This is a genomic window from Viridibacillus sp. FSL R5-0888 (genome assembly GCF_038009105.1).
In the GTDB taxonomy this organism is placed as follows: domain Bacteria; phylum Bacillota; class Bacilli; order Bacillales_A; family Planococcaceae; genus Viridibacillus; species Viridibacillus arenosi.
The window spans coordinates 4094677-4152347 of sequence record NZ_JBBPAU010000001.1 but is presented as its reverse complement, the minus strand read 5'-3'; the positions used below and the strand labels follow the sequence as shown (position 1 = coordinate 4152347).

Annotated in this window: 49 protein-coding genes and 2 riboswitches (2 of these 51 only partly in view); of the genes, 40 read left to right on the top strand and 9 right to left on the bottom strand. The window is 34.5% G+C overall.

Features of this window, described 5'->3' with window-relative positions; translation table 11 throughout:
* A protein-coding gene (locus MKY02_RS20465; protein ID WP_340711647.1) for an ABC transporter permease crosses the window boundary here: on the top strand, nt 1–390 show its 3' portion. Its footprint begins 306 nt before the window's first position; the window shows 390 of its 696 coding nt (coding positions 307–696); its start codon lies beyond the left edge, outside the window; the stop codon is at nt 388–390.
* Between the two features lie 47 nt (nt 391–437).
* Here MKY02_RS20465 and MKY02_RS20460 read toward each other — a convergent pair whose 3' ends face one another.
* Nucleotides 438–1166 (bottom strand): hypothetical protein, encoded by a 729-nt coding sequence (locus MKY02_RS20460; protein WP_038180645.1) that lies wholly within the window; start codon nt 1164–1166, stop codon nt 438–440.
* Nucleotides 1159–2496: an AAA family ATPase gene (locus MKY02_RS20455; protein WP_038180643.1), complete on the bottom strand. Its 1338-nt coding sequence runs from the start codon at nt 2494–2496 to the stop codon at nt 1159–1161. The genes MKY02_RS20460 and MKY02_RS20455 overlap by 8 nt, the downstream gene beginning before the upstream one ends.
* A gap of 477 nt (nt 2497–2973) precedes the next feature.
* Between MKY02_RS20455 and MKY02_RS20450 the strand changes: the two genes are divergently transcribed.
* The 9 genes from MKY02_RS20450 to MKY02_RS20410 all read left to right on the top strand — a co-directional run bounded on the left by MKY02_RS20450 (nt 2974) and on the right by MKY02_RS20410 (nt 10733).
* Nucleotides 2974–3993: a zinc-binding alcohol dehydrogenase family protein gene (locus MKY02_RS20450; protein ID WP_038180641.1), complete on the top strand. Its 1020-nt coding sequence runs from the start codon at nt 2974–2976 to the stop codon at nt 3991–3993.
* Between the two features lie 25 nt (nt 3994–4018).
* Entirely contained in the window at nt 4019–5095 is a 1077-nt protein-coding gene (gene uxuA / locus MKY02_RS20445; protein WP_076034222.1) for a mannonate dehydratase, read from the top strand.
* Nucleotides 5092–5928, top strand: coding sequence for an SDR family oxidoreductase (locus MKY02_RS20440; RefSeq protein ID WP_038180636.1), 837 nt, complete (start codon nt 5092–5094; stop codon nt 5926–5928). The genes uxuA and MKY02_RS20440 overlap by 4 nt, the downstream gene beginning before the upstream one ends.
* A gap of 74 nt (nt 5929–6002) precedes the next feature.
* Nucleotides 6003–7253, top strand: a complete 1251-nt coding sequence (locus tag MKY02_RS20435) for an MFS transporter (RefSeq protein WP_038180633.1) — start codon at nt 6003–6005, stop codon at nt 7251–7253.
* Between the two features lie 142 nt (nt 7254–7395).
* Nucleotides 7396–8397, top strand: a complete 1002-nt coding sequence (locus tag MKY02_RS20430) for a substrate-binding domain-containing protein (RefSeq protein ID WP_038180630.1) — start codon at nt 7396–7398, stop codon at nt 8395–8397.
* A gap of 26 nt (nt 8398–8423) precedes the next feature.
* The gene (locus MKY02_RS20425) at nt 8424–9374 is read left to right on the top strand and encodes a sugar kinase (RefSeq protein WP_038180627.1); all 951 of its coding nucleotides are present in this window, start codon (nt 8424–8426) and stop codon (nt 9372–9374) included.
* Between the two features lie 131 nt (nt 9375–9505).
* The gene (locus MKY02_RS20420; protein WP_155981162.1) at nt 9506–9649 is read left to right on the top strand and encodes a hypothetical protein; all 144 of its coding nucleotides are present in this window, start codon (nt 9506–9508) and stop codon (nt 9647–9649) included.
* Nucleotides 9649–10092 carry a zinc-binding dehydrogenase gene (locus MKY02_RS20415; RefSeq protein WP_340711646.1) on the top strand — a complete coding sequence of 148 codons (444 nt, stop codon included), beginning with the start codon at nt 9649–9651 and terminating at the stop codon, nt 10090–10092. The genes MKY02_RS20420 and MKY02_RS20415 overlap by 1 nt, the downstream gene beginning before the upstream one ends.
* 11 nt (nt 10093–10103) lie before the next feature.
* Complete coding sequence (locus tag MKY02_RS20410) at nt 10104–10733, top strand: bifunctional 4-hydroxy-2-oxoglutarate aldolase/2-dehydro-3-deoxy-phosphogluconate aldolase (RefSeq protein WP_038180624.1); 630 nt, start codon at nt 10104–10106, stop codon at nt 10731–10733.
* A 36-nt stretch (nt 10734–10769) separates the two neighbouring features.
* On the opposite strand, the gene MKY02_RS20405 is transcribed toward MKY02_RS20410, so the two are convergent.
* Nucleotides 10770–11285 carry a winged helix-turn-helix domain-containing protein gene (locus MKY02_RS20405; RefSeq protein ID WP_038180621.1) on the bottom strand — a complete coding sequence of 172 codons (516 nt, stop codon included), beginning with the start codon at nt 11283–11285 and terminating at the stop codon, nt 10770–10772.
* A 35-nt stretch (nt 11286–11320) separates the two neighbouring features.
* Complete coding sequence (locus tag MKY02_RS20400) at nt 11321–11653, bottom strand: winged helix-turn-helix domain-containing protein (protein ID WP_038180619.1); 333 nt, start codon at nt 11651–11653, stop codon at nt 11321–11323.
* A gap of 205 nt (nt 11654–11858) precedes the next feature.
* Between MKY02_RS20400 and MKY02_RS20395 the strand changes: the two genes are divergently transcribed.
* On the top strand, nt 11859–12455 hold the full coding sequence (locus MKY02_RS20395) for a biotin transporter BioY (RefSeq protein WP_038180617.1): 597 nt from the start codon (nt 11859–11861) through the stop codon (nt 12453–12455).
* Complete coding sequence (bioB, locus tag MKY02_RS20390) at nt 12452–13453, top strand: biotin synthase BioB (RefSeq protein ID WP_038180616.1); 1002 nt, start codon at nt 12452–12454, stop codon at nt 13451–13453. The genes MKY02_RS20395 and bioB overlap by 4 nt, the downstream gene beginning before the upstream one ends.
* A 70-nt stretch (nt 13454–13523) precedes the next feature.
* Here bioB and MKY02_RS20385 read toward each other — a convergent pair whose 3' ends face one another.
* Nucleotides 13524–14609, bottom strand: a complete 1086-nt coding sequence (locus MKY02_RS20385) for a metallophosphoesterase (protein ID WP_038180614.1) — start codon at nt 14607–14609, stop codon at nt 13524–13526.
* 364 nt (nt 14610–14973) lie between these two features.
* Between MKY02_RS20385 and MKY02_RS20380 the strand changes: the two genes are divergently transcribed.
* The 13 genes from MKY02_RS20380 (at nt 14974) to MKY02_RS20320 (ending at nt 27196) form a co-directional block, all read left to right on the top strand.
* Nucleotides 14974–15933 carry an ABC transporter substrate-binding protein gene (locus MKY02_RS20380; RefSeq protein WP_143691036.1) on the top strand — a complete coding sequence of 320 codons (960 nt, stop codon included), beginning with the start codon at nt 14974–14976 and terminating at the stop codon, nt 15931–15933.
* Between the two features lie 23 nt (nt 15934–15956).
* Nucleotides 15957–16964 carry a FecCD family ABC transporter permease gene (locus MKY02_RS20375; protein ID WP_038180925.1) on the top strand — a complete coding sequence of 336 codons (1008 nt, stop codon included), beginning with the start codon at nt 15957–15959 and terminating at the stop codon, nt 16962–16964.
* Nucleotides 16965–16974: 10 nt separating this feature from the next.
* The gene (locus tag MKY02_RS20370) at nt 16975–17979 is read left to right on the top strand and encodes a FecCD family ABC transporter permease (protein WP_143691043.1); all 1005 of its coding nucleotides are present in this window, start codon (nt 16975–16977) and stop codon (nt 17977–17979) included.
* A gap of 15 nt (nt 17980–17994) precedes the next feature.
* Nucleotides 17995–18807, top strand: coding sequence for an ABC transporter ATP-binding protein (locus tag MKY02_RS20365; RefSeq protein ID WP_038180611.1), 813 nt, complete (start codon nt 17995–17997; stop codon nt 18805–18807).
* Entirely contained in the window at nt 18807–19610 is an 804-nt protein-coding gene (locus MKY02_RS20360; protein ID WP_235175682.1) for an alpha/beta hydrolase, read from the top strand. The genes MKY02_RS20365 and MKY02_RS20360 overlap by 1 nt, the downstream gene beginning before the upstream one ends.
* Nucleotides 19611–19736: 126 nt before the next feature.
* Nucleotides 19737–19958 carry a YdbC family protein gene (locus tag MKY02_RS20355; protein ID WP_038180610.1) on the top strand — a complete coding sequence of 74 codons (222 nt, stop codon included), beginning with the start codon at nt 19737–19739 and terminating at the stop codon, nt 19956–19958.
* A gap of 199 nt (nt 19959–20157) precedes the next feature.
* On the top strand, nt 20158–21177 hold the full coding sequence (locus tag MKY02_RS20350) for a serine hydrolase domain-containing protein (RefSeq protein ID WP_076034227.1): 1020 nt from the start codon (nt 20158–20160) through the stop codon (nt 21175–21177).
* Nucleotides 21178–21198: 21 nt separating this feature from the next.
* A complete protein-coding gene (locus tag MKY02_RS20345) occupies nt 21199–22485 on the top strand; it encodes an ABC transporter substrate-binding protein (protein WP_038180607.1) in 1287 nt (428 codons plus the stop codon).
* A 70-nt stretch (nt 22486–22555) separates the two neighbouring features.
* A complete protein-coding gene (locus tag MKY02_RS20340; protein ID WP_076034228.1) occupies nt 22556–23500 on the top strand; it encodes a carbohydrate ABC transporter permease in 945 nt (314 codons plus the stop codon).
* Between the two features lie 11 nt (nt 23501–23511).
* Entirely contained in the window at nt 23512–24339 is an 828-nt protein-coding gene (locus MKY02_RS20335) for a carbohydrate ABC transporter permease (RefSeq protein WP_038180602.1), read from the top strand.
* Nucleotides 24326–25342 (top strand): N-acetylglucosamine kinase, encoded by a 1017-nt coding sequence (locus MKY02_RS20330; RefSeq protein ID WP_340711645.1) that lies wholly within the window; start codon nt 24326–24328, stop codon nt 25340–25342. Before MKY02_RS20335 ends, MKY02_RS20330 begins: the two co-directional genes overlap by 14 nt.
* Nucleotides 25343–25348: 6 nt before the next feature.
* Nucleotides 25349–26254: an N-acetylmuramic acid 6-phosphate etherase gene (murQ, locus tag MKY02_RS20325; protein WP_038180598.1), complete on the top strand. Its 906-nt coding sequence runs from the start codon at nt 25349–25351 to the stop codon at nt 26252–26254.
* A gap of 60 nt (nt 26255–26314) precedes the next feature.
* Nucleotides 26315–27196 (top strand): MurR/RpiR family transcriptional regulator, encoded by an 882-nt coding sequence (locus MKY02_RS20320; protein ID WP_038180596.1) that lies wholly within the window; start codon nt 26315–26317, stop codon nt 27194–27196.
* Nucleotides 27197–27486: 290 nt separating this feature from the next.
* Here MKY02_RS20320 and MKY02_RS20315 read toward each other — a convergent pair whose 3' ends face one another.
* Nucleotides 27487–28686 (bottom strand): class I SAM-dependent rRNA methyltransferase, encoded by a 1200-nt coding sequence (locus MKY02_RS20315; RefSeq protein ID WP_038180594.1) that lies wholly within the window; start codon nt 28684–28686, stop codon nt 27487–27489.
* Nucleotides 28687–28938: 252 nt separating this feature from the next.
* On the opposite strand from MKY02_RS20315, the gene solA reads away from it, so the two are divergent.
* Entirely contained in the window at nt 28939–30084 is a 1146-nt protein-coding gene (solA, locus tag MKY02_RS20310) for an N-methyl-L-tryptophan oxidase (RefSeq protein ID WP_038180590.1), read from the top strand.
* A 546-nt stretch (nt 30085–30630) separates the two neighbouring features.
* Nucleotides 30631–31638 (top strand): C40 family peptidase, encoded by a 1008-nt coding sequence (locus tag MKY02_RS20305; RefSeq protein WP_340711644.1) that lies wholly within the window; start codon nt 30631–30633, stop codon nt 31636–31638.
* Between the two features lie 73 nt (nt 31639–31711).
* On the opposite strand, the gene MKY02_RS20300 is transcribed toward MKY02_RS20305, so the two are convergent.
* Nucleotides 31712–32047 (bottom strand): heme oxygenase, encoded by a 336-nt coding sequence (locus tag MKY02_RS20300; RefSeq protein WP_038180587.1) that lies wholly within the window; start codon nt 32045–32047, stop codon nt 31712–31714.
* A 713-nt stretch (nt 32048–32760) separates the two neighbouring features.
* On the opposite strand from MKY02_RS20300, the gene MKY02_RS20295 reads away from it, so the two are divergent.
* From MKY02_RS20295 to MKY02_RS20280, 4 genes are all read left to right on the top strand, one after another.
* Nucleotides 32761–33351: a TetR/AcrR family transcriptional regulator gene (locus MKY02_RS20295; protein ID WP_038180585.1), complete on the top strand. Its 591-nt coding sequence runs from the start codon at nt 32761–32763 to the stop codon at nt 33349–33351.
* Nucleotides 33352–33665: 314 nt separating this feature from the next.
* Nucleotides 33666–33791, top strand: a complete 126-nt coding sequence (locus tag MKY02_RS20290) for a hypothetical protein (protein ID WP_268746456.1) — start codon at nt 33666–33668, stop codon at nt 33789–33791.
* A 212-nt stretch (nt 33792–34003) separates the two neighbouring features.
* A complete protein-coding gene (locus tag MKY02_RS20285) occupies nt 34004–35581 on the top strand; it encodes a sensor domain-containing diguanylate cyclase (RefSeq protein WP_038180582.1) in 1578 nt (525 codons plus the stop codon).
* An 80-nt stretch (nt 35582–35661) separates the two neighbouring features.
* Nucleotides 35662–36126: a helix-turn-helix transcriptional regulator gene (locus MKY02_RS20280; RefSeq protein ID WP_038180580.1), complete on the top strand. Its 465-nt coding sequence runs from the start codon at nt 35662–35664 to the stop codon at nt 36124–36126.
* A 443-nt stretch (nt 36127–36569) separates the two neighbouring features.
* On the opposite strand, the gene MKY02_RS20275 is transcribed toward MKY02_RS20280, so the two are convergent.
* The gene (locus tag MKY02_RS20275; protein WP_038180577.1) at nt 36570–38057 is read right to left on the bottom strand and encodes a catalase; all 1488 of its coding nucleotides are present in this window, start codon (nt 38055–38057) and stop codon (nt 36570–36572) included.
* 636 nt (nt 38058–38693) lie between these two features.
* Here MKY02_RS20275 and MKY02_RS20270 point away from each other — a divergent pair.
* The 8 genes from MKY02_RS20270 (at nt 38694) to MKY02_RS20235 (ending at nt 54996) form a co-directional block, all read left to right on the top strand.
* Nucleotides 38694–41786 (top strand): ATP-binding protein, encoded by a 3093-nt coding sequence (locus MKY02_RS20270; RefSeq protein WP_038180575.1) that lies wholly within the window; start codon nt 38694–38696, stop codon nt 41784–41786.
* Complete coding sequence (locus MKY02_RS20265; RefSeq protein WP_081730027.1) at nt 41761–42879, top strand: response regulator; 1119 nt, start codon at nt 41761–41763, stop codon at nt 42877–42879. Before MKY02_RS20270 ends, MKY02_RS20265 begins: the two co-directional genes overlap by 26 nt.
* Nucleotides 42880–43452: 573 nt before the next feature.
* The gene (locus MKY02_RS20260; RefSeq protein ID WP_340711643.1) at nt 43453–48198 is read left to right on the top strand and encodes a collagen binding domain-containing protein; all 4746 of its coding nucleotides are present in this window, start codon (nt 43453–43455) and stop codon (nt 48196–48198) included.
* A gap of 243 nt (nt 48199–48441) precedes the next feature.
* Nucleotides 48442–49575, top strand: coding sequence for a DUF5050 domain-containing protein (locus MKY02_RS20255; protein WP_038180571.1), 1134 nt, complete (start codon nt 48442–48444; stop codon nt 49573–49575).
* A gap of 440 nt (nt 49576–50015) precedes the next feature.
* Entirely contained in the window at nt 50016–51203 is a 1188-nt protein-coding gene (locus MKY02_RS20250; RefSeq protein WP_038180563.1) for a GGDEF domain-containing protein, read from the top strand.
* Between the two features lie 351 nt (nt 51204–51554).
* The gene (locus MKY02_RS20245; protein ID WP_076034231.1) at nt 51555–52616 is read left to right on the top strand and encodes a nitric oxide synthase oxygenase; all 1062 of its coding nucleotides are present in this window, start codon (nt 51555–51557) and stop codon (nt 52614–52616) included.
* Between the two features lie 81 nt (nt 52617–52697).
* Nucleotides 52698–52803: riboswitch (SAM riboswitch) on the top strand.
* Between the two features lie 170 nt (nt 52804–52973).
* Nucleotides 52974–54173 (top strand): M20 metallopeptidase family protein, encoded by a 1200-nt coding sequence (locus MKY02_RS20240; RefSeq protein WP_083669625.1) that lies wholly within the window; start codon nt 52974–52976, stop codon nt 54171–54173.
* Nucleotides 54174–54186: 13 nt separating this feature from the next.
* Nucleotides 54187–54996 (top strand): VOC family protein, encoded by an 810-nt coding sequence (locus MKY02_RS20235; RefSeq protein ID WP_340711642.1) that lies wholly within the window; start codon nt 54187–54189, stop codon nt 54994–54996.
* A 181-nt stretch (nt 54997–55177) separates the two neighbouring features.
* Here MKY02_RS20235 and MKY02_RS20230 read toward each other — a convergent pair whose 3' ends face one another.
* Nucleotides 55178–56395, bottom strand: a complete 1218-nt coding sequence (locus MKY02_RS20230) for a CynX/NimT family MFS transporter (RefSeq protein ID WP_076034233.1) — start codon at nt 56393–56395, stop codon at nt 55178–55180.
* 147 nt (nt 56396–56542) lie between these two features.
* On the opposite strand from MKY02_RS20230, the gene MKY02_RS20225 reads away from it, so the two are divergent.
* Nucleotides 56543–57409, top strand: coding sequence for an aminoglycoside 6-adenylyltransferase (locus MKY02_RS20225; RefSeq protein ID WP_076034234.1), 867 nt, complete (start codon nt 56543–56545; stop codon nt 57407–57409).
* Between the two features lie 123 nt (nt 57410–57532).
* Nucleotides 57533–57671: riboswitch (Lysine riboswitch) on the top strand; it runs 40 nt beyond the window's last position.

Below are 57671 nucleotides of genomic sequence, written 5' to 3'. Positions count from 1 at the left end.
ATTAAAAACACATATACAGGTATTAATAATATTAATAAGGATCTTACCGATTCCGGTAGAGGGATGGGAATGACACGCATTCAAGTGCTGTATATGATTGAGTTACCACTCTCACTCTCTGTAATTATTGCAGGAATTCGTATAGCCCTTGTTGTTGCTATCGGTATTACAGCAATTGGTGCTTTCATTGGAGCAGGTGGACTTGGGGATATTATCATCCGTGGTACAAATGCTACGGATGGTACAGCGATTATTCTAGCAGGTGCCATTCCAACAGCACTGATGGCTATCATTACAGATTTGATACTTGGTTTCATAGAGCGCAAATTGGATCCAGTAAAGCGTCATAAAAATTTGACGATACCAACAGTACAAAGTTTGAATAAGTAAAGTAAAAGCCTTGAAACCAAAATTAATCGGTTTCAAGGCTTTTATTGTTACTCGTTAATCATTTTCATATAATCGAACATTAGAGATACATTAGTAAATCTTTCTAAAGAGGCAAGGTCAGCAGATATGCTTTGCCAACTTTCCAAATACTTTTCTTCTAATGTCATACTAGTTGAAATGGGTAAAAAATTAGAAAGAAACTCTTCTATTGGCTTTTGTTCATTTTCTAAAAACTCCTCAACCTCACGTACTTTATAACGTGTTTCTGGATTGGCTTCGTTAAACAAAATATGTTCAAGTGCTCTTGAAAAATAATAAATTTGATAATTTACCTTGCCAGATAAAATGGTATTGAGTGTCCGCATGGTATGAATGTTTTTGCTTTTTAATTTGTTTCTTTCAATAATTTTACTTTGTTGATTACTATTTGGCACGCTGATTGTTGTAGCGTTATAAAGTGTTAATCTATCTTGGTTTTCATCAATAATTACGGCCGATTCGCCGATGAAGCAGCCGTCTGTATCGGCTATTTGGATAATTGCCAATAAATCTGTAGGGCCTAATTTCATTTTATTAATATAGCTTTTAACACGATCTCCAATTAAGTTTTTTATATTGGAGTTCTTTTGATTTAAATCCCCCAAAATATCCCCTTTAATAATGTCGAATCTAATTTCATTATTATTAAATAATGTACGTATTCGATCGTATAATAAAGCTTCTTCACAGGCACCTTCTACTAGTAACAAGACAACTTTTTTCGCTTTTTTACTCATTAATAATAGCCGCTTTTCTAAATGCTCTCTTCATATCATAGGCATTCGTTTCTTTATAAATTGCTTCGTCTTGACCACCTAACTGTATTGCACGTAAATAAACATCCCTAGGATTATTAAGCTTTTTAACACCTTTTAATTGCATATAACGATTCTCTTCATTGGTAGTAGTGAACCATAAATTATGAATTGGTAGTACTTCAAGGATACGTAAGTTATGAGAAGTGAATATCAATTGGCCTGCTCCATTCTCATGGATAATTTCAAGTAATTCACCTAATAAGTATTCAAATACACCAGCATCTAATTCATCAATAATAACGCATGCATTAGGATTGTTATAAACAGCAATGAGTGTACTTAAGATAGAAATTATTTTCAATGTACCCTCGGATTCACATTTCAAAGGTAGCTCGATGTCGCCTTTTCGAGAAAGAAATTCAACGAGCACACCATCAGATCCGTCATTCAATTTTTGTGTATGAAGAACATGAATTTTAATCTGTAAACCAGGAATAAGCATTTTAAGGACAATGTTCGTTTGTTCTATTAATTCTTTCATTGCATTGAACATGTCTTTTGGCAGTAAAGTAGTATCTTCTAATTTGGAGGGAATCACGCCACGTTTATTTTCGAGATGTATATTAAAAGGCATCGTAATATTAGAGATTAAATTGCCAAACTGCGTATTATCAATGATATGCAAATCTCTTTTGAAGTCAAAAATAATATTTTGAATGAGTGCCATTTCCACTTCATCTAAATAATTGGGAAGAATATTTCTAACTTCTTTTCTGAAAATGAAAGAAGAATGATTTTCTTTAGAAAGATGGTTTGCTACTAATACTTTAACTCGATCATTTTGGTTTAAAGAGGTGAGATTGGTAGTGCGGATAGTAACTTCTTCTCCGTTTTTTGAGAGTATATTTTTAAAGCGTTTACCTCGTTTATTTTCTCGATAACTTAAGCTTTCTGCCATCACATTTAACCTTTGTTCACCAACCACAAGAGAAACAGCGTATTTTAAGAAATACTCGCCAAATTTATTTTTGATGATGAATTGGAAATTTAGTTGTAAAGATGATTCACCGTAGTATATATGTAGATGATGAACATGAGGAAGTTTTTTATAGATTCCACCATCTAAGAGTGCCGATAAAATTTGAAATGCCTGTACAACTGCAGTCTTACCTGAACCATTTTGACCATAGAATCCAATAACATTAGCCTCTTCTAATTTGTCAAAATTTGTATCGATGTGGAATGTTCCATATTTTACGTTTTTTAGGTTGTTTAATGTAACATCTAGAACTTTAATAATCGGTTTCATGTACTTCCTCCTAAAAACGAACTGTTTATATTATTTAGATAAAGGATAAAAAATATACTAATTTTAATTATAAACTCGAAGTTGTTATGTGTCATTTATTGTTAATAATAGTATTTTTGTTACATAAAAGATGGGTTGATCATTGACATACTACATTAGTATTCTCTCTATTTATTTATCAAATTGTTAAATTTACCCTATTTAAAATAGTGAAAATATAAACAAAATTGTCTCAATTAATAATTGATTTTGAAAAATATATCCTTTATAATTTCACTAAACCGATTTAGTAACTATATTTTATAAATACTAAACCGATTTATTGTTTATAAATACCTAAATTAGCTACATAGGACAACAAAATTCTACAAATGAAAAAATTTTTGATCTAAATAGGTAATGTGTAATCTATGAATTTGCATCTAAATTAGAAAGACTGCTTATAACTATAAGTTTCTAAAAGAAAGGATGTTAAAAATGAAAGCGCTTCAAGTATTAGGGCCATATGAGCTGGTTATGAAAGATATGGAAAAACCACAAGTAAGCGAAGGTACAGATGTACTTGTGAAAGTTAAACGTGTTGGGATATGCGGGTCAGATATGCATATTTATCATGGGACAAATCCACTTGCTACTTTACCAAGAGTTGTTGGTCATGAGGTAACAGGAGAAGTAGTAGAAATCGCTTCTGAAGTAACAAATTTAAAAGTAGGAGACCATGTCGTTGTAGAACCAATTAGTTACTGTGGGAAATGTTATGCGTGTCGTAAAGGTCAACCTAATGTATGTGAGCAATTGTCTGTTTTCGGTGTTCATGAAGACGGAGGTATGCGTGAGTGGATCGTACTTCCGGAGAAGCAACTTCATGTAGTAGATTCTGCATTACCATGGGAAGAAGTCGTGTTGGCGGAACCATATACAATTGGTGCACAAGCTGTTTGGAGAGGCGGAGTAGAAAAGGGAGATACCGTTTTAATCCAAGGAGCCGGTCCAATTGGAATTTGTATTTTGAAACTAGCAAAAATTCAAGGTGCTAAAGTTTTCATTACAGATTTAAGTGAAGAACGACTTGCTTATGCAAAACAATTAGGGGCAGATGAAGTCATACAAGTAGGCTCAGAAGATGTGAAGGAACGTGTAATGGCAATAACAGACGGTGAAGGAGCAAATATTGTGATTGATGCAGTATGTTTACCTTCAACTTTCGAGTTATCATTTGAAGTAGTGTCTGCTGCAGGTAACATAGTCGTGTTAGGATTTGATGAGCGTCCAGCGGCTATTTCGCAATTACCAATTACGAAAAAGCAAATTACAGTAACTGGATCACGTTTACAAACCTACCAATTCCCTAAAATTGTTCAATTATTGAATGAAGGAAAGTTACGTCATGATGGGTTAATTACACATACATTTACAGTTGATCAAGTTCAAGAGGCTTTTGACTTTATCGAAAAACATCCAGATCAAGTTAGAAAAGCTATTATCACATTTGAGTAAAAAGAAAAAATGTCGGAGGTGCTATATGAATATTACATTTAGATGGTATGGACGAGGTAATGACACAGTTACTTTAGAGCAAGTGAAGCAAATCCCAGGTGTACAGGGAATTGTTTGGGCATTACATCAAAAACCGGTTGGTGAAGTTTGGGGAAAAGAAGAGATTCAGAGTGAAGTAGATTATATTCAAAGCTTTGGATTCCACACAGCTGTAGTGGAAAGTGTGAATGTCCATGAATCAATTAAATTAGGTAATGCTGAACGCGATCAGTATATCGAAAATTATAAACAAACAATACGTAATCTTGCAGCAGTTGGAGTTAATACAATTTGTTATAACTTCATGCCGATTTTCGACTGGACACGTACAGAAATGTTCCATCCTTTAGAAGATGGCTCAACAGCATTGTTTTTTGAAAAAGCAAAAGTGGAAAATTTAGATCCAAAAGAACTTATTAATACAGTAGCTTCAGCGTCAGATTTAACACTTCCAGGTTGGGAGCCAGAAAAAATGGCGAAGATTTCTGAACTATTCGAAGCGTATAAAGAAATCGACGAACAACGATTGTGGGAAAATCTGGGATATTTCTTGGAAGCAATTTTACCAGTGGCCGAAGAGTGCAATGTTAAAATGGCAATTCATCCGGATGATCCACCATATTCAATCTTTGGATTACCTCGTATTATCACAGGTGCCCAAAGCTATGAAAAATTAATCGGAATTTCAGACTCACCTTCAAATGCCTTTACATTCTGCTCTGGTTCAATGGGAGCTAGTCCTGAAAATGATATGGTGGAAATTGCAGAAAAATATGCATATCGTTCCCCATTTGCTCATATTCGTAACGTGAAAATCTATGACAATGGTGACTTTGTTGAAACATCGCACTATACACAAGATGGTTCAATAGATGTCAAAGGTATTGTAAATGTATTACATAAACAAGATTATACAGGTTATGTAAGACCAGACCACGGCCGTCATATTTGGGGAGAAAAATGTAGACCTGGTTACGGTTTATATGACCGTGCATTAGGAATTATGTATTTACTTGGCCTTTGGGATGCGTACAAAACAATTGAAGAAGGTAATACGAGATGATACCAATTCATGAAAATCTAACTGGTAGAGTTGCTGTAATTACGGGTGGGAGCGGTGTTTTATGCTCCCGCATGGCAATAGAGTTAGCTCGTCATGGGATGAAAATAGCCATTTTGAATAGAACAGCTGCAAAGGGACAAGTCATTGTAGATGAAATTGTATCAGCAGGTGGAACGGCTATTTCAGTTGTAACAGATGTCCTAAGTCGCGATGAGTTAGTGCTAGCAAAAGAACAAGTTTTGAAGCAATTTGGTCGTATCGATTTGTTGATTAACGGTGCAGGCGGAAATGATGCCGATGCTATAACATCAACTGAAATTTATGAAGAAGAAACAGAGGGGAAAAGTTTCTTTGATTTAAAAGAAGAAGGATTTTATAAAGTCTTTTCTAGCAATTTCACAGGAAGCTTTTTGGCTAGTCAAGTATTCGGGGAAGTACTTTTAAAAAGTGAATCACCTTCGATTATTAATATTTCGTCTATGAGCGCTTACTCTCCAATGACTAAAGTGCCAGCTTATAGTGCTGCAAAAGCGTCTATTAATAATTTTACTCAATGGATGGCCGTTCATTTCGCTGAAGCAGGATTACGTGTAAATGCAATTGCCCCAGGTTTTTTCCTAACAAAACAAAATCATAATTTATTGGTCAACGAAGAGGGCGGCTATACACCACGCTCTAAAAAAATATTAACGGCGACTCCGATGAAACGTTTCGGTCAGCCAGAAGATTTGCTTGGAACATTATTATGGCTCTCTGATGAAGCTTATTCAGGTTTTGTAACAGGAATAACAGTACCGGTAGATGGTGGTTTTATTGCTTACTCAGGAGTTTAAGGGAAACGTGAATTTTGTGCGATATTACTAAATCGGTTTATTACGTTTAATAAAATGACAATTGGGGTGATTTTATGTTTTCACAAGGCAGAGGCGTTGTAATAGCATTTTTATTTTTAGCTGGTGTGATTAACTATCTTGATCGTTCTGCACTATCAATTGCAGCACCGTTCATTAAAGATGATTTATCGTTAACTGCAACGCAAATGGGGATTATTTTCAGTAGTTTCTCTGTTGGATATGCGTTATTCAACTTTTTCGGGGGTATGGCTTCAGATAAATTTGGGGCAAAAATGACGCTTTTTGTAGCAATGATTGTTTGGTCATTATTTAGTGGTGCGTTAGTTTTAGCAGTTGGATTTGTTAGTATGATCGTTATTCGCGTGTTGTTTGGTATGGGAGAAGGTCCGTTATCAGCCACCATTAATAAGATGGTCAATAACTGGTTTCCGCCGAACCAACGTGCTTCCGTTGTCGGATTAACAAATAGTGGTACCCCACTTGGCGGAGCAATTTCAGGACCAATTGTTGGTTATATTGCAATAGCATATGGTTGGAGAATTTCATTTATCGCAATTATGATCATTGGTTTAATCTGGGCGGCTTTCTGGTGGAAATTTGTGAAGGAAAAACCAGAAAAAGCTGGTGACAAAGATCAAAAAGAAGATATGAATTTAATAAAAGAAAGCAAATTAAAATTTACCTTCTATATTAAACAAAAAACAGTCTTATTTACTGCCTTTGCATTTTTCGCTTATAACTATATTTTATTTTTCTTCTTAACATGGTTCCCGAGCTATTTAGTAAGTGCACGTGGATTGAGTGTTAAGGATATGAGTATTATTACAGTTATTCCTTGGGTTTTAGGTTTTATTGGTCTTGCAATGGGTGGTTTTGTTTCAGACTTTATTTATAAAAAGTTTTTACAAAAAGGTGTTTTGTTCTCTCGTAAATTAATACTTGTGTCATGTTTATTCCTTTCGGCATTATGTATTGGATTTGCTGGATTAGTAACAACGACTGTAAGTGCAGTTGCTTTAGTAGCAGCATCTGTATTCTTCTTATACTTAACTGGTGCAATTTATTGGGCAATTATCAATGATGTAGTAGATCAAAGTAATGTAGGTTCAGTAGGAGGTTTCATGCACTTCTTAGCAAATACTGCAGGGATTATTGGACCAACTTTAACAGGTTATCTTGTAGATACTACAGGAACATATACAGCAGCATTCCTATTAGCAGGGGGCTTAGCAATAGTTGCTTCACTAGCAGTTATTCGTTTCGTCAAACCTATTATTAAGCCAAATGAAGAGACAGTAGCTTAAGTTAAATAAGATATCTTCATACATAGGGAATTATTTTTCACTTCTTGTCTTCAATAAATTGTAAAAATTGTGCTAGAAGTGAAAATGCCCTATAATTTTAATAAATAACTAAACCGATTTATTAAAAATGGAGAGATGACAAATGGAACGAGTAACAATGGCGGATGTCGCCAACAAAGCGAATGTCTCGAAAAGTACGGTATCACAGTATATTAACAACCGTTTTGAATATATGAGTTTGGAAACAAAGAAAAGAATTGAATGTGCCATTGATGAGTTGAATTATCAACCAAACATAATCGCACGGAGTTTAAAACAGAAAAAGACATATACAATCGGTGTCATTGTTGCGAACATCTTGCACACATTTTCAACACAAGTTATTCGTGCAATTGAAGATGAATGCCAGCTCAAAAATGTAAATGTCATAGTTTGTAATGCAGATGATCAACCTTCAAAAGAAAGAAAGTATATTGAAACACTAAGAGCGAAACAAGTGGATGGATTAATAATTTTCCCGACAGGCGGCAACTTAGACTTATATAAGAAGTTAGAGAAAAGTGGTTATCCCCTCGTTTTTGTAGATAGATCTGTAGAAAATACGGACATAACTTCGGTGTTATTAGATAACGAGAAAGCCTCTTTTCTTGCTGTTGATCATTTAGTGAAAAAAGGATATCGAAATATAGCATTTTTAACAACTTCTATTGAAATGAATATTACCCCTCGTATAGAGCGGATGAACGGATTTAAAAAAGCGTTGCAAAAGCACAATTTGCCACTTTTAGAACAGTTTTGTGCAGGTGAGCAAATTCATAAAATGCAGGAGAAAATACATTTTATGTTTTCACAAGATGAAGTGCCAGATGCAATTATTTGTGGGAATGACCTGACATTACTTGAAGTTTTGAAGTTTTGCCGAAAAAAATCGTTAATAATTCCAACAGATATCGCTTTGGTAAGTATAGATGAAGTTAGCTTTTCAGAGATATACAATCCTCCAATCACAGTTGTAACACAGCCATCTTATGAGATTGGTACTTATGCAGCAAAGCAGTTATTAAAAAAAGCAGATGATCATGAAAAAACGGAAGAAACTATTATCCGTTTTGAACCACAATTAGTAGAACGTTCTTCAACTTAAAAACAAAAAGAATGGGAGCGAATATATTGGATGTACTAACAATAGGTGACGCACTCATCACAATGAATCCTATGTCTAATGGGCCATTAAGATTTGTAAATTCCTTTGAAAGAAAAGTAGGAGGCGCAGAGCTTAATGTAGCTATTGGCTGTTCAAGATTAGGATTGAAATCAGGTTGGATTAGTCGTTTAGGACAGGATGAATTCGGCAGGCATATTTATTCATTTGCTCGAGGAGAAGGTATTGATGTTGAGCATGTGAAGCTAGTGGAAGGTTATCCAACGTCAGTATATTTTAAAGAAATTTTAAACGCCAATCGTATCAACTCATATTACTATAGAGGGAATTCTCCTACAGAAACATTTGAAACTACGGATATAGATGAAGAATACGTAAGGCAATTCAAAATTCTTCACATTAGTGGCGTATTTTCAGCCATTCATAAAAACAACCGAGAAATTATTTTAGCATTATTAAAAATAGCTAAAAAAAATAATGTTTATGTTACTCTTGATCCTAATATTCGCCTGAAGTTATGGAGTGCTGAAGAAGCTCGTAATACATTATGTTCTTATTTACCATATGTAGACATGATTATGATGGGTGAAGAAGAAGCAGAAATATTATTTTCGACAAGTAAAATGGATGAACTTACTCAACTTTTGCAAGAAACCTATAGCATCAAGAATTTTGTCTTAAAGCGCGGATCGAAAGGTGCAGTTGGTTACGAAGACGACCAAATCACTTCATCATCAGCCTTAGAAAATTTAGAAATTGTCGACGAAATTGGTGCAGGAGATGCCTTTGCATCTGGTTACATTTACGGAATTATTAACGGCTGGACAATGGAAAAACGATTAAGCTTTGCAAACTCTGTAGCAGCATTCGTATTAACAGTACCAGGAGATAATGAAGGTTTACCTTATATAGAGGATCTAGAAAAATTCCTAGGTTTAAAGAAAGATATACAAAGATAGTATAGACGCAAATCGAATAGGACAAAAAAATGCATGTAATATTTTTCATTAACTTAATTGTATATTGAAATAATACATGCATCTTTTATTTTAGTGGACTATTTAATCTTTCAAGAAGGGGTTGTTACTAATTGGTGTCTCAAAAAACTATTCAAATCAATATAGCTGATAATGTAGCCATTGCATTGGAAGATTTAGAAAAGGGCTATGTGATTAAATTACAAGATAGAAAAATCACTGATTTGCCAAGTTACAAGGTGCTACAACTTTCCTAATGGATTTAAGCGAAGAACGCCTTAACTATAGTAAAGACTGGACAGATGCAGATGCAGTATTTCAGCCAAGTGAGCAAGTATTAGATGAATTAAGAGAAAAAAATAATGGCCAATTGCCAACTATTGTTTTTGATGCTACTGGCAATAAGCATTCGATGATGAAAGCGTTTGAATATGCAGAGCATGGAAGAAAAGTAGTCTATGTTGGTTTAGTGAAAGGTACAATAAGCTTCTTCGATCCAGATTTTCATGCAAAAGAAATGACATTACTAGGAAGTAGAAATGCTACTTTAGAAGATTTCCAATATGTCATTGATTCTATGCAAAACGGATCGGTTAAAGGGGGCTATGTTACAAAGAAAATTACATTCGAGCAAACACCTGAATACTTCCAACAAGGTTATTTCCGAACAAATAAAGCACAAATCACTTTAGAGAGGTAAGGGGAATTCAAATGAATAAAGAACAAGCACTTTTACGTATGAAAGAAGCAGGTGTCATCCCTGTTATGCGCGGTATGGAAACAGCTACAGTTATTGATTTACTGCAAGCATTATATGAGGGTGGTTTAAAGGCAGTTGAAATTACAATCGAGGGCGACGAAGGTTTAGATTCTATTAAAGTTGCAAAGGAGCATTTCCAGGACAAACTATTTGTCGGTGCAGGCACAATTTTAAGTGGAGCAGATGCACAAGCTTCAATCGATGCAGGAGCAGATTTTATCGTTACACCAATCGTTGTGGCAGATGCTATTACAGTAGCAAAGGAAAATGACTGCTTTGTCGCAATTGGAGCATTCTCACCAACTGAAATTGCCACAGCGTATTCATTAGGCGCAGATATCGTAAAAGTATTCCCGGCAAACACACTTGGGGCTGATTATTTAAAAAATGTTAAAGGTCCACTTCCACAAATTCCGTTAATGCCAACTGGTGGTATCGATTTAAGTAATATTCAATCGTATTTCAAAAATGGCGCAATTTGCGTAGGTGTAGGCAGTGCAATTTATAAATTCAACACAGCAGCTGAAATTACAGCAGCAGCTCGTGAATATGTTCAAGCATTTGAATCTGCTAAAAACTAATAACATTTTTATAAAAAAGAGGTTGCTCATAGTCAATTAAATTGGCTTATGAGCAACCTCTTTTTGCATAGTAATATTATTTTGAGTTTTTTCGTAATAAACTTTGCCATCTTCTGAAATCTCCCAATAACCATACTGAGAATCTTTGCGGATAAAGTTTTTAATATTCAGCTGTTGACTAGCCCAACGAACATTGTTTTTCCATTGAGGCTCTTGACCATCACGTACTGTAATACGTGCTTCATCCTCAGTGATTTCGAACATCTCGCGCATTTCCTCATATGCATCATTAATTGCTACGGGTTCATTGCGATTGTATAAATAAGCTAGTAAATTTGGCTCTATGTCTGTAGAGGTAGGAAGGATAGGACGTTTGTTTTTAATCTCCAAAGACAAATCCTTAAACCCGTTTCTCTGTATCTCTTGCTCGATTAGGAACCGTATAGAATCTCCGATTTCAGATTGAGCACCGGCCCATTTCATAATGCCCTCATCACTTTTTCGTAATCGCAAAGTTAATGAGTTTCCGGCATGATATTGCTCCTTTGACATATGTTATCCCCCTGGAAGCCGATTATATCGATTTATTAATTGAATTTTTTTAGACGAGAATGGAGATAAACTTTTTTGCCTTTTTCGCTAATGCTCCAAAATCCTCGTTTTGCAGTACTCGTAGTATATTCCTTTTTCTTTAATTCAGTATGAGCATTTCTTACTTCATTTTCGAAAAGGCTTGCCCCGCTTTTTAGGGTTAGTTTTTGTTGTGCAATAGTCAGTTGAAAAACATTGGCCATGGCTTTATAAACATCTTGAATAGGTACCTGTCTTTCTTTTAAATAAAGAAATTCGAAAAGACGATTTGTAATAATTTTACGCTCCGGTAAGCTGACCTCTGGAGTTACAACGTTGACATTTGACATAATGTAAAGCCCCCTTAGTTAGTAGAAGCAATTTTAAGTAGCTGCTAATGTACCTATTGTAACACAATGAAGTACATTAGTCGACAATGCAATGCATTGTAATATGTTCTAGTGACTTGTGTTAACCATTGTGAATTTATAGGTTGACACAAATTGTTTTTTTTTTTACTATATTTATAAATACATAAACATACAGGGGTGTAAAATGACAACAAGTACAGTGAATTCTAAAAGTAAATGGAGAACAGTCGATTTAGTCTATTGTGCATTATTCGCAACACTTATGATGATTGGAGCGAATATTACTTCTTTCGCGCCGTTTATGGTAGTAGGTGGCGTACCGATTACATTGCAGCTATTCTTTGCTGTATTGGCTGGTCTTGTATTGGGAAGTCGACTAGGTGCCCTCTCAATTACGGTTTATATGTTAATCGGTTTAGCGGGTGCACCTGTTTTCGCACGTTTCGGTGGAGGCTTTGCCCAAATATTGAGTCCAACATTTGGTTTTATAGTTGCATTTATACTAGTTGCATTTATTGTCGGTAAAATTGTAGAAAATCATAGTTCGAAAAGAATGTACATCACAGCAGCGGTAGTAGGGGCAATCGTGAGCTATTTGATCGGTACTAACTGGATGTATGCTGCATATATGTTATGGTTTAGCGCACCTGAAGGTTTCACCTATAAAATGGCATGGCTTTGGATGATGCCACCATTACCGAAAGATTTAATATTAGCCGTATTTGCAGGCATATTTGGTCATCGATTACAAAAAGTGTTGAAGGTGAGGCAATCACGATGAATTATGAAGTGTTAGCACAGAAGGTCCTAGATGGATATCAACTGACAGATACCGAAGCATTCGCAATATTGAAAAGTCCAGATGAAGATTTATTACCTTTATTACACTCAGCTTATAAAATTCGCAATCATTATTATGGTAATAAAGTGAAATTAAATATGATTATTAATACGAAATCAGGTTTATGCCCAGAAAATTGCGGATACTGCTCACAGTCCATTATTTCAAAAGCACCGATTGAAAAATATGCGATGATGAAACAAGATGAAATCGTTGCAGGAGCAGAACGAGCAGCATCACTAAATGTAGGGACATATTGTATCGTTGCGAGCGGGCGTGGTCCTGTTAATAGAGAAATTGATATTGTCGTAGATTCTGTAAAGGCTATAAAAGAAAAACATAATGATATGACCATCTGTGCGTGCTTAGGTATTCTAAAACCGGAACAAGCCCAGAAGTTAAAGGAAGCGGGCGTTGATCGTTATAATCACAATATAAATACGTCTGCTAACCATCACGAGAACATTACGACATCACATACATATGATGATCGTGTAAGAACTGTTGAACTAGCTAAAGAAGCGGGTATTTCACCTTGCTCAGGTGTTATCGTCGGTATGAGAGAGACACAACAAGATGTGATTGCAATGGCACGTAGCCTACATGCCTTGGATGCAGATTCTATTCCAGTAAACTTTTTAAATGCAGTAGATGGTACACCGCTAGAGGGTACACATGATCTCAACCCTCGTTATTGTCTAAAGGTATTATGCCTATTCCGTTTCATCAATCCAACTAAAGAAATTCGAGTATCTGGGGGCCGTGAAGTGAATCTGGGTACACTTCAACCACTCAGCTTATACCCGGCAAACTCTATTTTCCTAGGTGATTACTTAACAACGGAAGGACAAGCAGGAGAAAAAGATCGCCAAATGCTTGAAGATTTAGGGTTTGAAGTGGATTTGGAGCCTTTACAACGTGAATTAAAAGTTAATTAAAAAATACCCTGTCGTAGATTATTACGACAGGGTATTTGTGTTTAATGTTTTTCTATAACATGAATTTATCTTAAAATACACATGCTTTAGGGATCCAACCAATCTCACCAATTGAATTTTTAATCAGGATATACCCATCTGTAGAATCATTTATCAGCCATACTTTTTCTGATTCTTGTACTGAAAGAAATGTTGTACTAATCCCTCGGGTACATGTTGCTTTTCCATCAACAATTTGTAAATATTCGTTTTTGATCCATTGTTGTTGCTGGAGATTGATATTTTCACAAAGCGTGAAATATTGTTCTTGTTGAATGATTTGCATTTCATAATATGGATAAGTAACGGTCCCTACTCGGCTTGTTGTGTCGAAATGGTCTTTTTTGATAATGACTTCATTTGTTAAATCGTCAACATAACATGATGTATATTGATTATCTTGAATGATTAAAGCATTTAATTGACCGTCTTCTTTGATTCGATTTCCTCCATCTATCGCCGTTATTTTCTTATCCCAATCGATTAATGGGAGATGTGAAGTTGTATGATTAAATCTATAATTTACCACTGGCCAATGTCCAACAATCACCATCTTGTCGGCTTGATGATTTTTTTCATAAAATGCATCTGCTTGCAAAGCAAATGTCTCCTGTGTTTGTTGCCAATCCTCTTTATTTTCAATTCCTGCATGAATAACTATGAATTCCTCTGTTTCGATTGCATGAGGTAATTGTTCAAGCCAAGTTAATATATCTTCAAAATGTTGACGATAATATTGCGTTAGTTGCTCTAAATTTCCAAAATCATTCAAGGATTTATGATAGACAGCTAGCATGTCGTTTAAAATGGAATTCTTTCTTTTTTCAATATAAGAGAGAATACCCTGGTCACCATTTTCTACATAGCGAAACAATACATCACAATTGCCTTTAGTGACATACACATTACTAGAGTGATTACATAGTGTTCTAATGTATTCTACGACTTCTAAACTATTCTCACCTTTCTCACACATATCACCATTAATAATTAAATAATCATTTGTTGTGTAAGTAACTTTATGAAGCAATTTTTTAAATAAATCCAAGCTTGCATGAATATCTGAAACAATAATGACTCGCTTTTCTTTTTCTACATGAACCTTCTCTACTCTCATATTTGTTGATCCCTCTTTTATGTAAAAGTAATAACAATTCCTAATAATTCAATAACATAAGATGAAAATCCTGCTTTAATAGAAACAAATTTTTCCATTACTATACAAAATAATGCAGAAATGTAGATTCGGCCTTTAGAATCTGTTAGTGAGGGATTCTATGATATAGGGCATTTAACATAACAATGTTCAATAATTTGAGCGTGTTAAACGAAATTTAATAGAACTTATAATGGGTGTTGACACTTTGTATATTAAGGGTTATATTGGTAAAAGTTATTGATATTGATAATCATTATCAGTTGTTTAACGGTAAATAAGTAGGCCTGCTTATATTAACTAATACATAAAGGAGATTTAACAGATGAAAATGAATAGATTTTGGATATTTGGATTAGCGGTATTTTTAGTAGCTTGTGGAGGGAATGAAACAACTCCAAAAAAAGAGGACAATAAAGCTGTAGAAACCGAAGAAACAGCTTCAAAAGAACAAACAATCACATATCTAGATAAATCATATACTTTACCATCTAAAGTAAATAATATTATCGCTGCAAGTTTAGAATCTATGGAAGACGCAGCAATGCTTAATGTGAAACCACTAGGAGCTGTAACAACTGCTGGTAAACTCCCAGAATACCTTGCTAGTGATTTGGAAGGTGCAACTTCTATAGGAGAAAAAATGCAACCGAACTATGAAACTATTTTAAAATTAAAGCCAGATGTTATTTTAGGTTCATCAAAATATCCGGATGAAGTGGTTGAGCAATTAAATAAAATTGGAACGATGATCCCGGTATCACATATTTCTACGGATTGGGAAGATAATCTACTTTTAATGGGTAAATTGACAGGTAAAGAATCTGAAGCGGAAAAAATTATTAGTGATTACAAAACAGAAGCAGAAGCTGCAAAAACTAAGGTAGCTGAAAAAGTGAAAGACAAAAGTGTTTTTGTAATACGTATCCGTGCTAATAGCATGTTCGTTTATCCAGCTAGTGTGTATTTAAATCCCGTTATATATGAAGATTTGGGAATAAAAGTTCCTGAATTAATTACTAAAACTGCTGCTCAAGAAGAAATCTCAATTGAAACTTTGGCAGATGTAAATCCAGATATTATTTTCTTGCAATTCGAGGAAAGCGAGAATGATAAGAAAACTGCTGCACTAGATGATGTATTAAAAAATCCTATCTTCAAGAGCATTAACGCTGCTAAAAACGACAAAGTATTTGTGAACGTAGTAGAACCTATGGCTCAAGGTGGTACAGCTTGGAGTAAAGAAAAATTCTTAAATGCAGCTGTTGAAAACCTTTCGAAATAATGTGTGAACCTATGATAAATAAAATGATGAAACCTAAATTTGTGCCAATCCTAATTATTGGTGCCGCACCTCTCTTCATCATATTTACAATTGCGTTATCGATCTTATACGGTACAAAGGATATTGATGTTACTACAATTTGGTTGGCGATTACACAATTTGATTCGGGAAATGTTGATCATAATATTATCATGCAATCTCGTTTGCCACGTGTTTTGGCTGCTCTGCTAGTAGGAGCATTTCTAGCAATATCAGGAGCTATTATGCAGGGGATGACAAGAAACTATCTTGCTTCCCCTTCTATTATGGGAGTAACCGATGGTTCAGCATTTGTGATCACGATTTGTATGATTTTTTACCCTGGAATGTCTAACTTTAATCTAATCATTTTCTCTATGATTGGCTCTGCTTTTGGAGCGGGGATTGTATTTGGTTTTGGTTCATTAATGAGAAATGGCCTATCTCCTGTAAGATTAGCCATTATTGGCACAGTTATTGGAACTTTTTTAAGCAGTATATCAGCAGCACTTTCTACATACTTTCAAATTTCACAAGATATGAGTTTTTGGTATAACGCTAAAATTCATAAGGTTGATCCTGAAGTTCTTTTACTTGCTTTACCATTTGGTTTAGTTGGTCTTTTACTTGCTTTATACATTGCTAAATCAATTACTATTTTATCAATTGGCGAGGATATTTCGATAAGTCTTGGTCAACGTACAAAATGGGTTAAGGCTATTAGTATATTAATAGTCGTTTGTTTAACCGGTACTGCTGTGGCTCTTGTTGGGAAAATCGGTTTCGTAGGATTAATTATTCCTCACATTACGAGATTTCTTGTAGGAGTCGATTACCGATTTGTCATCCCATGTTCAGCGATTATTGGTGGGGTCTTTTTAGCATTATGTGACGTTGGTAGTCGATTTATTAACTTTCCGTTTGAAACGCCAGTTGGTGTAGTTACATCGTTAATTGGTGTACCTTTCTTCCTCTATTTAATTCGTACGAGAGGGGGAGAACGACGTGCATAAACAACATTTTATGATGAAAATTACAGCCGCTTTTTTGCTTATTTTTATAGCTATGTACATTCATATCACCAATGGCACTTTCGATATGTCGATTAAAGATGTCGTCACAACGCTGTTACGAATTAATCCAAATGAAGATTTTGATCTAGTTATCTTTCAATTCCGGCTTCCGCGAATTGTTATTGCGGCTCTTGTAGGTCTAGGGCTAGGTATAGCGGGTACGGTTATTCAAGGAATCACAAGAAATGGCTTAGCTGATCCAGGAATATTAGGTATCAACGCTGGTGCAGGTACTTCTATTGTAGTATTCATGTTTCTTTTTCAGATGCAGTTAGTTGCATCTGGTAGCTCTAACTGGATTTCGATATTAATAATGCCTTTATTTGGATTTATAGGTGGATTAGCTGCTGCAATTATTATATATAGCTTTTCCTGGCGTAATGGCAAACTAGATACGCAGCGTCTGATTTTAACAGGTATTGCCATTAGTTCAGGATTTGGTGCGCTTTCAATGTTTATTTCTCTTAAAATGCGTGAAAGTGACTTTGAGATGGCGACTGTTTGGATGACTGGAAGTATCTATAATGCAAACTGGATTTTCATCGTTGCCATGTTACCTTGGCTTTTGATTTTGATACCTATAATCTACAGAAAAGCATATTTATTAGATTATTTACAACTTGAAGAGGCAAGCGTTAAAAGTCTTGGAATTGAAATTGAAAAAGAGAAATCGATACTGCTTTTATGTAGCATCGGTGTGATAAGTGCATGTGTAGCAGTATCAGGTAGTATATCCTTCATTGGATTAATGGCTCCTCATATCGCAAGACAACTTGTAGGTATACAACATCGGTATGTCATTCCTATGAGTGGTGTAGTAGGAATGCTATTAGTCATCTTCTCTGATTATGTTGCAAAAACAGTATTCGCCCCTGCGGAAATTCCCGTAGGCATCATAGTAGCAATTTTAGGTGTACCTTATTTTCTATATTTATTAGTTAAATCAAAAGCGTAAAAGGAGAACCGATAAATGGTGACTAGTGTTATTAGAGCGAAACAATTGACGGCAGGATATGAAAAAGTCACAGTTTTTTCAGATTTGAATACGACAATTAAAGAAGGAAAAATAACAACAATTATCGGTCCAAATGGATGTGGTAAATCAACCTTATTAAAAACAATTGGACGAATCCTAAAACAACAAAGTGGTAATGTATTTTTGCAGGAACAAGACATGAAGACAATTTCGACGAAGGAGATTGCAAAGCAACTGGCACTCTTATCTCAAAATCCCGAAGCACCTTTACAATTAAAAGTAGAGGAGCTTATTTCTTACGGTCGCTTCCCGCATCGGAAAAATGTAGGTACTTTATCAAATAAAGATATTGAAGTGATTGAATGGGCTATGGATATAACGAAAACGACTGCTTTTCGTGATCGAGAAATCGCTCAACTTTCAGGTGGTCAACGTCAAAAAGTATGGCTAGCAATGGCTCTTGCACAAGAGACAAGTATTTTACTGTTGGATGAACCGACGACTTATTTAGATCTTGCTCACCAACTTGAAGTACTGAAGATTGTAGAGCGTCTAAATAGAGAGCATCATTGCACAATAATAATGGTATTACATGATATCAATCATGCTGCACGTTTTTCGCATGAAATCATTGCAATGAAAGAAGGAGAAATTATTACTGTCGGTACACCTAATGAAATTTTAGAAAAAGGAACTCTAAAGCAAGTGTTCAATATCGATGCACGCATAATGATTGACCCAGATAATGGGGCACCAGTGTGTTTTGGATATGATACTTTCCTAGAGCAGGAATCGGGGGAAAAGTAGTGAAAGCAATAAATAAAGTCACTCAAGACAATACAGAACAATGGCTATACTATTCTGATGAAATGGATTATTCATATGATATAAAAGTATCATTACCTAGTTCACCCCCACCTGTAGATGGCTATCCTGTTATTTATATATTAGATGGAAATTCATACTTTCAATTTGCTCAAGGCATCGTAAGTTTGCAATCTAGAAATGCACCGAAAACATTGGTGAATGAGGCGATTATTGTAGGTATTGGGCATCAAGGTGAGGGAAAGGATGCTTCCAAACGAAGATTCTATGATTTTACTGCACCTGCAAATAAGTATGTTTATCCAGATCGGCTAAAGGGTTTTGATGTTGGTGTCCACGGAGGAGCACAGAAATTTCTTGATTTTATTGAGTTAGAGTTAAAACCGAAAATAGAAAGACGCTATTCTATTAATAAGGGAAAACAAGCTCTGTTCGGACATTCTCTCAGCGGCCTTTTTACATTATGGACACTTTTCACAAAACCAAAAGCCTTTCAAACTTATCTAGCTTTAAGTCCATCAATCTGGTGGAATGATCATGAAATTTTAACATACATGGATGGATTTCTGAGACAATCGGAAGCGTATGGGAAGAAGAACCTTTACATTGCAGTAGGTGAATGTGAGGGCTTTATGGTTGACGATGCAAAACAAGTGTTCAGCCGATTAAGTGCAGATCAACAAAAGTATGTGGAATGTGAATTTTACTGTGCTCCAGAAGAAAATCATGCATCTGTCGTGCCTACAGTCATGAGTAGAGCAATTCGCTTTGCAAATAAGAAATAGAAAGTTCTGATATAATGGATTATTACGAGGCTGATGGTGCTTAGGGAAAATAGTACTGTAACATCATACATTTAAGCTAGTTAGCCCAAATGATGAAGTTATTAAAGAACAAAGGAGTAAGAGTAAATGGCAGAACTAAAATACGAAATCGTAGAAAACATTGCAGTACTTTCTGAAGGTGCTAAAGGTTGGCAGAAAGAATTAAATTTAATCAGTTGGAATGATCGTGCCCCTAAGTATGATCTAAGAGATTGGTCTGAGGATCATACGAAGATGGGTAAGGGCGTAACGTTAAGTTCGGAAGAGGTTCAGGAATTGAAAAAGGCGTTGCAAGAATTGACATTATAATCAAGTGCAGTTTTTTGTAAAAATTGACTAAGTTATTCAATAGAACACATAGAAAAAGAGTTATCCGCTAATATGACGGATAGCTCTTTTTTTATGTGTATATGGTTTAAAAAAAAATTTCAGAAATCCGCTTATTTTTTGTTATTTAATTTCATATCGTAATAACATGGAAAATCTAAAAAATAACAAGGGTGTTGTCATGATAGACGAGTATATCAAACAAATAATTCAAAAAAAATTGCTACCGGGTGTAGTTATTAGTGTGCAACAGGATTCGAGGCATTTAATAACCAAGAGCTACGGGCATTTCAAAGGACAGGATTTGCAATTGCATGCAATCACAGAAAATACCCTTTTTGATTTGGCTTCTTTAACAAAGGTCGTCGCTACATTACCAGCTACCTTATATTTACTAAGTAGAAATGAACTTCAACTTGATAGAAGTGTGTCGGAAATTATACCAGCATTTCGTTTTCCAAAGGTGACGATTCGACATTTGTTACAGCATAGATCAGGATTACCAGCAGGGTTAGTACCAAAAGTAGAGAGACATCATAACAGGGATATAATGAGTGAAATATTAGCATGTAATTTAGTCTATAATCCAGGTCGGTTTGTCGCTTATAGTGATCTAGGGATGATCTTATTAGGCAAGATAGTAGAAAAAGTGACAGGGGAATTGTTAGATCAATTTGTGAAACGACATTTTTTTAATCCGTGGAATATGCATAATACACAATTTTTATTGCCGAATAACCAAAAGTATAAGGTGGCTTCTACTGAACTAGTTAAAGGACAATATGTCCAAGGAGATGTACATGATGAGAAAGCGCTTTTATTAGGCGGTGTATCTGGTAGTGCGGGCTTATTTTCAAGTGCAAAGGATTTACTCTTGTTTTCAGAGTATTGGTTAGGTATTAGACAACAGTCGGTTATTCCATTCAATTGGATGGAGTCAGCATATATGAATACGTTTTTAGGAAGGGGTCTTGGGTTTGAAGTGCTGACTGGTGAAGAACCATCAGTATCCTTTGGAAAGAAGGTGAGCGTAGGAGCTTTTGGACATACAGGATTTACAGGAACTAGTATTTGCATGGATCCTGTAAAAAAATCTTCTATCATATTATTAACTAATGCCGTGCATTTTGGAAGAAACAATTCGATTCGAGAAATCAGAAGGCAGATTCACGACCTGGTGTATGAGGAATTGCTTAACTAATTTTGGGGTGGAGGAACAGACATGAAGGTATTGAATAGGTGGTTCTTTTTGTTTGTACTTTTGTTGACAATCGTATTAGCTGGCTGTGGCTCAAAAGACAAATCTGATGACACGAGCAAGGGAGATAAAGAATCCGAATCTTCAAAGGAAGTGTCACTGACAATTGGTAGCTGGCGTACAGAAGATGTAGCAAAATATGAAAAAGTAATCGCATTATTCAACGAGGAACATCCAGATATTAAAGTCACTTTCAGTCCTACAAAAAACACAGAATATAATACGGTATTAAACACAGCATTACAAGCGGGAGAAGGTCCGGATATTATTCATTTACGTCCATATGCTGCTGGTTTAAAACTAGCAGAATCAGGATTCATAGAAAAAATTAACGATTTAAATGGAATGAATGTATTCTCGGAAGAAGCGCTACAAGCTTCTCGAGATGCAGAAGGAAATCAGTATGGGGTACCAATTAATTTGAGTTCTACTCAATTCTTCTATAATAAGAAGATTTTCAAAGAGCAAGGTTTAGATGTTCCAAATACATGGGATGAATTCATTCAATTAAATGACAAACTTCTAGCAAAAGGTATCACACCTATTGCGATGGGTACAAAGGAAAGTTGGCTATTATCTTTGCTCCACGGCATTGTGGGGCCAGGTGTTTATGAGGGTAATGATTTCTACAAGTCAGTTTTAGCTGGTGAAAAAGATTTCACAGATGCAAAGTTTAAAGAATCTATTCAAGTGATGAATGATTTGAAGAAATACTTTCCTAAAAACTCAGAGGGTCTAGGAATGGATGATATTCGAACTGAGTTTGCATTAGAAAAAGCAGCTATGTTCCCATTAGGTAGTTGGGAAATCCCCGTTGTTTCGGAAATGAATCCAGATTTAGATTTTGGCTTTTTCCCCATGCCATCTAAAGCAGGCAATAAAACTGTTACAACATGGGTTGATGGCTCATTTGCTATGAATGCCAACTCAAAAAATAAAGAGGCAGCAAAGGTGTTTTTAGAATTTTTAACTACAAAAGAATTTGGTGAACTATTTGTAAAAGAGTTCTCAATGATTAGTGCAATGCCTGGCATTTCTTCTGATCAGGCACTATTAAGTGATCTTAGTAAAGCAGTAGAATCTAACGCGACACCTTATATGTGGGTTACTAATTTTACAGGTGGAGACCCAACAACGAAAACAGTACTTGAAACTGAACTACAAGGAATGTATTTAGGTGATGTGAAAGTTGATGGTGTAGCAAAAAAAGTGCAAGAAAATGCAAAAACATGGTTTAAGCCGTTTCAATAAATAATAATTGCCCTCACTGAAAAGAGGTGAGGGCCTATTGTTTCAATTTACATAAAGGAGGCTATGGTATATGACAAATGGGACAGCTCCATCGATAAAAAAGAAACGGAGTTGGTCAAAGTGGACAATTCACTTATTTCCTATACCGGCATTAATCATTTATGGAATGTTCGTGTTATATCCAATAATGGCTGCCCTATCCTATAGTTTTTTTGAATTTAATGGAATGAGCAGAGGCAATTTTGTAGGGCTTCAAAACTTCGTTACGCTTTTTACAAAAGAGCCTTATGGGTCTATGTTTTGGAATGCTTTTAAGCATAATGGAATTTATTTTATTATACAGATGGTTGTGATGAATGGTCTGGCTTTCTTTTTAGCCTTTATCATCTATAAAAGAATCAGAGGTTCAGAGTTTTTCAAAGCTGCTTTCTTTTTACCAAGGGTACTCTCTGTTATTGTAGTCGGCTTTTTATGGAAACTCATCTTAAATCCAAACTATGGTACAGTGAATGTTTTACTTGAAAAGCTAGGCCTAGAAAGTTTGCAAAGAGCATGGTTAGGTGATCCGGATACAGCTCTTATTGTTATTATTCTAGTGAATTGTTGGTTTGGTATTGGATTTGGTGTTCTTATTTTTTTGGCCGGTTTTCAAGGGATTTCAAGTGAACTTATTGAAGCAGCCAGATTAGATGGAGCAAAGGGCTTTAAAATGTTGTCTAGAATCTATTTACCATTAATGATTCCCTCCATTATGATTATGGGCGTATTGACGTTCATTCAATCGTTTGAAGCTTTCGAACTTATTTATGCTATGCAGGGATCGATGGGCGAACCCTATTATTCTACAGATACATTAGCAGTGTTTTTCTATAGGTTAGCATTTGGCAGTTCAACTGCTGCGGGATCTACTTCTATAGGATTAGGCTCGGCTTTAGCGACATGCTTATTCTGCTTTATTTTAATATGTACTTCGGTTTTCTTACGAGTGATGAATAAAAAAGATGTTGAGATGTGAGAGGTGAAGGTATGAAGCAAGGTACTATTTGGACTAAACCTTTCTATTATATTGTTGTTTTTGTTGCAGCGACAATTAGTTTGTATCCGATCTTGTTAATGATTCTTTCTTCATTCAAAACGAGTGCAGAAATTTTTAAAAACCCTTTAGGTCTGCCGACAAGTATTAGCTTAGATACTTATCGGACGTTATTATCAAAAGTTCCTTTTACTACTTACTTTATGAATAGTGTCATAGTAAGCGTTGTGTCAGTATCTTTAATTATTATTGTGTGTTCTTTAGCAGCTTTTTATATTGCTCGTTTTAAATTTTCGTGGACTAATGCCATTTTCTTTATTTTTTTATTAGGAATGATGATACCGATTAAGTTAGGGATTGTACCATTATTTATTTTGATGAGAGATTTAGGATTAATTAATTCACTTTGGTCATTAATTTTTATGAATGTTGCAACAGGGATCCCGTTAACGATGCTTATTTTGACAGGCTTTTTCCGTACAATGCCTGTTGAATTAGAGGAAGCAGCTCGAATGGATGGTGCAGGAAATATACGCATACTCTGGCATGTGCTCTTACCAATTATGCGACCTGCTTTAGGAACTGTAGTTATTATTAATTTTATATCTGCATGGAATGATTTTTTCTTCCCATTAATTTTTATTACGGAAAAGGCGAAAATGACGATCCCTGTAGGAATGATGTCATTATTTGGTGAACATTCCGCAGATTGGGGTTCGCTATTCGCAGGCTTAACTTTAGCTTCATTACCAATGATTTTACTTTTTTTCATCGCTTCAAAGCAGTTTATGGAAGGACTGACGGCAGGTGCAGTTAAATAAACGATATTTTATTGGAATAGATGGTGGCGGAACTAAAACTCAAGCGGTGATTGGCAATAGCGATGGAGAGATTCTAGCTCTTGTAACTGGTGAAGGCTCGAATATAAAAGCCACTCTAAAGGAAAAAGTTAAAATCCAATTAGTCCATTTATTAGATAAGTTGTTAGTAAAGTCCGCTATTCAAAAAGCGGAGGTCAAGGCTGTATTTGTATGTGCAGCTGGTGGTGATCGTGAGGAAGATTTAGTCTGCTGGAATGAATGGATACAAGAGTATTTTCAATCGTATCATTGTACAATTCGAGTTACTAATGATGCAGTAGCAGCCTTGGTAAGTGGCACATTTAAATTGGATGGATTGGTTTTAATAGCTGGTACCGGTTCTATTGCTTATTTAGTACAAGAAGATGGTCGCAAAATTAGTCGAGCAGGTGGATGGGGCTATTTATTTGGCGATGAAGGTAGTGGTTATTATATTGGGACACAGGCATTAAGTCATATCTCACAACTATACGATTTACAAGAGCAGCTTGATGAATTTACGGAAGAAGTTCTCAAATATCTTCAACTGAATAATACCGTAGGCATCATCACGAAAGTTTATGAACAGGAGCAACCACGTTTGATCGTGTCATCTATTGCGATGATTGTTTTGAAATTAGCAGAGCGAGGTAACGATGTAGCGTGTCGAATTGCATTTGATGCGGTGGCTCAACTAGTGCACCTATTGGAAATTATATATTCAAGAGAGGAAAGTGCAAAGTCATTACCAATAGTTGTATGTGGTGGCTTATTTGAAAATGAGTATTTCTTAAGTCAATTTGAGCATTCTCTAAGCTTAGTCTTAAGTGACAATGAATTGATTAAACCATCTGTATCACCAGTAGTTGGTGCATTTACTTTAGCACTACTTGAAATGTACATTCCAATCACAAAGAAAATGAAAGTTGATCTGTTACAGACATGGATGAAAGTTGATCTTGAAAATAAGATTAGGAGGAATTGAAAATCTATGGAGCGAGAGCTAAAACTGAAAACAGAAGCGCATCATAGGGAAACAACCAATTTAGATTTAATGTCTGTAGCTGAAATTATAAAATTAATGAATCAGGATGACCTCAAAATTCCACTAGCTATTGAAAAGGTACTACCAAAAATAGAAAAAACGATTAAGGTAGTATATCATTCGCTTGAGACAGGGGGAAGATTATTCTATGTAGGTGCTGGAACAAGCGGGAGAATTGGTTTGTTAGACGCAGTGGAATGTCCTCCTACATTTAGTACATCACCAGAAGTAGTACAGGCAATATTAGCAGGTGGAATCGATGCAGTTGTCTTAGCCATTGAAGGAGCGGAAGATGATGAACAATGGGGTCAATCGAGCCTAAAAGAACATGGTTTAACAGAACATGATGTGGTGATCGGTATTGCGGCAAGCGGAAGTACCCCTTTCGTAAAAGGGGCTTTAGTTTATGCTCGTTCTGTCGGAGCTAAAACAATGAGTTTAACAAGTAATCCAAACTCAATTATTAGCGAATGTGCTGATATTGCGCTTGAGGTAGATACAGGTCCAGAAATCTTAACAGGGTCTACACGATTAAAGGCAGCTACAGCACATAAAATGGTATTAAACATGATCTCTACAGCTACTATGGTTCAATTAGGTAAAGTCTATAAAAATCTAATGGTTGATGTACATGCTAGTAATAATAAATTAAAAGAACGTGCAAAAAGAATTGTTTGTGAGGCAACAGAAGTTACTTACGAACAAGCAGAGCAGGTATTAGCTAAAACAGGTTATGAAGTGAAACCAGCGATAGTTATGCTTTTAACACAGTCAACTTTGGATGAGTCAAAACAACTTTTAGCAAATTCAAAAGGTCACGTTCGTGCAGCAATACAACTGAAGAATCTCTAATTAAGAGAGAATATAGTAATATTGCTTCAATATTAAATAAGGAAGCAGGGGGTTATAAGTATAGAAAAGATGAATTCGGGATTGCTAATTCTTTCCGAAATGGAAGCTAGCTTGCCACCTTCTGAGAGGAAAATTGCTCAATATATTTTAAAACATCCTGCTGAAGCAATTAAAATGACAGCAATCGATATTGGCAAACATAGTCATACAAGTAGTGCGGCTGTCATTCGCCTTTGTAAATCATTGAATTTAAGTGGCATACAAGAATTGAAGCTTAGAATTGCTGGAGATTTACAAAGCGAGAAGGTTGATGTACGTGATATCGAACCGAATGAGCCGTTAGAGTTAACTATTGATAAGATTACAAATCATAGTATGCAAATTTTACGTGAAACTGCAGATTTAATCGATCAAAAAGCGCTTATGCATGCTGTGGATGCAATATTAAATGCTAAGAGAATTTTCTTCTTTGGTGTTGGTGCATCAGCAATAGCTGCAATGGATGCGTATCAAAAATTTGTGCGTATTAATAAATACTGTATGTATTTCACGGATACACATTTAGGCGGCACCGCCGTTGTAAACGCGGAAGAGGGAGATGTAATTGTTGGCATTTCATTTTCAGGAGAAACACATGAGGTAGCTAAGGTGTTAGAGATAGCAAATGGTGTAAATGCTACAACAATTAGTCTTACCAGATACGGGAATTCACTTGTTGCCAGCTTAGCAGACATTTGTTTATATACTTCACCTAAATTAGAAGCTACTTTTAGAAGCGGTGCAACTTCTTCGCGATTAGCACAGCTACATGTGTTAGATATATTATTTATGTGCGTGGCAACTAGTACATATGAAGAGACAATAGAGTATTTGGATAAAACGAGAACAGTAATTAAAACATTACATGAAAAAGTTGGGAAACGGAGAATCAACTATTCTTAAAAAGAAGTATCAGTTCTTTATTTAGGCCAGATATTTCTTTTTTGGGGTTTGTTCTTAGGATTCAAATTCTTGCAATAGTAATTTTTTATGAGCAAAGCTGAAAATATTTGCAAAATTAAAGCATTAATCTAGTAATTGTTTATACAGATAACTATGGAAACTACTACTATTACAGCAAATCAATAAAAGTGATAAGGATTCGGTTGTTTTATTGAAATGGTACTTAGTATAGATTAGTGATTAACCTAAAATATAAAAACCGCGACCATTTCTGGTTGCGGTTTAATCTCTTATTTATTCAGCTTTTTAATGAACACAACTTTTAAATAGTTGAACTCAGGGAAGTCGCGGTTTGCGCGGAAATCTTTTGGTAGTGAAGATTGTTCAACTATTTTATAGCGAGTGTTTGAATCTTTAAACGCCTTATCAATGAACGTCTTGAACTTTTTCATACCGAAGCTTGCATTGTTTGTAGAAGCAACAATAATACCGTTTTTTTCCGTAATAGAAATTGCGTCCATTAGCAATTTCGGATAGTCTTTTGCAGTACTAAATGTCATTTTTTTCGAACGTGCAAAGCTAGGAGGATCAAGTACAACTAAATCATATTTCATGTTGTGACGAACGGCATATTTGAAGTAATCAAATACATCCATTACTTTAATATTTTGCGCTTCATAATCGATACCATTGACACTAAATTGTTCAATCGTTTTTGCTAAGCTACGTTTTGCAAGATCAACACTCGTTGTTTCTTTTGCGCCGCCAAGAGCAGCAGCAACTGAAAATGCACCAGTGTAAGAGAAAGTATTCAGCATATTCGTATCTTCTGCATAATAATCACGAATTGTACGACGTACATCGCGTTGGTCAAGGAAAATCCCAGTCATTGCACCATCATTTAGGTTCACTGCAAAATTCATACCATTCTCTTTAATAATGATAGGGAAATCTCCAGGTTCACCCATTACGAAATCATCTTGCTCGATATATTGTCCCTTCGTATCAAAACGTTTTTTCTCATAAATAGCTTTGAACTCAACTAACTCAGCAAGTGCATCATAGATATATTGTTTGAAGCTATATATTCCATCACTATACCAACTAACCATGTAATAACCATCAAAATAATCGATTGTTAGACCGCCAATGCCGTCCCCTTCGCCGTTAAATACACGGAATGCTGTTGTTTGGCTATCCTCGAAAAAGTCAGCACGGTGATCTAGTGCAGTTTTCAATTTAGTCTTGAAAAATGCCCCATCAATCTCTTCATGTTCTTTTGTCGTTAGGACCCAACCAATTCCTTTATTTTGATTACCATAATATCCAGTTGCTAAATAGCGATTAGCGCGGTCTACAAGACGAATAAGTTCGCCTTCTTCACGTAGCATATCTGTATTAACTACAGCCTCTTTTAAAATTAATGGATAGCCTCTTTTTAAATCTGCAAGAAAGCTTTGATCCACTCTAAGTGTTATCATTTTTGTCATCATGTCATCCTTAATATTCGTTTTCCTCATTATCGCATTTTTCGCCATAAAATGCGAAACTAATGAGGAAGTTTAAGGTTGATTAAATAATAAAATAATGGAATATATGAATTGCAGCCATTAAAGGTATCGCTTCCAAGATGAGAAGTTGAACAACAGCCTTGTACATTTCAGCAATAATCCTTATCACTCCCCAATATTCTAAAAATTCATAGTAAAATAATAATAATGAGTATCAAGGAGGCAATGAAAATGCATTATGATGTGATAGTTATAGGAGCAGGTTCAATGGGAATGGCTGCGGGATATTTCCTTTCACAAAGTGGAAAAAAGACTTTACTATTAGATGCCTTTAATCCACCACATGATAAAGGAAGTCACCATGGTGAGACACGCATAATTCGTTATGCATATGGTGAAGGGGTAGAGTATGTTCCACTCGCTTTACGTGCACGTGATTTATGGCAAGAACTTGCACAACAAACAGGTAAGGAAATTTTTCTCCAAACTGGTGTCATTAATGTTGGTGATAAAAATATTCCGTTCATAAAAAACGTGATTAAGAGTGCAGAGAAATTTGATCTACCATTAGAGGTTATGACGGCAACTGAGGTAAACGAAAAATGGGAAGGTATGCAATTACCAGATAACTACCTCGGTTGTTTCGAACCTACTTCGGGCGTGTTAAGAGTAGAATCATGCATTGAAGCTTATAGAGAATTGGCCATAAATGCAGGAGCAACTATTCGTACAAATAGTCGTGTTATTAAAGTCGATCCACAGACAGACAAAGTTACGATTTATACAGAAGATGGTGCAATATTTACAGCAGACTCCGTAATTATTTCTGCGGGTGCTTGGGCTGGAGAAATACTAAAACAATTGGATTTAAAACTTCCACTAAACCCAATTCGCAAAACATTCGCTTGGTACGATGTAGATGAAAAATACTATAATCAAAACGATTTTCCAGCTTTCACATTCGAGCTTGCGGAAAGTATATACTACGGTTTTCCAAGTATTGATGGCGCAGGATTAAAAGTGGGACGGCATGATGGAGGAGATAATATTAATCCAGATGAGGACAAACTTGCATTTGGTGATGTCGTCGGTGATGTAGAAAATCTGAATGGATTCCTAGATGAATTTATGCCACGTGAGCATGAGTTGAAATTCGGAAAAACATGTATGTACACAATGACGCCAGATGAAGATTTCATCATAGATGTCCATCCAAAACACAATAACATCGCCATCGCAGCTGGTTTCTCAGGACATGGTTTCAAATTTGCTAGCGCTGTTGGAGAAGTCCTAAGTGACTTGATTACAAAAGGATTTACAGATTTAGATATCACACCGTTTTCTATTAAACGGTTTAGTAACGTAGGGAAAATATGATTACAGTAAAAAATCCAGAGCATGATCTATAAAAAACAAAATTGCAGAAAATACAAGTAGAAGATTTCTATAGAAATATTGAGTCATTTCAGGGATTTCAAATTCCAATGTCAATGACAGCTCTCAGTTTAGAAATTTATCAATAAGAACCATAATCAGTTCTTTCACTATATAAGTAAACTCCCTTAGCTTTTAAAGCAGAAGGGAGTTTTTTTGCATTGAATAATTATGTTTTTATCAAGTAGTTACCATTTTCAGTAAAAAAATTATGGAATTCATCAATTAAATAAAATAACAAAGAAAAGTAGTATTAAATGGAAAATTAATCCGTTTATATTTCCGTTTTATTAAAAACTGGATATAGTATGAGGATTTTGAGTTATTTGTAATAAAGTGTAATGACATTGTAAATGAAATGCCGTTGTTTCTCCATCTGACTTTCCTTAGTATTAATAGTGGAATTAATAAAAAAACGTTATTTACATCCATAAACATCGAAATATTATTATCTACTATAAAAGAAAAAATTGGAGGAACATTATTAATATGAACAAGCAAACAGTATTTAAGGCTATCACAGCAACTACTTTGACAATAACACTTGGACTTGGAGCATTAGTAAATAATCAACCTCAACAACCAACACAAACGAATGCAACAAATGTTTTACAAGATTCTGCTAACGGAATTACGATGGTTTCAAGTTCAAAAGCAACTAAAATTTCAGGTAAATATAAAACAACAGCAGCATTGAATATGCGTAAAGGTCCATCTACAAGCAGCAAGAAAATAACAACACTAAAAAAAGGTGCAGTCGTAACAGCTACATATAAAAAGAAAGTAAGTGGTACAACATGGTACAAAGTAAAACACGGTGGAAAAACTGGTTGGGTATCTGGTTCATACTTAAAAAAATATAATAAATCAACATCATCTACTGCTAAAGCAACAAAAATTAGTGGTAAATATAAAACAAAATCAATATTAAATATGCGTAAAAGTGCATCACTAAAAAGTGGGAAAATAACAACACTAAAAAAGGGAGCTGTCGTGACAGCTTCATATAAAAAGACAGTAGGCGGAACAACGTGGTATAAAGTCAAACATAGTAGCAAGAAAGGTTGGGTATCAAGCTCATACTTAAAAAAATACAAAAAAACAACAAAAGTTTCTAGCTCAAACTCAGCACTTCGTAACAAAGTGATAAGTGTAGGTAGTCAATATTTAGGCGTTCCTTATGTATGGGGTGGCATGTCGACATCAGGTTTTGATTGCTCAGGTTTTACAGCTTATGCATATAAAAAAGCTGGATACGGTACACTTCCACATAATAGTCGTTCTCAACGTGCTGTTACTAAAAAAGTAAGTAGTCCAGAAGTAGGCGATTTAATCTTCTTCACTGCTACACCAGGAGGTAGCACGATTACGCATGTTGGTCTATATGCAGGAAACAACAAAGTTTTACACGCAGCAGGGGACAAAGTACAGTATCAAAGTGTTGCAAAAGGTAGTTACTGGGAACCACGTATCGTAAGCTACGGATCATTAAATTAATAGTATAAATTTAAAAAGGCTCTAACTGGAGAATAAAAACTTCAGTTTAGAGCCTTTCTTATTGAATAAAAGCTTAAGCTTGTGCTGCTTCAATACGTGAAACAATTTCAGCTATAACGATTTGACTACCAAGCATTGGAGATTCTTTTGGAGCTTCACCTGGTTTTGCTTCTGGACGTTTGTGAGATGCTTTGAATGCGTCACTTTCGCGCCACGCTTTGAAGCCATCAAGTGTTTCCCAGTACATATTAACGCTCATTTCATCGTATTCTTCAAAATCTTTGCATACAGCTACTTCAACTTTGACAAAGCCTTCAAATGATTGAAGTGCACCTGGACGAGTGAAGTTAGGAGCCATTTTTTCAGCAAAGCCTTTTTTCGTTTTAATACGGTTAGTTACTACGAACATAAACAATCTCTCCTTTTTTTAAAACATTGGCATACTAGAAACCTATGCCTTTTAAGAAATCGTATACCATGTTGAAACCCCAATGCAAATGAGAACCTATATTTCAGTTGAAAACGCTTAAAAAATGTGTTCCCATATGTTTATTAGAAAGGACAATTTAATTATATCTCTTTTATAGTAAGTACTTAATAATATAAATACCCTAAGATTTAATAATCAAACAATTTCAAATGGAATTGTTTGTGCTGATAATAAGAGTTGTATAAATCTTGTATAAATTGAGAGCTATACTTATGCGATGATACAAAGAATACAGTGGCTCCCTTCCTTTGTGCGTGAAGCGAAACCAGCCTTTGTTTTAGATGTTGATCACTCTTAATACAATGTTTGAAGATAGTTACAACTGGCAATATAGTGGTACAGTTGGACTTTTCAAGGAAGATATCAATGCCTATTTTGCTCACTTTCTAAAAAAGTATTGTTTGATAAGAAAATTCTTATTAAAAAGAAGTAATAAAAAGCGCTAGGAGTCCTAAAAACTTCTAGCGTTTTTAATGTGAAAGAATTTCTTGGTTTTACATAAAATTATTCAATATATTGAGATAAATATATAATTTGCACTATGGTAATGCTATTATTGGGTGATAATGGTATAATATACCTTGTCGATATTATAGGATAGTACCACTACTTTAAAAATAGAGGTGATTAAAATGGCGCGGGAGAGAAAATTTTCATCCGATGAAATATTTAATACTACCAAAATACTTTTATTAAAGTATGGATATGAAGGTTATACATTTAGTCTACTGGCTGATACTTTGAATGTCTCAAGAGCAGCAATTTATAAATACTATGTTAATAAAGAGGAACTTATTTTTGATTATTTAGTTTCAGCCTTAAAAAAAATACATATAGACTTAAAGTTAATAGATCAAGAACTGCCCTTTACGGCACAGTTAGATGAATTAGTGACGAAAATGTATAAATATAAAGATTTACAACAAATTTTAGTGAAAGCAAAGGAAATTCAGGAAAACGATTCTGAAGTACTTATACATAAAAAAGCGGCAATACAGCAATTACAAATAGGTATGTATAGCATATTACAAACAATAATAGATCAAGGCAAAAAAGAGAATTTTCTGGATAAAGAAATGCCAAATGAAATTATATTAAAGTTTATTCTCCATAGTGTCGCTACTCCAAATAGTGATGGAGTTAAACAGGAATCGTGGTTATTTTACATAAAAAAACTCATTTGTAGTGGAATTTTTGCTAAAAAAGTTAGCATAGAGGTTTGATGAGTTCTAGATATAAATTTAGTTTTTACTTAATGATCCTTTTCATTTCATTTGAAAAATAAGCATTTTGCTATTTCTTATGTTGTTAATGGATACTATAATTGAAAGCCTCCTCATTGTTGGATAGATATAACTATGAGGAGGTTTTTTGTATAGAATAAGTAACCTTAATATGACAGTAATCGTGCATGGTTAGCGTCTTATTAGAATTTCTATCAATTTTTATGTATAATAATAGTAGGAACGAAAGTAAATCATCGAAATAAGTATAGGAATTTCAAGAATGTCAGTACGAAGATTAAGGGGTTGATCGTATGTTGGACAGGTTATTGAGGTTTTTAGGTATTAAAATAGATGATGTAGAAGAAGATTTTGACGATACTATACACTGTTTCGACAATGCAGATTCTATTTTCAACCACTCTAGAGACAAAGAATAGTAAGGAAATTGCCTTACGAGTAATTAACATTAATAATTAATTAATTTGGATAAATCGCTATTAAGCTGGATGGCTTAATAGCGATTTTTTTATTTTAAAAAGAGAATAAATTACTTATAAAATAGTAAATTATTGTATTTTAACACTTGTGGTATGTTACTATTTTACTTGATGTATTATATCGAGCTATATAAGGAAATAGGTAGGGGCATATGAAAAAAATCAATCTAAAATTACACCATTTAATTATCAGTGTAGCTGTTTTGGCATTCCTTTTAACAATTGCGAGTAGTTTGTGGAGTAGTTATCGTACGAATACGCAATCCTTACAAGAAAGTACTCTTGAAACGAATCATGCGTATGCTCAAAAACTAGCAATGACAGCAAATGATTATATGAAAGAAACATTACAAACACTTAATATAAGTGCAGAAGAAATCACAGCTATTTTTGATGATGAGGATAAATTGTTACATGAAGCAGATCGTGTGAAAAATCAAACAAATACTTTTAATTCTGTAGCTATTGTCGACTCAAAGGGAGAAGTACTTGCAACTTCCCCTCAATCATTAGATTTAAAAGGAAAGACTCTTACTTCTAATGCTATAAAAGAAGCGATAACGCAAAAGAAACCATTAATATCAAAGCCGTATAAAGGAATTACAAATCGTTTGCTCATCTTCATTTCAGTTCCAGTTTTCGCAAAAGAGGGCCTATACCTAGGGCTAATAGGTGGAACTATTTATTTGAAAGAAGATAATGTATTGAATGAGGTTCTCGGTGAGCATTTTTATAAAGACGGTTCTTACGTGTATGTAGTAGATAACGATGGCCGCATAATTTATCATCAAGATAAATCACGCATTAATGATGTAGTATCTGATAATAAGATTGTAAGTGAAATGCTTGAAAACCATAGTACAGGTGCATCTCGTTTGATTAATTCTAAAGGTAAAGATATGCTGGCAGGATATTCGTATATTTCAATTGCCAATTGGGGAGTTGTGGCACAACGCTCAACTGAAATTGCTTTGAAACCGGCAACAAATATGGTAAAGCAGATGCTGTACGTTGCATTACCACTATTGCTCGTTTCACTAGTTATCATCTTATGGGCTTCACTTAAAATTGCACGTCCATTACAGCAACTAGCAACATTAACGGAAAGTAGTATGAAAGCAAACGAAGAAAAGAATCTCGCTCAAGTACCCGGCTGGTATTATGAAGTTATACAACTAAAAAAAGCATTAATTCAGAGCCTATCTTTTCTCCATGGACAAGTAAGTTTCTTTATGGACCAATCAACAACAGATCCACTTACAGGATTGACGAATCGCCGAACATTAAATGAACGAATGCAAAAATGGACAAGTGGGAATACACCTTACTCAATTATTTTAATCGATATAGATCATTTTAAGTCGGTGAATGATACATACGGTCACGGTGTTGGAGATGAAGTATTAAAATTCTTAGCTTTGAAAATGAAAAAAGCAACAAGAGCAAATGATTTATGTTGCCGTTATGGTGGAGAAGAGTTTATTATCTTATTGCCAAATACATCTGCAACTGACGCTTATTTAGTAGCAGAGCAGCTACGTACGGATATCGAGCGAACAATAAGTCCAACTGGGGAAAATATTACAATTTCAGCAGGAATCGCAGAATATCCTTCAATGGCAAGTGAGCCTGCAACAATGATTGGATTAGCAGATCAATGCTTATATGAGGCGAAGGAACAAGGTAGAAATCGCGTTGTAATGGCAAAAGAAATATTTATTGTACTGTAATCCACTTTATAATAGAAAATTCCCTTTTTGCATTCAATAGTATAAAATTACACTAAAAGAAACAATTAAGGGTGATAAATATGGATAAAGAAAAAATCATTAGTATCGCTACTGAGAAATTTAAGTTAGTGCGTACAGAAAATAATTATACTCAGGATAAAATGGCTGAGGTACTAGGTATTTCAAAAAAAACACTTGTTCAAATCGAAAAACAACGAACACCATGTGGCTGGACAACAACAGTTGCACTATGTGCCCTATTTAGAGAAAGTTCAATTTTGCAAAATGCAATGGGTGGCGATCCTATGGAAGTAGTGGAACTAACAGCGCATGACGTGATTGCACGCCCAAAAGAAAAAACTATGGGCGGACATGTATGGTGGCGAACAGTACAAGAGGATAAGGGATATCGTTTGCAACAAAATATTTTAAGCAACCATTATCGAATTTTAGATTCTGAATCATATCGTTGGTTTAGTACGATGAATGAAGTGGCCGCGTTAGAAGAATTTACCCGTATTATAGAAGAAAATCACTTTAATTAAGTATTTGGCATCCATGTAATATGTGGATGCCTTTATTTATGTTACATAATAAACAAGTGAATAAATGCAATCATGAGTTAGGGATTGAGTATATATTTGTAGTAGATTGTCAAACTGTTTTAGTAACAACACTCACAAGTTGTATTACAGTAACGATTGTAATATACATATCAGTCATACTTTATACATAGGTACTACAGATGAAATATGAAGTTAAATTATTTATTTGAGTTTAAAAAGCAGCTCTTCAACGCGAAGAGTTGTTTTTTTGTGGATAACTTTTTGGTGGAAAAATGATACTATCCACAATCTACACAAAGTTATACACCAATTCTGTGAATAAGTGCATAGAATATTCAAAATAATTAAGTAAATTGTGGATAAGTAGTTAAAAAGTAAAAAAGCCTCGTTTAGCATGAGTAGCTAAACGAGGCTTTGTTATATTAGCGATATTGAATTTCTTTTTTAAGGTCAATTTCTTTGATATCGATACCCATTGCTTTGGCAACACCTGTACCATAAGCTGGATCTGCTTTGTAGCAGTGAATGATATGGCGTTCTTTAATAAAGAACTCAACACCTTCCATGTTACGAGCAGTATTTTCGAATAAACGTTGTTGCTCTTCTTGGCTCATGATGTTGAACAATTTACCTGGTTGTTCGAAGTAATTGTCATCATCTTCGCGGAAGTCATAGATATCTGCTGGTCCATCAAGTGCTAATGCAGGGTCTTTATATGATGGTTGTTCTTGCCATTCACCGTAGCTATTTGGCTCATAATGCAATGTGCTTCCTAAGTTTCCATCTACACGCATTTGTCCATCGCGGTGGAAGTTGTGTACTGGGCATTTTGGTGCATTAACAGGGATAGATGTATTGTTTACACCTAAACGGTAACGAGCAGCATCTGCATAAGCGAATAAACGAGCTTGTAGCATACGGTCTGGTGAGAAGCTAATACCAGGAACAACGTTAGATGGCGCAAATGAAGCTTGTTCAACTTCAGCAAAGTAGTTAGCTGGGTTACGGTTCAATTCGAATTCACCAACAGGGATTAATGGGAATTCAGATTTGTACCATACTTTTGTTAAATCAAATGGGTTGTAACGGTGGTTACGAGCTTGTTCTTCTGTCATCACTTGGATAGACATTTTCCATTTAGGGAAGTCGCCTTTTTTGATTGATTCAAATAGGTCACGTTGTGAAGATTCACGGTCGTGTGCAACTACTTCAGCAGCTTCTTGGTCTGTGTAGTTATTAATACCTTGTTGTGAAGCGAAGTGGAATTTCACATATACACGTTCATTATCAGCATTGATCATTGAATACGTATGTGAACCGAATCCGTGCATATGACGGTAATCAGTTGGGATACCACGGTCACCCATAACATAAGTTACTTGGTGCAATGCTTCCGGTAAGTTTGTCCAAAAATCCCAGTTGTTATTAGCTGAGCGCATGTTAGTATGCGGGTCACGTTTAACAGCGTGGTTCAAGTCAGGGAAGTGCATTGCATCACGGAAGAAGAATACTGGAGTGTTGTTACCAACTAAATCCCAGTTACCTTGTTCTGTGTAGAATTTTAATGCGAATCCGCGGATATCACGTTCAGCATCAGCTGCACCACGTTCACCAGCTACAGTAGAAAAACGAGCGAACATTTCTGTTTTTTTACCTACTTCAGAGAAGATTGCAGCTTTTGTATATTTAGTAATATCGTGAGTTACTGTGAAAGTACCAAATGCACCTGAACCTTTAGCATGCATACGACGCTCCGGAATAACTTCACGGTTAAAATTAGCTAATTTTTCAATCAACCATACGTCTTGCAGTAAAAGGGGTCCACGTTTACCTGCAGACATAGAGTTAGTATTACTAACGACTGGTGCGCCAGCAGCAGTTGTTAACTTTTTATTATTATCATTTGTCATAATGTTGTGCCTCCTATTTTGAACTCAATTGAACTCTTCAAAACTAATATAACAGATTGCTAGATGAAAGTAAATTATAATGATTATCTTTAAGGAATTTATATCTTTAAGTATGTTCTATAAATAATGGGAGGTTAATTATGTATATATAGTGTTTCAAAAAGTGCAATTCACTTACTAAATAAATTATAAAAGGAACAAAAAGTGTAATGAAATAGCTTGAATAGTGATAAGTGTATTAAAAAATCATTGAGAATATGAGTTAGACAAAATAAAGATCTTTTAAACAACTTACTCATCAATTAAAGTCAAGAATAAATTTTATATAATAATAATTATTATTATCATTTTGGTAGTAAAGATAAGAGTAATTGATAATGTTTTAATGATAGTTGAATCTTTATTTCTTTTTTTATGATCAGTAGATTGGCTATAAGAAAGGCATGTTGAGAGTTTAAACTTTGCGCAGTTTTTTTATATTCAAATGTATTCTAAAGTGAATATTCTTTGAAATGATTTAACAATTTAAGCATCTTATGGATTATTCATTTACAATAGGTTTATACGAATTGAAAAATAGAAATTGATTCATAAAAGAAACAAACTTACATATTTGATCTAGCAAAGAGGTGTGTTATGAAAAGAAAGCTGTTCATCGCTATTTGTATCGGTATTTTTTTGTTCACAATTATAAGTAGTTTTAACTACTTTAATATTTTCCAACCGAATGGGCCTGATGCAAAAAATGGTGTATTAGATTTGAGTAATTGGGATTTTGAAAGAGATGGAAATATAAATTTAAATGGTGAATGGCAATTTTACGCCGGAGATTTAATAACGCCTGACAATAACCCGCATACTTATGATGAATATACTCAAAATCTGACAACTATTAATGTTCCAGGAAATTGGAATAACCAATATACAGAACAATATGGTACATACCGTTTACTTATTAAGTTGCCAAATAACGAGAAGTACGGATTCAAAATGGATACGATTCGATCTTCTAGCCGATTGTTTATAAATGGCGTAGAGGCCGGTGCAAAAGGCGACCCTTCAAAAAATATGAAAATACATCAGTTTAGTAATGAGAAGTATGTGGCGTATGGAACTGGTGAAGGCCTAGAAATAGAGGTTGTTATTCAAGTGGCCAATCTAAATTACCATGTTGCTGGCATTATTTCTCCAATAAAATTTGGGACTTCAAAGGACATTGAAATATCAAAAACAATGGATGTAATGTTGGAAACGGCTCTTTTTGCAGGTTATTTCTTATTGTTTATTATGTATTTAGTAACCTACTTACAACGAAAAAGAATTTTATATGAATTATACTTTAGTTTGTTTTGCCTCTTTCAAGGATTTTATATTACTACGTTAAATGAGCAATTATTTTTTATAAAAATGTCGAATTTATCTTTGCTTGATAGGTCGTATTTCCAATTCACATTTTTTCATCTAGCAATTCTATTCTTTCTGTTATTTATATATGAATTTTTTAAACAATATACAAATAAAAAAGTTGTCATATTTTTATGTAGCTTATTAATTGTTGAGGTGTTTATAGAGGGAATACCAAATCCTATATTGTTGTTAGTAACTCCTCCTATTATGGTCGAGAAAATAGTAATGGTTTTCATTTTAGGGTTAAGCTATGGATACATCGTATATATATTACTGAAGGCGGCTTTAATAAAAAAAGCAGAAGGTTCTGAGTATATATTAATGATAGTTACATCTTTTGCATGTTATGGAACTTTAATTGCATTAAACTTTTTATTTGAAATAAAAGTTAAATATGAGCCCGTGTTTCTGTTTTTAACAATGGTAATTGGCTTATCTTCTTTAATTGGTTTTCGTCACCAGCGTGCTTTTATAGAAGTAGATCGTTTATCTAAGGAATTACTTCGTTTTGATGAATTTAAGGATGATTTTTTAGTGAAAAGCTCTCACGAATTACGGACACCATTACACGGTATTATTAATCTCTCTAAATCATTAATGGAAGGTAATAAAGGGGCACTAAAAAAAGAACAACAAGAAGTCGCTGTTTTAATTCACACCGTTGGTAAACGGTTAGCGAAGTTAGTAGAGGATTTATTATATGCTGGAAAGATCAAGCGTGGGGAAGTAAATATTTCACCTACTCCGGTCAATGTTCATATTGTTGAAGAGATTATAGCTGAGGTATTTTATCTAATACCGACTTCGAATAAGTTAAAATTAGTTAATATGTTTCCATCTAATCTACCATTAATCTATGTAGACGAATACAAGTTAAAACAGATTTTCTTTAATCTTATTTACAATGCTATTAAGTACACGAAATATGGCGAGATTACACTTTCTGCAAAAGTGCAGAATGGAGAAATGTTCATCTCAATTACAGATACAGGCATAGGCATTGAGGAAGATCATATTAATCAAATTTTCGACTCATTATATCAAGTAAAAGGAATTGAATCTGAAGGTCTTGGTCTAGGGTTAAGTATTACTAAGCAACTAGTGGAAGTGTCTGGTGGGCGCATTTGGGTTACTTCAGAAATCGGAAAAGGCTCGTGTTTTACTTTTACGATTCCTTTAGCGAACGAATCACAGCTTAAAGCGGTGGAGAAACCAGCATATTTTCCAACTGAAAAAAATAGTATGCTTCTGGCAATAAAAGATAAAGAGGCTTCAAAAGCATTCTTGGATGTACCGGTGAAAATTGAAGGGAAAAAGGGTTATACCATTTTAGTAGTAGATGATGATCATGATAATTTAAAGATATTGGTAAATTCTATACGATCTTTAGACTATACCGTGATTGCAGTTGAAAGCGGTGTAGACGCCCTTGAAATAATGGGAAATGAATCCGTGGATTTAATGTTATTAGATTTAATGATGCCAAATATGTCAGGTTTTGAAGTTTGTAAAATTGTGAGGGAAGAACATGGTTTACTCGAGCTTCCAATTGTCATCTTAACGGCAGCTGGTCAATTATCAGATTTGATAATTTCCTTGCAAGGAGGGGCAAATGACTTTTTACAAAAGCCAATTAATCTTGAAGAATTAAAAGTCCGTATAGAATCATTGTTATCAATGAAAGAATCTTCAAGGGAAGCAGTGAAAAATGAATTAGATTTCTTATCTGCACAAATTACACCACATTTTTTATACAATACATTTAATACGATTATAGGATTGAGTTATAAGGATGAAGAGAAAACGCGGGAGGCGCTACAATATTTGTCTACGTATTTCCGTGCAAAATTAGATTTTAATGGTCAAGATTGCTTAATCCCATTAGAAAATGAAATAGAATTAGTGAAAGCTTATCTATCCATTGAAAAGATGCGTTTTGGTAATAGATTAAATATTGAATATGAGATCGACGAAACGATAGAAGCACTTATCCCCTCAATGACCATTCAGCCACTTGTTGAAAATGCAGTTCAGCACGGCATCGCCAAAAAGTCTAATGGCGGGACAGTAAAAGTAACGATAGAGAAAACTACTGTAGGTGTCAAAATAGTGATTGAAGATGATGGCGTAGGAATCCCTATTCAAAAGCAATATGAGTTAATGAATGAGCGGAGTACACGATTAGGCTTTTTAAACCCATATAGAAAGCTAAAACTTATTGAAAAATCATCATTCTTATTAGAAAGTAAAGAAAGTGAAGGAACGAAAATAACTATAATTGTACCTGGGGGTGAAAATGATGAGAGTTCTATTAATCGATGATGAAGAAATTGCTTTAGAAGTGCTTGAGATTATGACTAGTAATATAGAAGGAATTGAAATTGTCGGGAAATATACAAATCCGGTTCTTGCCTTGCAAGAATTAGCTAACATACAGGTGGATGTTATTTTTATAGATATGGAAATGCCGGGAATGCACGGAATTGAATTTGCTGAGAAAGTAATGGAAAGGTACAGTAATATAGACGTGCTTTTTGTAACGGCGCATCCTCAATTTGCAATAGAGGCATTTGAAGTGAACGCGTCTGATTATTTGTTAAAACCTGTAAATATGACGCGGTTAAGAAAGGCAATTAAAAAAGTTGAAGAAAGAATTACTTTATATAAATCTAGGGAAGGTCTTTCTGAGCAAACACACAAAGTTTTGTATGCTCGCTTCATGAGTAGCTTTGCACTACAAGATTATCAACAAAATGAAGTGAAATGGCGTACAAGAAAAGTAAAGGAATTATTCATTTTCTTATGGCACAATAGAGAAAATCCGATTCATAAGGCGAATGTTGTTGAGGCATTATGGCCAGAAATGGACGCTACAAAAGCTGTGACATTATTACATACAACTGTTTACCAATTGAGAAAAGCTATAAAAGATATTGGTGTGGAAAATTCCATTACATTAGTAAATGATCATTATAAACTGTCTGTGCCCCTCACAAGTGATGTGCTTGAACTAATGCAAATTGTACAAACAGAGGACATGCATCCTTTAAAGGTAGAAAGGTTACTCGAACTTTATAGTGGAGATTATTTGGAAGGGGACGTCTACCCATGGTCAATTCAATACCAACAATGGATAAAACAGGATGTTCTACTATATCTCGAAAAATTTATAACGAGTACAGAAAGTAAAATAGATCAAAACGCATTAGTGGAAAAGTGTCTGGAAAAAATGCTGATTTTAGATATGTATAATGAAACGATCATGCACCAGTTGATGAAACATTATCAACAATTAAATAATACACAAAAGATAAAAGCGCTTTACGAAACAATTACGAATAATCTCGTAGATGAATTAGGCATTAAAATACCTAGAGAAATTGTAGATTTATATAATGAATGTTTTTCTCATTAATAGGGGCTGTCTCACAAGTCATTTTTTGACTTAGAGACAGCTCTTTTAATATTGTGAAGAATTAGTTGGATTTTATTTTCTTAGTTGTTAAAAATCTGTGAATTCTTAATTTATAACTAAATATATACCTTTTTTTTGCTTAGTTAAATTTGATAAAATATTAAAATTTTTTCGTTTAATCAATAATATATTATATCTAATATTTATTATAGGGTTTTAGTCTCATTTATCTTTCAAGTTCAGAATTTGTTCAGAACAAGAGGTTATAATGGCATAGACCATTCCTAAATTAGAAAAGTTTTACGAATTAGTCCCGAAAAGAAGTAGCTAATAATAAATAGAAAAGGAGAAAGGTGGATTAATCGGGAAATAGATAGTATAAATAGCTTAAAAAAATAAGCTAAGTTAAATGCCATTGTATTATCAGGTGTACCCCTGACTCGTTCTTATTTAGTGAAAAAGGAATGTTAAACCCGAGCAAAAAGTTAATTGAAACATTAAGATTATAAGGTGATATCGGGAGAATTGAAATGGTGCAGAAAAATGATGAGGTTAAATAATAGGGAGGTAAGTATGAAAAAGATTGGTTTTATAACAATGATGATTCTATTACTCGTGAATAGTTTTTTAACTCCAATTGCTGCAAATGCAAATAGTAATAACGAGCAATTATTTATTTTAGGAACCCCAGAAATAATCAAAGGTTCGGAAGAAGAATCGACAGCGACGGTTAAGTATAATTGGCATTTTAATGCTGGTGATAAGAAAGAGGCAGCAGTATTCGATTTCCAATTACCTGAAGGGGTTAAGGTAGGTACATCTCAAACAAATAAATTACTAATTGATGGGACAGAAATCGGCTCATACACAGTTTCGGGTAACCAAATTCAAGTGAAAATCTTACAGAATCAGACGAAAAGTGGTTCTGGTACGATAGAAATCGTTGGGGAACAGGAAATCACTGTTAACCAACCTGAAGCTGATTCAACAGTTACTGGCGATTCTACAGAAGAGGCAGTAGAGAATACAAAAGTTGAAAATGGAAAAAAGGTAGAATTACTTAAAGAAGTTGACGGAATCACTTCTGAAGAAGATGGAAAATCAACAACAGAAGAAAATGGTACAGATGATTCAAAAGGAAAAGAAGAAAATAATAAAACGACAAACACAGATATAAAAGACAATATCTTAACGAGTGCAAAATTAACCTTTGAAAATAAGGAAGGCCAGGAAATAGAAAGTGTCGATCGTGAATCGATTATTACGGTAGATTACGAATATGTACTTCCAAATAATCATGGCTACACAGATGGTGCGATATTCAAATTTAATTTGCCAAAAGAACTAATTGTTTATGAAGAAGTGAAAAATGCACCACTTAGGTTCGATGGAGAAGACATTGGGGTCTTTTCGGTTGGTATGGACGGGGTAGCTACTGTTACTTTTAATAAATTCATAGAAAACCATTCAGATATTAAAGGGACACTACAAGTTTTATCAAAAATAAGTGAAAAAGTAGTGGTTACTGATGAAAAAATAGTTACAGTAACACCTATTACTGGTAAAGATTCTATTGATATTCCTATTAATTACAATCCGAATGGTACTGCAATTGATAAAAAAGGAACACCAGATAAAAACTACAATGCAAAAACTATTAATTGGACGATTGATTTTAATAAAAACCTTGATTCTATTAAAAATGCTAAGCTTAGTGATCCTATCCAAGAAGGGCAATTATTACAAGCTAATTCTATAAAGGTGTATAAACTAATAACACATTTAGATGGTAGCGTTGAGCAAGGGGAAGAAGTTACAACCGGATTTAACGTTGGGAAAATAACAGGAGATAAAGATTTCCAAATAGATTTAGGGGACATCAAATCAGCTTATCGTGTAGAATACACAACGGATATCATAGATTCTGATGGAACGAAGTATCAAAACGAAGCAACATTATCAGGTACAGACTTTAATGAGCAATCGGCTAGTGCAACAGTAAGCGTTGGAAGAGGGAAAACGTTAGAAAAAAAATCAATAGGGTACGACCCAGCAACACAAACAATTACGTGGGAAATCAAGTACAACTACAATGAAAAAACAATTCCTGCAGAGAAAGCGATTCTAACAGACTTTTTTAACAATACACAGGAGTTTGTAGATGCTTCTCTTAAAGTTGAAAAAGTGAAAATTGGTGAAGATGGTAATGAAAATGGATCAGAAGCAGTATCAACTGGTTATACATTCACTCCAAAATCAACAGAAGGTAAAAATGGGTTTGAATTAAAGTTTAAACAAGAAATAAATGCTGCATATAAAATTGTCTATAAAACAAAAGCGAATAATCGTGTTTATGATGGCGAGGAAATCATAAATGAAGTGACATCTGGTAATGGTGGACAAGGAACAGGAAAAGAGACCATTTACCAACAAATACTAGAAAAATATTATGTAAGCTCAGATTATAAAGACAAAACAGCAACATGGATGATTTCCATAAACCAAGATAGTCATTCAATGAAAAACGTTAAACTTGTAGACTCATTTACAAATAAAGGGCTAACATTACTTCCGGACACACTTAAAATTACAACACCTGGAAATGAACTTAAAAAAGGTGAAGATTACACATTAAAAGAAGATAAAGATGGTAATGGATTCACAATTGAATTTACAAAAGAAATTAATAAACCACATGTAATTGAATATAAAACAAAATTTAATTATGAAAATCGTGATGATAAATCTTTAAATTATTTAGAAAATAATGTCAGTCTTACATGGACTGATAAAGATGGTAAAGATAAATCAAAAGAAGCAACGGCAAAATTTACGCCAGATGAATATACACAATCAAACGGTTTTAAAAACGGCTCGTACAATGCTGTGGAAAAAGAAATAACATGGAATATCGGTGTAAATTACAACCTTAAAACACTATCAAATGCCTATGTAGAAGATTTCATTTTAGACAATCAAAAACTTGTTGAGGATTCATTAAAAGTATATAAAATGTCTTTAACGGGTGGAGCAAACGGCACAAATAAAGAAGAGTTAGTAGAAGGTCAAGATTATACAGTTGAGTGGAATCCTGGTAGTAAACCAGGTTTTAAAGTGATTTTCAATAATGAAATTAATGAACCTTATTTAATTTCATATAAAACAAGTTTGAAAGATTCACTTATTAAAAATAAATATAGTAACACTGCGACACTATATAATGACGGGAATAAAGTAACTGATCTTACTGCAAGTGTATCCGTGCAACATGGAGGCGAATATACTAAAAAATCAGGAGTACAGAAAGGTAAGATTATTAATTGGAAGGTTAATATTAACTTCGGGCAATCAAGCGTATCGAATGTAAAATTAACAGATAATCCAAGTGGTAACCAATCTATACTCGAAAACTCCTTCCATCTATACGCTACTACAGTTGATGAAAAAGGGAACGTTACAAAAGGAAAAGAATTAGAACACGACCAATATAAAATTGAATTTAAAAAGGGAGAGGGCGATAAGGATTTCTTTGAGCTTACCTTTAAGAATTCAATTGACACTCCTTATATTCTAGAATATCAGTCACTTATTTTAGATAAAGTGGGAGCTAAGATTAATAACGATATTACATTGACAGGCGACCAAATTTCAGAGGAAACAACTGAATCTAAAGCCGTTGTTGAAGTTAAAAAAACAACAGGTTCAGGAACAGGGGAAGGTAAAGTTGGAAGTCTAGAAGTAAAGAAATTTGCTGCTGATGATAAAACAAAACCTCTTCCAGGAGCTGTATTCTCACTAATCGATGAGGACAGTGGTGTGGTCATCAAAACGTTGACTACAGGTGAAGATGGTACTGTGAAGTTTGAAAAATTGCTTTACGGAAACTATTTATTAAAAGAGGATCATGCCCCTAAAGGATATGTTGTAGGTATTAATGATACAAAAAAAATAGAGATTATTGGCGCTAACGAAGAAACTATTTACAATAATAGAATCATTCAAGCTGTTGAGCTAATAAAAGTTGATAAGGATAATTCCGCTACGACACTGCAAGGCGCGATATTTGACCTTCAACAAAAGCAAGGTACTGAATATAAGACAATTAAAAAAGCACTAACAACAGATGAAGACGGCAAAATTATTGTAAATAATCTTGAACCTGGTAAGTATCAGTTTGTTGAAACACAAGCACCTAAACATTATTTATTAGACGGAGAACCAGTTGGATTCACAATTGAGAAGGATCAAACTAAAGTAGAAGTAGTGAAAAAAGAAAATGTTAGAGGCAAAGGAAACCTTTCAGTCATTAAAGTGGACGCGGCAGATGCTAGTAAAGTATTAGAAGGTGCAATCTTTGAACTTTACGACAGTAAAAATTCTTTAGTCGATACAAAAACAACAAATGCAAAAGGTAAGATAGTATTTGAAAACTTACCTTATGATAATTACACATTAAAAGAAATCACTGCTCCAAATGGTTACGCAATTGATTCGAAGGATAGTAATGTGGTTGTTACTCTAGACAAATCAGATAAAGAAATAACAATTAAAAACAACAAAATTATCCGAGCATTTAAATTGAAAAAAGTAGATGCAAATAATTCTAAAATCGTATTAAAAGATGCAGAATTCAAATTGATGTATAAAAAGCTAGAGACAGATGAGTATACCGTTGTTAGTGGAAAAGAGAAACTAATAACAGATAAAAATGGTGAAATTTATGAAGAGAATCTTGATGAAGGATTCTATCAACTTATTGAAACAAAAGCTCCAGCTGGTTATATACTAGATAGCAAGCCGATAGAATTTGCTATTCAAAAAGAACAAATTGAAATACTGGACTTAACAAAAACAAATGAATACAAACATCCAGTTGATCCAGGCAAACCAGTTGATCCAGGCAAACCAGTTGATCCAGGCAAACCAGTTGATCCAGGCAAACCAGTTGATCCAGGCGAACCGGTTGACCCAGGTAAACCAGTTGACCCAGGTAAACCAGTTGACCCAGGCAAACCAGTTGATCCAGGCAAACCAGGAGAACCAGGCAAACCGAGCAAACCAGGAAATCCAAATAATCCTGGAGGACCAAACAATTCGGGTAATCCTAACACACCAGGAAAACCGAGTGATACAGGTAAGGCGAATAATTCTGGGTATAATAAAAATGAGGATAAGCCAAATAATCTGGGAAGCGTAAAAGAAAGTGAATTACTTCCACAAACAGGTGTAGAGTATTCAGCAGGTACCTTATTTACAGGGATTTTAGCTATCCTGTTTGGTTTATGGGTTTTATATAACAGAAGAAGTACAAAGGCATAGGAAAAGAGGACTATTTAGTGGGAATTCACCACTAATAGTCCTCTTTTTATTTTAGGAAACGAATAGATAATAAGGTAATTTTATAGGTATTTAGTCAGGAATTTAAACATTTGCATTATTATTATAGATACATATATTCACTGATGAATTACTCAGGATGGAGTCAATATAACTAATGTCGGATACTTATTTAGAACTATATTTAATATAATTAGAGAAAAGAAAAGGTTAGGAATGGTATAGATGAAACAGTTAATGAAGGTGATTCTAGGAATTATTTTAATAGCAAGCATCTTTCCTATGCAAACCTTTGCAAGGAGCACTATCTCAACAAAATCTTTTAGTAACGAAGAACAAAAGACATATAATAATATTCTCAAAAGCTTGCAAAATGTAGAAGCAAGTACATATTTTAATTCTAGCGAAGTAAGGCCTGAAGAAATTGGGGCAATCGTAAATAAGGTAGTTGAGGATCATCCGGAAATTTTTTATTATAATGGAGCAACTACATTCTCAACTGGAACAATCAAATTTAAATATGATGGCAGTAAACAAAGTATTCTTAAAAAGAAGAACAAAATTGATGCTGAAGTAAAGCGTATAATAAATGTAAAAATAAAAAAAAATATGAGTGATATAGAAAAGATAAAGGCTATTCATGATTATCTAGTTTTATCGGTAAAATATGATTACAAAAACCATAGAAAAGATAAGGTTTCCCGAGATTCTTATGAAGTTTTTGGTGCTTTAGTGAATAAAGTTGCCGTTTGTGATGGGTATTCAAAGTCAATGCAACTACTTTTAAATAATGTAGGAGTGGAAACAATAGTTGTTACGGGAAGTAGTAAAGGCGAGAGCCACTCTTGGAACATGGTGAAGATTAATGGTGAGTACTATCATATCGATACGACTTGGGATGATCCAATTCCAAACAAAACTGGAGTTGTCAACTATCATTATTTTTTACTAAGTAATGCACAATTGAAAAAAGATCATAGCTGGAAAGAAAAAGAGTTTCCGAACGCAAATAGTGGAAAATACAGATATTTCCACAACATGGGGAACGTGATTGAAAAAAGTGGAACATATTATTTTTCAAATAACAAAAATGATCAGTTATTTAAGATGGATAAAAAAAGTAATAAGCAATTAAAAGTTGTCAACGACAGAGCACCTTTCTTAGCCGTATATGGCCAATGGATTTACTATAGTAATTATTCTGATGGTGGTTATTTATATAAAGTGAAGTTAAATGGTCAAAATAAAACTAAAATAAAATCCACCCATGTCGTAGACTTGTATGTAAAAAGTAAAGTACTTTATTATAAAGAAAATGAATCAGGGAAGATGCGCCAATTAGCTTTTAATGCTAAATGAAAATGTTAACTGTAAAATACTGTTAAAAACCCTAACTTCTACAGAAGTTAGGGTTTTTAGTATTTCTGATTTAATATTTAGACAGTTGTTAATTACTAATAATGTAAATAATTGTCCAGCACATCACATTTTGTTCAGAATTTGTTTAGAACTGATGGTTAGTATTACTAAATAAATGCTCTAAATTAGTATTAAATCTAAGTAAAGAACTTATATTATATAATTTATTAAACAAATCCGTTACCATTGACATAATTGTGTGCATCTATCTATGGTTATTTTAGGGGGATTAATACTATGAAACGTGTGTATTGTTAAGTTTAGGACTATGAATTAGGTTCAATCGAAGGTGAAATATTTTTATAGCAGTGTTGGAATGTATTGTACAAAATAGGATTTCATAAGGGAATAATGCGAGCCGATTGATGGGAGTGGCCCCTATGAGGAAGGACCAAGACTCTAAACAAGAGCTTGTTTTTCGAAAAGAACGATTGTTGGATAATATGTCACGCATGTTGTTGATAACAAAAGTGTATGTGGTTGTTATTGTTTTGATTGGTATTGTTAATATTGGAATTACGTCTTTTTCAAGTTTTCATCCGAATTTCCCATTTCAATATATGGCGGTATATACGTCATTTTGTTTGTTTAATATATATTGTTTTTACATTGTTAGTAGACAAATGAAGGTATCCAATTACTCTGTTAAACATATTGATAAATGGGAAAAAATTATTGTTGTCTATATTACCATTTCAATGATTTATGGAGCGATTATTTCTGTAATGGATCAAGTACAATATCAGGATTTTATGGTCTATACATTGTGTATGCTACTTTGTGCAGTACTATTTTATACATCAATAAACCAAATATTGTTGCCTATCATAATTGCAACTACAATTTTAGTAGTAGGAATTCCAATAGCTCATCATGATTTCTATCTATTCTATCTACAACTTTACTTTGTAGCGCTTATTGTTATCATAACTTTTATACTTTCAAGAGTAGTTTACAGAGATTATTTGAAGTCATATAAAACGAAGGAACAGTGGCTTGTAGAATTGAAACGAAATGCGATATTGACAGATCAGCTACAAAAAGCAAATAGGCAATTGTCATTAAAAGCCTATTATGATGAGTTGACGGGTATCTATAATCGACATGGCTTTCAACGAGATATACAAGATATATACAGAAATCGTGCTGAACAATCTATAGATGTGACAATTATTTTAATTGATATCGATTACTTCAAAAATTATAATGACCATCATGGACACAATCGTGGCGATAATACACTGCGTTCTATCGCACAAGCAATTGCCGATACAGTACAAGAATACGATTGTATCCCAGTAAGGTGGGGTGGGGAAGAATTTGTCGTAGTTGGAAGGGATTTGACGGAAGAACAGGTCCACACACAATGCAAATTGATTGAAATGGCTATATCAAAATTGTTTATTCTTCACGAAAATTCACCTGTATCTAACATTGTGACGGTAAGTATTGGCGCTTGTACATTGCCTTGTTCTAACTCAACTGATGTAGAAACTGTAATCAAAAGCGCCGATAAAGCATTATATAAAGTAAAAAAAAGCGGTCGTAATAATTATTCGATTGTATGATTATTCGGTAATAAGTATATAATCTTGATTATAAGTAATGAATCGTGTTTACTCTCTGTGGAGAGTGGGATACCAATGCCAAAAAAAATTAATAAATAGACTTCTAATGGAATTAGAATATATTTTTCAACTAAATCCTTTCGGGGGCGTTTTTTATTTACACTTTAAGCTGAATTTTAAGAAGATATTATTTTATTTTTTATTCTAAAAATTCATTCAAATCAAATCGGTTTATGCCAAAATTGGAAGTTGCCACAAAATCACCACATTATTTAAGTCTTATGCCTTGTCTGATGGAAATCAATTCTTCTATGATGGTAGATAGGAAGTCGAGTGGTGACAGGAGGAACTATGGCGATGTTGAATGAGGCTATTGATTTTATAAAGTTGTATTATTCGGAAACGGAGCGATCTGAAGAGGAGTTAGTAAGACGCTTAGTTGAAGTAGAGAATGATATCCAAGATAATGGATATTATGAACATACAATAGATGAACTGAGATTTGGTGCACAAGTAGGTTGGCGTAATAGTAATAAATGTATAGGTCGTTTGTTTTGGCAAACGTTGCAAGTGCTTGATAAGCGGGAATTGACAAGCGAGCACGACATTTTTCAAGGACTTCTAGAGCATATTGATTTTGCAACAAATGGTGGTCGAATCCGTCCAACGATTACAATTTTCTCTCAACGTAACGTACGTGTTTGGAATCATCAATTAATCCGCTATGCTGGGTATGAAACAGCAAATGGCGTTGTTGGAGATCCAGATTCGGTAGAGTTTACGAAGAAATGTGAGCAACTTGGCTGGCAAGGAAAAGGTGGGCGTTTCGATGTTTTGCCACTAGTTATTCAAATTGGAGAAAGAGAACCGCAAGTATTCGATATTCCAGCTGAATATATATTAGAAGTACCAATCCGACACCCTGAATTTGAGTGGTTTAAGGAACTTGGTCTGAAGTGGTATGCGGTACCGATGATTTCGAATATGAAATTAGAAGTTGGTGGTATTACATATGCAGCTGCTCCGTTTAATGGCTGGTATATGGGAACGGAAATTGGTGCGCGTAACCTAGCAGATGATTATCGATATAATATGTTACCGACAATCGCAGAAAAAATGGGTTTAAATACATCTTCAAATTCTTCCTTATGGAAAGACCGTGCATTAGTTGAATTGAATGCGGCCGTTTTATATTCGTATAAAGAAGATGAAGTGAGTATTGTAGATCACCATACAGCAGCACAACAATTTAAACGCTTCGAATCCAATGAACAAACTGCAGGGCGTGACGTAACAGGGAATTGGACATGGCTTATTCCACCGTTATCACCGGCTACAACGCATATATTCCATAAACCATATGACAATGAACGTAAAACACCAAATTATTTTTATCAGAAAGCGCCGTATTGATTTAGAAAATAGCAGGAAATTTATTGCAATTTTCAATGGATTGGCGTAACATGATTTTAATTACTACTAATTCAATAGGTTTTCTTATCAAGAGAGGTGGAGGGACTGGCCCTGTGATATCTCAGCAACCGCTATTAAAGTAAGGTGCTACTTCCAGCAAGTTGATTAAAAACTTGATAGATGAGGAGAGACTTACATACCGAGTTGATTTCTCTAAATGAAATAGAGAAATCGACTTTTTTATTATCATGAAATAAATTTACAGAGCATATAATGAAAAGTTCTAAGAAAAAAATTAACTCAAATTCAAAGTAAACCTATTTGAATTAAAGGTATAAATTGAGGGAGGAATATTGAATGAGTGCGATAACGCAAAAAGAACTTTTAACTACAATTTATGAAGAAATAGATAAAGATTTTGATGAAATTGTTGGATGGAGGAGATATTTGCATGAGCATCCAGAGTTATCTTTTGAAGAATATGAAACTGCAAAATTTATAGCAGAAAAACTTGAGGGCTTCGGTTTAGAGGTGAAAAAAGGGATAGGCGGAAATGGTTTAATCGGTGTTTTGAAGGGGGATCAAGCTGGTCAAACAATCGCTTTAAGAGCAGATTTTGATGCATTACCAATCGCAGATTTAAAAGAAGTTACTTATAAATCTCAAAAAGATGGTGTTATGCATGCATGTGGTCATGATGGACATACAGCCTCATTACTTGGAACAGCGAAAACGCTAAGCCATTACAGAGAGCATCTGCACGGTAACATCATTTTTGTTTTCCAACATGCGGAAGAAAAACCTCCTGGTGGTGCGAAATTCATGATTGCTGAAGATGTATTAAAGGATGTAGATTATGTATTTGGTGCGCATTTAGACTCGGGTTCGCCAGTTGGAAAGGTATCTGTTGGGGATGGTTTCAAAATGGCTGCAGTTGATAAATTCACAATTAAAATCCAAGGACTAGGAGGGCATGGTGCGAAACCACAGCAATCCATCGATTCGATTATAGTGGGTAGTGAAATCGTTGGAGCGTTGCAAAAAATTGTCAGTCGTCGCTTAAATCCATTTGATGCAGCGGTGGTGACAGTTGGTGTATTCCACGCTGGAAGTGCCTTTAATATCATTGCAGATTCGGCAATTATTGAAGGAACGGTCCGGACGATGACAGAGGATGTTCGGAGTAAGGTAAAAGAAGAAATCTACTCAATTGTCAAAGGAGTAACGGAATCAGCACATGCCACATGTGAAATCGATTATTTGCATGGCTACCCAGCCCTTTACAATCATCCAACTGAAACAGAGCTTGTGAAAGAATTATTTGAAGCAGAATTCGGTACAGAATCTGTGATTGATTTTGAACCGTCAATGGGTGGGGAGGATTTCGCGTACTTTTTAAATGAAAAGCCAGGTACTTATTTTAAAGCAGGTTCACGAAATGACGACGAACGCACTCATTTTGCACATCATCATCCAAAATTTGATTTTGATGAAAGAGCGTTATTAACTATAGAGAAATCATTTGTGAAAATCGTTTCACATTATTTATTTAAATAAGGGGGACTGGAACATGACATTATCTTTTGATCACTTAGTACATTTTGTGGATGAGCCAAAAGAAGTAATTAAGCCATTACAAAATCAAGGAATTTACGCTGTTGAAGGTGGCGTTCATGAAGGGCGCGGAACGTACAATGCACTTAGTTACTTTGATCTAAGTTATATAGAGTACCTTGGTACATACGACAGAGAATTAGTAGCAGGGGCAAAACATTTACATCACAGCCTTATTGAAACAGTAGTAAATAATAAATTCAAAGAAGGTTTCGTAAGATTTGCAGCTCGTACAACGGATATTGAAGGTATAGCAGAGCGTTTGAAAGAGCAAGGTTTATCAGTAAATGGGCCAGTACCAATGAACAGAAAACGACCAGATGGCAGTATTATTAGCTGGCAGTTACTTTATGCTGGTGAAGGAAATGACTCTCTTCAATTACCATTTATTATTCAATGGGACGATAATGACGATGCCCGTAGACAGGAACAAATTGAAAAAGGTGTCATTGGAAATCAACCAGAAAAGTTAGAATTTGCAGGTGTTACTTTTGCTGTAATAGATGCTGAAAAAACTGCTGAAAAATGGTCTCGTTATTTAGGGTTAGAGGTTGCAGAAGCATATGTCGATCCAGAGTTGAATGCTATTGTACAGGTTCTTACATTAGCTGGAGGGGACTTATACTTTGCTAGTCCTATTGGAGATGGAATTGTTGCAAAAGTATTAGCAGAACAAGGCGAATTTCCATTCCAAGTTAATTTTTCAGGTTCTAAAGAACCTGGCACAATTGGATTATTTAACGGTCGCTATCATTTTGAGAAGTAATTTATAGCAATATTATAATTGTGTGACATAAAGTGGAGGGGAAATAGTAAGCCAGCAATTATAAAGACAATAAAAATTAAAAGCTATTAGGTAGTGGTTAAACTACCTAATAGCTTTTTTATGTGGATAACTTGCGCCTAGTAATATAAAAACCCTAACCATTATAAGCTCGGATTCAACTCTATTTTTCAGGGGTAACATAACCTTCTTTTGCAGCATGCATACTAACAGTTACTAATAGCAGAACTGTAAAGATGAATAGAATGATAGCTGTTGTCCAGCTATTGGTAATATCGTGAACATAGCCAAATAGTACAGGACCGATAGCAGCTAATAAATAACCAAGTGATTGAGCAGTACCAGATAATTCTGCCGCTTCATGAGCAGTACGCGTGCGCAGTGAAAAATACATCATAGCTAAACTAAATGATGCACCACCTGCAAGTCCAAGTAAAATCATCCATAACACTGTTAAAGAGGTCCATCCAGCTAAAATACCTCCGAATCCTACTAGATAAAGAACGCCGAAAACAATAACAAGTGGGCGTTGATCTTTTCTACGGCCAGCAATAATGGGAATCATAAATGTTGCAGGTAATTGCGAGAACTGCATAAAGGAGAACATCCACCCAGCTGTATTAGCACTCATACCTTGTGATTGCAACATTTCAGGAATCCAAGCCGCAGTTGTATAGAAAATAAGAGATTGGAAGCCCATTGCTAATGTAACTGTCCAAGTTAGAGGTGATTTCCAAAGTGGGATGTGTTCTTTATTAGTTTCAGAGCCAATATTAGATTCAGACTTAGATTTACGAATTTGTGGGAGCCAAACAATAATAGCGATTATTGCTAAAATGAACCAGATACCTAACGCAATTCTCCAGCCGAGTTCTCCGCTAGCAAGTGGATAGCTAATACCAGCTGCTAAACTTGCAGATAGATTCATCGAAACAGTGAAAATTCCTGTTAGTAACCCAACTTGTAAAGGGAATTTTAATTTAATCAAACTTGGTAACAGTACATTTCCAAAAGCAATTGCTACACCGATTAGAGAAGTACCTAATAACAGTGTGGATGTGGTACCTAATGATCGAGTAAGAATCCCTACAGCAAGTAATGCTGTTGAGAATAGTAAAGTACGTTCTATGCCAAAGCGCTTTGAAAATTTTGGCGCTAATGGTGAAATAGCAGCAAAAGCAAGCAAAGGGATCGTTGTGATAAATCCTGCTAATACATTTGAAATATGAAGACCATCACGAATGAATGAGATAATTGGACCTACAGAAGTTAAAGGAGCACGTAATGTAGAAGCAATGAAAATAATCCCAATTACAAGTAGCCAAACTTTACGATTCCATTTTAGCTTGTTGCCATTTTGAACAGCTTTATTTGTTGCCAATTGTAACTCCTCCTATTATATATATTTATAAATCTTATAATATTTTAAACCTACTAATTGACAAAGGTTAATTATATCAAAGAAAATTGATAATTATAATAAGATGGCTCAAAATAAAATCACCAATTTAATACGGGGGTATTGATGATGAGAACAGCGCAGCAAATGATGGATTTAATCCTAGATATAGCGAAAAATGATGATCGCGTACGCGCGGTTTGTATGAATGGTTCAAGAACAAATATGAATGTGAAAAAGGATCCCTTTCAAGATTTTGATATCGTTTATATTGTGACGGATATCAAATCATTTACTAACACCCCTTATTGGGTAAATATTTTTGGAGAGAGAATCATTATGCAAACGCCAGAAGATATGGTGTTGTTTCCTCCTGAACTTGGTGGGCGCTATACATACTTGATGCAATTTTCGGATGGAAACCGAATTGATTTGATGCTTATCCCTGTCGAAGAACAAGAAGAATATTGTAAGGAAGATAGTTTAACCACAATCTTGTTAGATAAAGATGGGTCACTTCCTAAACTCCCTTCACCAACGGATGTGAATTATTGGGTGCAATGCCCGACAGAAGAACATTATAAGGATTGTTGTAATGAATTTTGGTGGGTTTCTACATATATTGCGAAAGGTTTATGGAGAAAAGAAATGCTCTATGCACAAGCACATTTTAATAATACGCGTGAAATGCTGATTCAAATGCTTTCTTGGCAAGTCGGAGTGCAAACAGACTTTTCTAAAAGCGTTGGTAAAAATGGCAAGGACCTAGAGTACCTGTTACCAAAAAAGGTGTGGGAGCAGTTACTCGCAACATATAATAATGCTAGCTATGATTCAGCATGGCAAGCACTATTTACTATGTGTGATTTATTCCAAAATACAGCAACAAATGTTGCTAGCATGCTTTCATTCCAAGGTTATGGAGAAAGTGTGATAGTGCTCAATTACTTAAAACATATTCAAACGCTACCGAGTGATGCAAAAGTTATATTCTGAAGTCTTAACAAAAATTAACTTAAATTGTTCTAATATTCAAGATAATTTACATCTTGAATATAGAACACTCTTGTATTATAATGGGGACATATTAAATTAATATATTGCAATGCCTCATCCATTCGATGAGGTAGAGGTCGCGGTATTAAAAAGTAAAATGGATGAGACGAAAAGCGTCGGGGATTCTATTTGAAAGGGAATATCGCCGAAGTGATTATAAGCTTTTTCTTATAATCATTGGGGCTGTTGCCGAAAGGTGCAG

What these genes read in the sequence shown, in the direction of transcription:
- MKY02_RS20460 (WP_038180645.1), bottom strand. Translation starts at nt 1,166, where the DNA reads ATGAGTAAAAAAGCGAAAAAAGTTGTCTTGTTACTAGTAGAAGGTGCC.
- MKY02_RS20455 (WP_038180643.1), bottom strand. Translation starts at nt 2,496, where the DNA reads ATGAAACCGATTATTAAAGTTCTAGATGTTACATTAAACAACCTAAAA.
- MKY02_RS20450 (WP_038180641.1), top strand. Translation starts at nt 2,974, where the DNA reads ATGAAAGCGCTTCAAGTATTAGGGCCATATGAGCTGGTTATGAAAGAT.
- uxuA (WP_076034222.1), top strand. Translation starts at nt 4,019, where the DNA reads ATGAATATTACATTTAGATGGTATGGACGAGGTAATGACACAGTTACT.
- MKY02_RS20440 (WP_038180636.1), top strand. Translation starts at nt 5,092, where the DNA reads ATGATACCAATTCATGAAAATCTAACTGGTAGAGTTGCTGTAATTACG.
- MKY02_RS20435 (WP_038180633.1), top strand. Translation starts at nt 6,003, where the DNA reads ATGTTTTCACAAGGCAGAGGCGTTGTAATAGCATTTTTATTTTTAGCT.
- MKY02_RS20430 (WP_038180630.1), top strand. Translation starts at nt 7,396, where the DNA reads ATGGAACGAGTAACAATGGCGGATGTCGCCAACAAAGCGAATGTCTCG.
- MKY02_RS20415 (WP_340711646.1), top strand. Translation starts at nt 9,649, where the DNA reads ATGGATTTAAGCGAAGAACGCCTTAACTATAGTAAAGACTGGACAGAT.
- MKY02_RS20410 (WP_038180624.1), top strand. Translation starts at nt 10,104, where the DNA reads ATGAATAAAGAACAAGCACTTTTACGTATGAAAGAAGCAGGTGTCATC.
- MKY02_RS20405 (WP_038180621.1), bottom strand. Translation starts at nt 11,285, where the DNA reads ATGTCAAAGGAGCAATATCATGCCGGAAACTCATTAACTTTGCGATTA.
- MKY02_RS20400 (WP_038180619.1), bottom strand. Translation starts at nt 11,653, where the DNA reads ATGTCAAATGTCAACGTTGTAACTCCAGAGGTCAGCTTACCGGAGCGT.
- MKY02_RS20395 (WP_038180617.1), top strand. Translation starts at nt 11,859, where the DNA reads ATGACAACAAGTACAGTGAATTCTAAAAGTAAATGGAGAACAGTCGAT.
- bioB (WP_038180616.1), top strand. Translation starts at nt 12,452, where the DNA reads ATGAATTATGAAGTGTTAGCACAGAAGGTCCTAGATGGATATCAACTG.
- MKY02_RS20385 (WP_038180614.1), bottom strand. Translation starts at nt 14,609, where the DNA reads ATGAGAGTAGAGAAGGTTCATGTAGAAAAAGAAAAGCGAGTCATTATT.
- MKY02_RS20380 (WP_143691036.1), top strand. Translation starts at nt 14,974, where the DNA reads ATGAAAATGAATAGATTTTGGATATTTGGATTAGCGGTATTTTTAGTA.
- MKY02_RS20375 (WP_038180925.1), top strand. Translation starts at nt 15,957, where the DNA reads ATGATGAAACCTAAATTTGTGCCAATCCTAATTATTGGTGCCGCACCT.
- MKY02_RS20370 (WP_143691043.1), top strand. Translation starts at nt 16,975, where the DNA reads ATGATGAAAATTACAGCCGCTTTTTTGCTTATTTTTATAGCTATGTAC.
- MKY02_RS20365 (WP_038180611.1), top strand. Translation starts at nt 17,995, where the DNA reads ATGGTGACTAGTGTTATTAGAGCGAAACAATTGACGGCAGGATATGAA.
- MKY02_RS20355 (WP_038180610.1), top strand. Translation starts at nt 19,737, where the DNA reads ATGGCAGAACTAAAATACGAAATCGTAGAAAACATTGCAGTACTTTCT.
- MKY02_RS20350 (WP_076034227.1), top strand. Translation starts at nt 20,158, where the DNA reads ATGATAGACGAGTATATCAAACAAATAATTCAAAAAAAATTGCTACCG.
- MKY02_RS20345 (WP_038180607.1), top strand. Translation starts at nt 21,199, where the DNA reads ATGAAGGTATTGAATAGGTGGTTCTTTTTGTTTGTACTTTTGTTGACA.
- MKY02_RS20340 (WP_076034228.1), top strand. Translation starts at nt 22,556, where the DNA reads ATGACAAATGGGACAGCTCCATCGATAAAAAAGAAACGGAGTTGGTCA.
- MKY02_RS20335 (WP_038180602.1), top strand. Translation starts at nt 23,512, where the DNA reads ATGAAGCAAGGTACTATTTGGACTAAACCTTTCTATTATATTGTTGTT.
- murQ (WP_038180598.1), top strand. Translation starts at nt 25,349, where the DNA reads ATGGAGCGAGAGCTAAAACTGAAAACAGAAGCGCATCATAGGGAAACA.
- MKY02_RS20315 (WP_038180594.1), bottom strand. Translation starts at nt 28,686, where the DNA reads ATGACAAAAATGATAACACTTAGAGTGGATCAAAGCTTTCTTGCAGAT.
- solA (WP_038180590.1), top strand. Translation starts at nt 28,939, where the DNA reads ATGCATTATGATGTGATAGTTATAGGAGCAGGTTCAATGGGAATGGCT.
- MKY02_RS20305 (WP_340711644.1), top strand. Translation starts at nt 30,631, where the DNA reads ATGAACAAGCAAACAGTATTTAAGGCTATCACAGCAACTACTTTGACA.
- MKY02_RS20300 (WP_038180587.1), bottom strand. Translation starts at nt 32,047, where the DNA reads ATGTTCGTAGTAACTAACCGTATTAAAACGAAAAAAGGCTTTGCTGAA.
- MKY02_RS20295 (WP_038180585.1), top strand. Translation starts at nt 32,761, where the DNA reads ATGGCGCGGGAGAGAAAATTTTCATCCGATGAAATATTTAATACTACC.
- MKY02_RS20290 (WP_268746456.1), top strand. Translation starts at nt 33,666, where the DNA reads ATGTTGGACAGGTTATTGAGGTTTTTAGGTATTAAAATAGATGATGTA.
- MKY02_RS20285 (WP_038180582.1), top strand. Translation starts at nt 34,004, where the DNA reads ATGAAAAAAATCAATCTAAAATTACACCATTTAATTATCAGTGTAGCT.
- MKY02_RS20280 (WP_038180580.1), top strand. Translation starts at nt 35,662, where the DNA reads ATGGATAAAGAAAAAATCATTAGTATCGCTACTGAGAAATTTAAGTTA.
- MKY02_RS20275 (WP_038180577.1), bottom strand. Translation starts at nt 38,057, where the DNA reads ATGACAAATGATAATAATAAAAAGTTAACAACTGCTGCTGGCGCACCA.
- MKY02_RS20270 (WP_038180575.1), top strand. Translation starts at nt 38,694, where the DNA reads ATGAAAAGAAAGCTGTTCATCGCTATTTGTATCGGTATTTTTTTGTTC.
- MKY02_RS20265 (WP_081730027.1), top strand. Translation starts at nt 41,761, where the DNA reads ATGATGAGAGTTCTATTAATCGATGATGAAGAAATTGCTTTAGAAGTG.
- MKY02_RS20260 (WP_340711643.1), top strand. Translation starts at nt 43,453, where the DNA reads ATGAAAAAGATTGGTTTTATAACAATGATGATTCTATTACTCGTGAAT.
- MKY02_RS20255 (WP_038180571.1), top strand. Translation starts at nt 48,442, where the DNA reads ATGAAACAGTTAATGAAGGTGATTCTAGGAATTATTTTAATAGCAAGC.
- MKY02_RS20250 (WP_038180563.1), top strand. Translation starts at nt 50,016, where the DNA reads ATGAGGAAGGACCAAGACTCTAAACAAGAGCTTGTTTTTCGAAAAGAA.
- MKY02_RS20245 (WP_076034231.1), top strand. Translation starts at nt 51,555, where the DNA reads ATGGCGATGTTGAATGAGGCTATTGATTTTATAAAGTTGTATTATTCG.
- MKY02_RS20240 (WP_083669625.1), top strand. Translation starts at nt 52,974, where the DNA reads ATGAGTGCGATAACGCAAAAAGAACTTTTAACTACAATTTATGAAGAA.
- MKY02_RS20235 (WP_340711642.1), top strand. Translation starts at nt 54,187, where the DNA reads ATGACATTATCTTTTGATCACTTAGTACATTTTGTGGATGAGCCAAAA.
- MKY02_RS20225 (WP_076034234.1), top strand. Translation starts at nt 56,543, where the DNA reads ATGAGAACAGCGCAGCAAATGATGGATTTAATCCTAGATATAGCGAAA.